Source organism: Minwuia sp., from assembly GCF_048007105.1.
In the GTDB taxonomy this organism is placed as follows: domain Bacteria; phylum Pseudomonadota; class Alphaproteobacteria; order Minwuiales; family Minwuiaceae; genus Minwuia.
This window is the reverse complement of sequence record NZ_CP180352.1, coordinates 3536687-3592977: the sequence shown is the minus strand read 5'-3', so window position 1 is coordinate 3592977 and position 56291 is coordinate 3536687. Positions and strand designations below refer to the sequence as shown.

The window sequence follows — 56291 nt, the reverse complement described above, 5'->3', positions numbered from 1 at the left end:
GACGAACAGGTCGATGTCCGCCAGTTCGCCGATGCGGACCGGCGCGCTGCGGCCGAACTTGGTGTGGTCGACCACCAGCATGGTGCGCCGCGCGTTGGCGATGATGGCCTGGGCTACCCGCACCTCGCGGTAGTCGAAGTCCAGGATCGCGCCGTCCTCATCCATGGCCGATGCGCCGATCACCGCGAAATCGACCCGGAACTGGTTGATCAGGTCGATCGTGGCTTCGCCGACGACGCCGCCATCCGACTGGCGCACCATCCCGCCGGCGATGATGACCTGGATCTCGGGCGCCTCGCGCAGAATGTTGGCAACGTTCAGGTTGTTGGTGATGGCCATGATCCCCCGGTGCCCGCGCAACGCCATCGCCACCTGCTCGGTGGTTGTGCCGATGTTCAGGATAATGGAGGAATTGTCCGGGATCAGCGCTGCGGCGCGTGCGCCGATGGCCGCCTTTTCCTCGGCCGCCAGCACCCGGCGGGAATCGTAGCCGTAATTCGCAACGTTCGAGGGGTAGACCGCGCCGCCATGAATGCGGTGCAGCAGGCCCCGCTCGGCCAGATCGTTGACGTCCTTGCGGATGGTCTGCGGCGTCACGCCGAACCCGGCCGCGAGCCCGTCGATGTCGACGCGCCCGCGCTCTCGCGCGACGTCCAGGATCTCGTATTGCCGCGGTGTCAGGGGTGAATGTTCACTTACGTTCATTTGTCTTTCGCATGTGCGAAACGCGGGTGCAATACAGGCTCTGTTCGCTGAAAATGCTGCATAAATGCGCGAATTTCAACGCTGAACTTTCGTTTTGGTTCATATTGACTTTCATTTTGTTTCGGTTACCGTCGAGAGCGATAAGTCCACTAGGGAGGGTCATCATAATGAGACGAAATCTGCTAGCCGCTGCGGCGGCAGGCGCACTTCTGGCGTTCTCCGGTCCGGCGACCGCCGGCATGGACGAGGCCAGGCAGTGGGTCGACAGCGAATTCCAGCCGTCGACGCTTTCAAAGGAAGCGCAGCTTTCGGAGCTCGAGTGGTTCATCAAGGCGGCCGAACCTTTCAAGGGCATGGAGATCAACGTGCTGTCGGAGACCATTCCGACACACGAGTATGAATCCAAGGTGTTGGCGAAGGCTTTCGAGGAAATCACCGGCATCAAGGTCAACCATCAGCTCCTTGGCGAAGGCGAGGTGGTGCAGGCGGTTCAGACGCAGATGCAGACGAACCGCAATCTCTATGACGCCTATATCAACGATTCCGATCTGATCGGTACGCATTCGCGCCTCCAGCTCGCCGTGAACCTGACCGACTGGATGGCCGGCGACGGCAAGGACGTGACGCTGCCGACGCTGGACGTCGACGACTTCATCGGCAAGTCCTTCACCACCGGCCCGGACGGCAAGCTCTATCAGCTGCCCGACCAGCAGTTCGCGAACCTCTACTGGTTCCGCAAGGACTGGTTCGACCGCCCGGACCTGCAGGCGAAGTTCAAGGAGATGTACGGCTATGACCTGGGCGTGCCGGTCAACTGGTCGGCCTATGAGGACATTGCCGAGTTCTTCTCCGTTCATGTGAAGGAAATTGACGGCGTCCGCGTCTATGGCCACATGGACTACGGCAAGCGCGCACCCGATCTGGGCTGGCGCATGACCGACGCCTGGCTGTCGATGGCCGGCGCAGGCTCGACCGGCCTGCCGAACGGCCGTCCGATCGACGAGTGGGGCATCCGCATGGAAGAGGGGTCCTGCAACCCGGCAGGCGCCTCGGTGAGCCGCGGTGGCGGCGCCAACGGCCCGGCTGCGGTCTACGCGATCCGCAAGTGGGACGAGTGGCTGAGGAAGTACGCGCCTCCGGGTGCGGCCGACTACGACTTCTACCAGTCGCTGCCGGCGCTGAGCCAGGGCAACGTGGCCCAGCAGATCTTCTGGTACACCGCATTCACCGCTTCGATGGTGGCGCCGAAGTCGGAAGGCAACAACACTGTCGATGACACCGGCACCCCGCTGTGGCGGATGGCGCCGTCGCCGCACGGCCCGTACTGGGAAGAAGGTCAGAAGCTCGGCTATCAGGACGCCGGCTCGTGGACCCTGTTCAAGTCGACCCCGGTCGACCGCCGCAAGGCCGCGTGGCTTTACGCCCAGTTCGTCGTCTCCAAGACGGTGTCGCTGAAGAAGAGCCATGTCGGCCTGACCATCATCCGCGACAGCGACATCAACCATCAGTCCTTCACCGACCGCGCGCCGAAGCTTGGCGGCCTGGTGGAGTTCTACCGCTCGCCCGACCGCGTTCTGTGGTCGCCGACCGGCGTCAACGTGCCCGACTATCCGAAGCTGGCCCAGATCTGGTGGCAGCAGATCGGTGACGTGAACTCCGGCGCCTTCACGCCGCAGGAGGCCATGGACCGTCTCGCCCAGGAGATGGACGTGACGATGGCCCGCATGGAGCGTGCGGACAAGGGTGCGAACGTCTATGGCGGCTGCGGTCCGCGCCTGAACGAGGAAAAGGATCCCTCGGAATGGCTCGGCAAGGGCGGCGCCAAGGCGAAGCTCGACAACGAGAAGCCCCAGGGCGAGACCATCGCCTATGAGGAGCTGATCAAGCGCTGGCAGGCCAACTGAGGTCTCCTCCCCGGGAAGCCCGGCGTATCCCTTGTGGTGCGCCGGGCAACCTGTGTCTGGGGTCGTTTCGGGTATAGACTTCACCAATAATGACGCTTGAACTGAAATCCGTTGCCAAGCGCGTGGGGGGCGAGACGCATATCCATCCCACCGACCTGACGCTGGAGCCTGGAAGCTTCAACGTCCTGCTGGGTACGACCCTCTCCGGCAAGACCACCCTGATGCAGCTGATGGCCGGACTGGAACGGCCGACCGAAGGCCGGATCCTCTTCAGCGGTGCGGATGTGACCGGGGTGTCGGTCCAGAAGCGCAACGTCTCGATGGTCTATCAGCAGTTCATCAACTACCCGAGTTTTTCCGTCTACGACAACATCGCCAGCCCGCTGAAGCTGGCGAGGATCGGCAAGGCCGAGATCGACCGCCGGGTGCGGGAGATGGCCGATCTGATGAAGCTGACGCCGATGCTGGACCGCCGTCCGTCGGAACTTTCGGGCGGTCAGCAGCAGCGGACGGCGATGGCGCGGGCGCTGGTCAAGGACGCCGATCTCGTCCTGCTGGACGAACCGCTCGCCAATCTGGACTTCAAGCTCCGCGAGGAACTGCGAGACGAGCTTCCGAGGCTGTTCGCGGACCGCAACTGCATCGCCGTCTACGCCACCACCGAACCGATGGAGGCGCTGCTGTTCGGCGGCAACACGGCGACCCTGCACGAAGGCCGCGTGACCCAGTTCGGGCCGACGTTGCAGGCCTATCTCAATCCGCCCGACCTGATCAGCGCCCAGGTCTTCTCCGATCCGCCGATGAACGTCGCCGCGGTGCAAAAGCAGGGCGGCGAGTTCTCGATGGGCGGGAGCGCCCGCTGGTCGGCGGATGGCCCCGTGGCCGGTCTCGCCGACGGCGACTACACGGTCGGCGTGCGCCCGCACCGTGTGACCGTGCATCCCGAAGGCGGTCAGCCCGTCGCGGTCCGCGGTCATGTGAAAATCGCCGAACTGAGCGGTTCGGAGAGCACGATCCATTTCGATCTGGCCGGTGCGGACTGGGTCTCGCTGAGCCACGGCATTCACGATCTGCCGCTCGGCGCCGAGGCCGAGTTCCATGTCGACATGTCCCGGGCGATGTACTTCGGCGCCGAGGGCCGGCTCGTCGCGGCAGCCGGCGAAAGGGCGGGCTGAACATGGCGAAGATCACCCTGTCAGGCCTCGGAAAGTCCTACGCTGCCGATCCGGCAAGCGACGCGGCCTGGGCGCTGAGCCGGCTCGACTTCGAGTTCGAGGATGGCGGCGCCTATGCGCTGCTGGGGCCGTCGGGCTGCGGCAAGACCACGCTTCTCAACATCATCTCCGGCCTGTTGGAGCCGACGGTCGGCGAGGTGCAGTTCGACGGTCAGAACATGAACGGGCTGGGGCCCGACCGGCGCAACATCGCCCAGGTTTTCCAGTTCCCGGTCATTTACGACACCATGACCGTCCGGCAGAACCTCGCCTTTCCGCTGAAGAACCGCGGCGTGCCGGCCGGCGAGATAGAGCGCAAGGTCGCCGAAATCGCCGAGATGACGGATCTGACCGAGATGCTGGACCGTCGCGCCTCCGGGCTGACGGCCGATGGCAAGCAGAAGATCTCGCTGGGACGGGGCCTCGTCCGCGACGACGTCAACGTCATCATGTTCGACGAACCGCTGACGGTGATCGACCCGCATCTGAAATGGCAGCTGCGGTCCAAGCTGAAGGAACTGCATCGGCGGATCAGCCGGACCATGATCTATGTCACTCACGACCAGACCGAGGCGCTGACCTTCGCTGACAAGGTCGTGCTGATGAAGGATGGCGAGGTGGTGCAGATCGGCACGCCGGTCGAGCTGTTCGAGAAGCCCGAACACACCTTCGTCGGCCATTTCATCGGCTCACCCGGCATGAATCTGCTGCCCTGCCGCATGGATGGCGTCAGCGCCGTCGTCGGCGGGGCCAGCCTGAAGGTGGCCAATGGCGATGCGGCGGCCTCCGGAGGCGGAAGTCTTGAACTGGGCGTCCGGCCCGAGTTCGTCCGCTTCGCCGACCGCGGCGTGCCGGTGCAGGTCGTCCGCGTGATGAATGCCGGCCGCTACCGGATCGTCGATACCCGGACCATGAACGGCGAGACCGTGAAGCTGCTGGTCGACAACGAGACTTCGGTGCCGGCGGACAATGCCCGGCTCGCGTTCGACCCGGGCTATGCGCGGGTCTACCGGGACGGCTGGCTCGCGGGCGGGAGGCGCACGGCATGAGAAAGACGGTCAACCAGAAGGCCTGGCTCTTCGTTCTCCCCGTCATCGTGCTGGTCGCCTTCAACGCGCTGATGCCGCTGATGACGGTGGTGAACTACTCGGTGCAGGAGACCTTCGGCAACAACGAGTTCTTCTGGGCCGGGCTGGTCTGGTTCGAACAGGTCATCGCCTCCGAGCGGTTTCACGACTCGCTGATCCGCCAGATGATCTTCACATTCTCGATCCTGGCGATCGAGGTGCCGCTTGGCGTCGTCATCGCGCTGTCCATGCCCCGCAAGGGGCCCTGGGTGTCGGTCTGCCTGGTGCTGATGGCGCTGCCGCTGCTGATTCCGTGGAACGTCGTCGGCGCCATGTGGAACATCTTCGCCCTGCCGGAGATCGGCCTGATGGGGTGGGGACTGAACGCGCTCGGCTTCGACTACAACTACACCCGCCAGCCGGGCGCCGCCTGGTTCACGCTGATCCTGATGGACGTCTGGCACTGGACGTCGCTGGTGGTGCTGCTGGCCTATGCCGGCCTCGTCTCGATCCCTGATGCCTACTACCAGGCGGCCCGCATCGACGGTGCGAGTTCGTGGGCGATCTTCCGCCATATCCAGCTGCCCAAGATGAAGCGGGTGCTGACAATCGCCGTGCTGCTCCGCTTCATGGACAGCTTCAACATCTACACCGAGCCCGTGGTGCTGACCGGCGGCGGGCCGGGCAACTCCACGACGCTGCTCTCCATCGATCTCGTGAAGATCGCGCTCGGCCAGTTCGACCTCGGCCCGGCGGCGGCCATGTCGCTGATCTACTTCGTCATCATCCTGCTGCTCAGCTGGGTGTTCTACTCGCTGATGATGCGGAACGAGGAGAACTGAGATGAAGAAGCGCTGGCTGGTGCCGATCCTCTACATCCTGTTCCTGATGCTGCCGATCTACTGGCTGCTGAACATGTCGTTCAAGACCACGAACGAGATCCTCGGCGGCCTGACGCTCTGGCCCCAGACCTTCACCCTCGAGAACTACGCCGCGATCTTCTCCGACCCGACCTGGTACATGGGCTATGTGAACTCGCTGCTCTACGTCTCGATCAACACCGTGCTCTCGGTCGCGGTGGCGCTACCGGCGGCCTATGCCTTTTCCCGCTACCGCTTCCTTGGCGACAAGCACGTCTTCTTCTGGCTGCTGACCAACCGCATGGCGCCTGCGGCGGTGTTCGCGCTGCCCTTCTTCCAGCTCTATTCTGCAGTCGGCCTGTTCGATACGCACATCGCCGTGGCGCTGGCCCACACGTTGTTCAACATCCCGCTGGCGGTCTGGATTCTGGAAGGCTTCATGTCAGGCGTGCCGAAGGAACTGGACGAAACCGCCTATATCGACGGCCACTCCTTCTGGAGCTTCTTCATCCGCATCTTCATGCCCACCATCGCCGCGGGTATCGGCGTGGCCATGTTCTTCTGCTTCATGTTCTCCTGGGTCGAACTGCTGCTGGCGAAGACGCTGACCTCGGTCGAGGCCAAGCCGATCGCGGCAGTGATGACCCGGACGGCGTCGACATCCGGCTACGAGCTCGGGCTGCTGGCGGCCGCCGGCGTCCTGACCATCGTGCCGGGCGCCTTCGTCATCTATTTCGTGCGCAACTACATCGCCAAGGGCTTCGCCCTGGGGAGGGTCTGAACCATGGGTCTGACATGGATGGCCTGGACCTGGCCAACGGCTGCCTTCTTCATCTTCGTCTTCGGCGCCATCGCGATGATGGGCGTCTGGGAATATTTCTCGCCCGGCGCCGCGCCGCGCAGGGGCGTCTTCGGGCTCGATACCACCCGGGGCGACCGGCTGTTCATCACGCTGCTGGGTAGCGCATTCATCTTCATCGCCTGGATCGCGGCAATGGGTACGCCGCTCTGGGGCGGGCTCGCCATCGCCGCCGCCTGGGGCGTGTTCGTGTTCTGGAAGGTCTGAGACGGTCACGCTGTGCAGATAGCGGAACGACCTTCAGCACCGTCCGGAGCGATGTCGTTCCAGAAACTTAACGAATTCTGCGATAGTCTGGCGACCGGTGGCGCGGCCCGACCGTTCGGGGCCCGGTCGACGCGTCCCATGCGAAGCTGGCTGACGGAGTGCGGTTCCTTGAACCCGGTAGACCTGAACGACCCCGAGTTCCTGCATGCGCTGGTCGAGGCGTCGGACGCGATCATGATCGCCGTCGATCCTGACGGGCGGATCATCTGGACAAACCGCGCCTTCCGGACGTTGATGGGGTACGAGCCCGAGGAAGCCATCGGCCAGCGGGATCTGGTCGTTCAGGCTGGAAGACGAGCGCCTGGTTGCTGAAGCGACCTACAGGCGCTCGGTCCGCGCTCAGGAAGGGCGACGTCTCGAAAGCCGCTGGGTGTGCAAGGATGGCTCCTCGCGACTTCTCTCCTGGTCGACCCGGCGGGTTCTGGATGGGGAAGGCAACGTGCGGTTCAGCGTTGGCACCGCTATCGACGTTACCGCAGAGCGGGAAGGTCAGCAGCGTTCGGAATGGTTCAGGCAGATGCTGGACCAGGCCGAGGAAGCCGTGATCATGGTCGAACCCGACGGCTTGATCAGCCATGCCAACAAGGCCGCCGCGGAACTGTACGGCTACAGCGTCGAGCAACTTGTCGGCATGTCCAACCGCAGCTTCATCCCGCCCGAGGAGTGGGACAAGATGGAGCAGTTCTCGGAATTGCTTCGCGAGACGATGCGGCCGCAGACGATCCAGACCCGCCGGCTGCGCGCCGACGGATCGAAGGTGCCGGTTCATCTGAAGGTGTCGCCATTGCGCAATCCCTCCGGCAGCATGATGGGGCTGGTCGGCGTGTCCTTCGACATCAGCGACCGAATCGAGCTTGAACGGCGTGAACGCGCAGCGGCTGAACGGGCCGACATGCTGGCCAGCATCGTCGAGAACCTTCCGGATCCGGTCTTTCACCTGCTGCCCGACGGCGTCGTCGCCTACACCAACAGCGCCGTCCGTGAGCTTTACGGCTTCGCACCGGACGAGATTATCGGCCAGCCGATGTCCATCGTGCGCCCCGCCGATCGCGTGAAGGCGATGGCAGAGTTTCTTGGCCGGGTCCGCAATACCGGCGAGGCTGGCGTGATCGAGACCAAGGCGCTCCACAAGAAGGGCCATCGGATCGACGTCGAAATCCGTGCTGTGCGCTTCACCGACAAGAGCGGTCAGGACCGCGGCATCGTCGGGCTGGCCCGCGATATCGCCGAACGCAAACGGCTGGAAGAGGAACTCCGCCGCCGCGCCGATACGGATCAGCTGACCGGGCTCTTCAACCGGCACGCCATGGACCGTTCCGCCCAGGCCGAGTTCCGCCGCTGGCGTCGTTATGGCAACGAGGTGTCGGTCGTGGTCTGCGATCTCGACCATTTCAAGTTGGTGAACGACGAACACGGCCATGCGGGCGGCGATATAGCACTGCAACGGTTCGCGGAAATCCTCGGGTCCAGTCTCCGCCGGCCAACCGATATCGCTGCCAGAATGGGCGGCGAGGAGTTCTGTCTGATCCTTCCGGAGACGGACATCAACGGGGCGGTCGAGGTCGCCGAGCGCATCCGCCGCCGGACGGCCGAGGTCATGATCGATACCGGGGAGCGGGCGTTCGGGATCACCGTCAGCCTTGGCGTCAGCAAGCTGCTTCCCGACGATGTGGCGTTCGAGGATGCCATGAACCGCGCCGACGATGCGCTCTACGATGCCAAGAGCCGGGGGCGCAACCGCGTCTGCGTGCATCCGCTTGGCCGCACCGGTCCTGTCGCGGTTCCCGGGCCATAGCGGACAATGATGGCGAACGGTTCCCGGGCGGTGTCGCCGGGTCACGGTGACAATCCGGGCCGTCTGCGCTAATCGCTTGGACAAGTCACAAGGGGCCTGAGCCTCGCCAGCGGAGTGAAAGCCGAGCCATGAAGGTGCTGACCATCGGCGGCGCAATGGTCGAACTCGATCGCCATCGTCGACAGCGACCAGATCGAACGGATCTCGATGCGCAATGCCGAGACCTCGTTCCTGCTGCTGGAGGAAGGGCGCAAGACCGAGGCGCTCGACGTTTCCACACATTGCGGCGGCGGCGCAGTCAACGCCGCCGTGGCGCTGGCGCGGCTGGGGCATGATGTGTCGGCGATGGTTCGTCTGGGCCAGGACCCGCGGGCCGACATCATCCTGACCCGGCTGGAGGCCGAACGCATCTCCACCCGCTGGGCGGTCCGTGATCCTGTACAGAAGACCGGCGCCTCCCTGATCATCGCCTCGCACGAGCGCAACGCCGGCATCTTCGCATTCCGTGGCGCCAATACCGGCTTCCGGTCAGACGCGCTGAACCCCTCCGCCTTCGAGACAGACCTCTGCCTCGTCTCCAGCCTGTCCAACGAGTCGGCGGAGTGCTTCCCCGATATCGTGCGGCTGGCCAACGCCGCCGGCGCCGTCGTCGCCGCCAATCCGGGCATCCGCCAGCTTTCCGCCCGCGGCGGCGCTTTCCAGCGCAGTCTCGGCGATATCGACCTGCTCTCGGTGAACCGTGCCGAGGGTGACGCCCTGACACCGGCGCTGGTGGACCGCTTCGGCGAAGGCGGCCGCGCCTTTCAGGAGGATTCGGGATCGCTGCACGCCCGCCTGGCGCGAGGCTTCGAGGGCGGCGGCTATTACATGTCGACCCGGCACTTCTTCCGCTCGCTGCTCGACTGCGGACCGCGCTGGATCGTGCTGACCGACGGGACCCACGGCGCGTTTCTGGCGACCGGCGACACGCTCTATCACTGCCCGGTCGCGCCGGTCGAGGTTGTGGGCACCGCGGGCGCCGGCGACGCCTTCTACGCCACGGTTGCGAGCGAACTAGCCAACGGCGTCGAGCCGGAAGCGGCGATGCGCTCGGCGGCGGTCAATGCGGCCGCGGTCGTCAGGCACGTCGATACACAGACCGGATTGCTGGATCATGCGGCACTGACCGCACGGCTGAAGGAGGTCGAGGCGGACCTGACGGTGCGCACATTCGAGCTCTAGACTGAAGGGGAGGGGGGCCATGAGCGGCTACGTTCTGGCGATCGATCAGGGAACGACATCCAGCCGCGCGATCCTGTTCGACGGCGATCTGGGCATCGCCGCGACGGCGCAGGAGGAGTTCCCGCAGCATTTTCCGCGTTCCGGATGGGTCGAACACGATCCCGAGGATCTGTGGCGGACCACGGTCGCCACATGCAGGGCGGCGATCGCGAAGGCAGGGATCGAGGTCTCGGATATCGCCGGCATCGGCATCACCAATCAGCGCGAGACGACGGTCGTCTGGGACCGCAAGACGGGCAAGGCGGTGCACAACGCCATCGTCTGGCAGGACCGGCGCACGGCGGAACTCTGCCAGCATCTGAAAGCGGCGGGTCATGAGGAGACTGTCCGCCGCAAGACGGGTCTGCTGCTGGATCCCTACTTTTCCGGGACTAAGGTAGGCTGGATCCTCGATAATGTGGAGGGCGCCCGCGAGCGGGCGGAACGCGGCGATCTGGCATTCGGCACGGTCGACAGCTTCCTGTTGTGGCGGCTGACCGGCGGCAGGGTGCACGCAACCGACGCTACCAATGCCAGCCGCACGTTGCTCTACGACATCACCGAGCAGCGTTGGCGGGGCAGCCTCGCCGATCTGCTTCGGGTGCCGAAGTCGATGCTGCCGGTGGTCATGGACAGCGCCGCCGAATTCGGCGTCACGGACCCCGACATCCTCGGCGCGGCAATCCCTGTTCTCGGTATCGCCGGCGATCAGCAGGCTGCGACCGTCGGTCAGGCCTGCTTCCGGCCGGGCATGATGAAATCGACCTACGGCACGGGATGCTTCGCGCTGCTGAACACCGGCGACAGGCCCGTGCTGTCGAAGAACCGGCTGCTCACCACCATCGCCTACCGCCTCGATGGCAAGCCCGCCTATGCGCTGGAAGGCTCGATCTTCATCGCCGGCGCCGCGGTACAGTGGTTGCGCGACGAACTCGGCATCATCGAGAACGCTGCCGAGTCAGGGCCTCTGGCCGACAGCGCCGATCCTGAGCAGGACGTCTACCTCGTTCCGGCCTTCACCGGCCTCGGGGCGCCCTGGTGGGATGCGGAGGCGCGGGGCGTCATCACCGGCCTGACGCGCGGTTCGGGCCGGGCCGAGTTTGCCAGGGCGGCGCTGGAAAGCGTCTGCTACCAGACCCGCGATCTGCTCGAGGCGATGCGGCGCGACTGGGGCGCAGCGCAGGAGACGGTGCTGCGCGTCGATGGCGGCATGGTTGCCAGCGACTGGACCATGCAGCGGCTGGCCGACCTGCTGAATGCGCCGGTGGACCGGCCGACCATTCTGGAGACGACGGCGCTGGGCGCGGCCTGGCTCGCAGGCATGAAGGCAGGACTCTATCCCGACGCCGACGGGTTCGGCGAACGCTGGGCGCTGGAACGGCGCTTCGAGCCTTCGATGGCGACCGCCGAACGCGACCGGAAGTACCGCGGCTGGGCCGACGCCGTCCGCCGGACCCTCAGCGATCAGAAATAGGGTTCGACCCGTCCCAGATTGGCGTAGATCGTCTTCGGCTGCGTGTAGTGGCGCAGCGTATCCAGCCCGTTCTCCCTGCCCAGACCTGACTGCTTGTACCCACCGAAGGGCACTTCGGGCGGGGTGATGTTGTAGTCGTTGATCCAGACGGTCCCTGCCTGCAGAGCATTGGCGATCCGGTGGGCTCTGGCGAAATCCGTGGTGAAGACGGCGCCGGCCAGACCGAAGGGCGTCGCGTTGGCGCGGTTCACCACTTCGTCTTCCTGTTCGAAAGGCAGCACGGCCATCACTGGTCCGAAGATCTCCTCGCGCACGAAGACCATGTCGTCGGTGCAGTCGGCGAAGACGGCCGGGGTGACGAAATTGCCCTTCGCCAGCGCCGGATCGGCGGGCCGTTCGCCGCCGATGACATGCAGCGCGTTCGATGCGCGGGCCTTGTCGATGTAGCCCAGCACTTTCTCCAGATGTCCGGCGCTGATCAGCGCGCCGATGCGGGTTTCGGGATCGAAGGGATCGCCGGTCCGGATCTTCGGGACGCGGATCTGCAGTTCCTTCACGAAGCGCTGGTAGACGGGACGCTCCACGAAGACGCGTGTGCCATTGGAGCAGACCTCGCCGGCGGAGTAGAAATTGGCCGACATGGCCGCGTTGATCGCGCTGTCGAAATCGGCGTCGGCGAAGACGATCAGCGGCGACTTGCCGCCCAGTTCGACGGTGACGTGTTTCAGGCTCTCCGCGGCGTCCGCCATGACGCGCTTTCCGGTGCCGACCTCGCCGGTCAGGCTGACCTTGGCAATGCCCGGATGCTTCACCAGTATCTGCCCGGTCCGTCCGTCGCCCTGCACCACGTTGAAGGCGCCCGGCGGCAGCCCGGCCTCGGTGTAGATCTCCGCCAGCTTCAGGGCCGTCAGCGGCGTCAGTTCGGCCGGCTTGAACACCATGGTGTTGCCGCAGGCCAGCGCGGGCGCGGATTTCCACATTGCGATCTGGATCGGATAGTTCCAGGCTCCGATGCCGGCGCAGACGCCCAGTGGTTCGCGCCGGACCATGGCGAAGGCGTCGGGCGGCATGTCGTGGTGCTCGCCATGAATGGCCGGGGCGAGGCCGGCATAATACTCGATGACCTCGGCGCCGGTGATGACGTCGACTTCGGTCGTCTCGGCGATCGGCTTGCCGGTGTCCAGCGTCTCCAGCCGGGCGAGGTCGTCATTCCGTTCCCTGAGTATCGCCGCCGCACGGAGCAGCACCTTCGCCCGCTCCCGTGCGGGCCCTTGTGACCAGACCGCAAACGCGTCTGCTGCAGCCGCCACGGCGGCATCCACATCCGCCGCGCTGGCCACCTGGATGTCGCAGATCGGTTGATTGGTGGCCGGGTCGACGGTCTGGAAGGTCTCGCCAGAGGTGGCGTCGCGGTAGCCGCCGCCGATGTAGAGCCGCTGAAGGGGCAGGCGCGTGCCGCTGGATATCGTGTCGGGCATGATCTCGCTCCTGGCGTTGGGGCGGGCTAGGATCGTCGCGGCCGAAACCGGAGGTACGCCGCCCGTGATCGATAGCAGAACTGACCCGAGAACGCCGCATGTGATCGGCCGCGAGCCCTTCACCGTCCGTCGCCTTGTGCGTTGGGGCGACTCCGATCCGGCCGGGATCATCTACACCGGCGCCTATCTCGACTACATGGTCGAGACTGCGGAAGATTTCTTCGTCGACCTGACCGGCGTGCACTGGCGGGAAATGCAGAACCGAGACGGGACCGGGACGCCGATGGTCCACGCATCGATGGATTTCCAGAAGCCGGTCGAGGCGGGCCGGCCGATCGACATCGCGCTGCATCTGGGCGAGGTGGGGCAGTCGTCCTTTCACCTGCATTTCGTCTCGCGCGACGAGGCCGGCGACGTCTGCTTTACCGGCAAGCTGATCGGCGTGTTCATCCGCCATGACGGGCCGGGAAAGATCCGCGCGAACGGCGTGCCGGCAGACTGGCGGCCGCTGATGGAGCGCTATTCGGAGGCCTGGCCGCCACCGCAACTGTGATGGCGAAAGGGTTCGCGCCCTTCTTTCCTTGCCGATTCGGATCTCACGGCTGATTGTGATCAAGGGCGCAAGAGAAGGGATCGGTGATGGCGGCGCGATCCGGCATGAGCGGCCTGATTTTTCTGCTGTTCACGCTCCCGTTCTTTCTGAACGATCTTCTGTTCATCGCCTTGGACGGCAGCTACCGCGTCTATGTTGCCGACTACATCAGCCGCCTGGTGCTTCTGGTGCTGCTGGATACCGGACGACAGGGCCGTTGGCCGCCCCTGCAGCCGCCCGACGGTCCAAAACCGCATTACATATTCGCCCTGCTCGCCGTCGTTCTGCTGCCGCTGATCCATCCGGCGGCCGAAGCGCTGGCGAAGGCCATCGACGGCGTGGCGGGCGTCGAGCCGCTGTTCAGCTTTCCCGAGATCCGCCAGCCCTTCTATCTCTGGGTCGATCTGACCTTCGGCCTGCTACTGGTGGCGATTTCCGAGGAACTGGTGTTCCGCCGTCTGGCGCGGCATTGGCTGGAAGCCATCGGCTGCACCACCGCCTGGACCGTCGGCGTCTCCGCCGTGATCTTCGGCTTCATGCACTGGGGCGGCGGCGCGGGCCAGGTCGTGACCGCGGCGCTGATCGGTGCGCTCTACATGTGGGTCTACATCCGGCTCAACCGTCTCTGGCCCCTGGTGGTGGCGCACTGGGCCCACAACTTCTTCATCTTCGGGCCGTTCGAACTGTTCTAGAGCGGAACAGCATTTGATTGAAACATCAAATGTTGTTCCAAGACTGGCAATGGCCTGCGCGAGTTGCGAAACCCAAGTCTGATCGGGGTTCGATCAGACTTGGGTTTCGATCTAGGCGCCGCGGAGCAGGACGTGCTTCTTCTTGCCCGAGGACAGCTTGGCTGCGCCGTCATTGGTCAGGTCGGCCGCCGTGAGCGTTGCCTTGGGATCGCTCAGCTTCTCGTCGTTCAGCCGGGCGCCGCCGTTCTGGATCAGCTTGCGGGCCTCGGAGTTCGATTTGGCCAGGCCGGCGCGGACGAAGGCGTCCAGAATGCCGATGCCGGCCGACAGTTCGCCCGCCGGGATATCGACGGTCGGCAGACCCTCGGCCGCATCGCCCTCCTCGAAGGCGCGCCGGGAGGTCTCGGCCGCTTCATGCGCCGCGCCGGCGCCATGGGCCAGTGTGGTGGCAGCGTCGGCCAGCGCCTTCTTGGCGTCGTTGATGTCCTGGCCTTCCAGCGCCTCGAGGCGCGCGATCTCGTCCAGCGGCAGTTCGGTGAACAGTTTCAGGAAGCGCCCGACATCGGCATCTGCGGTGTTGCGCCAGAACTGCCAGTAGTCGTAGGGGCTCAGCCGGTCCGCGTTCAGCCAGACGGCGCCGTCATGGGTCTTGCCCATTTTCTGGCCGCTGGCCGTCGTCAGCAGCGGCGATGTGAGGCCGAACAGTTCCAGGCCGTCGACGCGGCGGCCCAGTTCGACGCCATTGACGATGTTGCCCCACTGGTCCGACCCGCCCATCTGCAGCGTGCAGTCCATCCGCCGCGCCAGCTCCACGAAGTCGTAGGCCTGGAGGATCATGTAGTTGAACTCCAGGAAGGACAGGTTCTGTTCCCGGTCGAGGCGCAGCTTCACGGAATCGAAGTTGAGCATCCGGTTGACCGAGAAATGACGTCCGTATTCGCGCAGGAACGGGATGTAGGCGATCTCGTCCAGCCAGTCGGCATTGTTGACCATGACGGCGTCGGTCGGACCGTCGCCGAAGGTCAGGAACTTCTCGAAGACCCTGCGGATGCCCGCCATGTTGGCGGCGATGATCTCGTCGGTCAGCAACTGCCGGGCGCTGTCCTTGCCGGACGGATCGCCGATCTTGGTGGTGCCGCCGCCCATGAGCACGATGGGCTTGTGGCCGGTCTTCTGCAGCCAGCGCAGGATCATGATCGGCAGAAGGCTGCCGACATGAAGGCTGTCGGCCGTGCAGTCGAAGCCGATATAGGCTGTGACGGCGCCCTTGGTCAGCTTGTCGTCGAGAGCGGCGGTGTCCGTGCACTGGTGCACGAAACCGCGGCTGTAGAGCGTCGAAAGGAAATCGGAACGGGCATCGGTCATGGCGCGGGCTTCGAAAATCGGTGAGGATCAGGCCCGCGCATCTACCACATCGATCCGAAAGGGCAAGGTTTGACGGACGCAGCAAGGACGGTGATCGGCCTGATGAGCGGCACCTCGATGGACGCGATCGATGTCGCCGTGCTCCGGACCGACGGGGAAAGCCTGATCGAACCCGGCCCGTCGGGTGAGTTCGTCTACCAGCCCTCGGAACGTCAGGCGGTGCGGGCATCGCTGAGGCGGCCCGATCCGTCGGCAGAAGCGGTCGAAGCTGTAACGGCTGCCCATATCCGCGCCATCGCCTCGTTCCTTCAGATGCACCCGGATGCGGCCCGCAGCGTGGATCTCGTCGGGTTTCACGGCCAGACGACCTTTCATGATCCCGAGAAACGGCTGACGGTCCAGATCGGCGACGCGCAGCGCATCGCCGACCATTTCGGGCTGCCGGTTGTGGCCGATTTCAGAACTGCGGATGTCGCTGCGGGCGGGCAGGGCGCGCCCTTTGCGCCGCTATATCACCGGGCGCTTTCGGCCGGCATCGAACGGCCGTTCTGCGTGCTCAATCTGGGTGGTGTCGGCAACGTGACATGGATCGGTGAGGGCGACGCGATCCTGGCCTTCGATACCGGTCCGGCCAACGCACAACTGGACGACCTCATGCTGAGCCGAACAGGACGCAGCTTCGACAAGGATGGTCAGCTGGCCCGCATTGGGCAGCCTGACATGTCCGTCGTCGAATCCGCACTTCGCGCAAGTTATCTATCAAGAGTCCCACCCAAATCATTGGATCGAAATGATTTTGATGTGCGCCCGAGCGAGGCGGACTCGCTGGAGAATCAGCTTGCGACGCTGCTCGAGTTCGTCGTGGAGACCGTGGCGGCGTCGCGTGAGCATTTCCCGGAGCAACCGGTTGGCTGGGTTGTCACGGGTGGCGGCCGCAAGAACGCCTACTTGATGGAAAGGCTGGCGGCGCGCCTCGAGGCGCCCGTCGAGCCGGCGGAGGCCGCCGGCTGGAACGGCGATGCGCTCGAGGCCCAGTGTTTTGCCTGGCTGGCCGTGCGTTCGGAGAGAGGGCTGCCCCTCAGCCTGCCCGAGACGACCGGTGTTCCCGCGCCGATGCCGGGCGGGCGGACGGTTCAGCCCGCCATGCTCTCCGCACGGCGGCGGTCGACATACTGACCGGATATCTGGTCCACGTCGGTCAGGCCGGTCTCGTAGAAATGCGAGGCGCCGTCGATCTTCTCGTAGTCGATGACGATGCCCTTCTGGGACTTCAGCTTGTCGACCAGTTTCTGGACGTCTGCCTCCGGTACGACGTCATCGTCGGTGCCGTGGACGATCAGGCCCGATGATGGGCAGGGCGCCAGGAAGGAGAAGTCGAACATGCTCGCCGGCGGGGAAACCGATATGAAGCCCTCGACCTCGGGACGGCGCATCAGCAACTGCATGCCGATCCAGGCACCGAAGGAATAGCCGGCGATCCAGCAGGCCTGCGCGTCCGGCTTGATCTGCTGCATCCAGTCCAGCGCCGAGGCGGCGTCCGACAGTTCGCCAATGCCCTGATCGAACTCGCCCTGGCTGCGGCCCACGCCGCGGAAGTTGAACCGCAGCACGGCGAAGCCGCGCGCCTTGAACATCTGGAACAGGTTGTAGACCAGCTTGTGGTTCATGTTGCCGCCGAACTGCGGGTGCGGATGCAGGATCAGCGCGATCGGGGCGTTCTCGTCCTCGATGTGGTGGTAGCGGCCTTCGAGGCGTCCATCGGGTCCGTTGAAAATGACTTCGGGCATGGTCTCGCGAGTGGCTCCTGAGATTTCGGGGAGGGGCCGGTCCGCCGGTCCGGGCGCTTACATATAGTTATATTGCTTCTCGCGCCAGTATTTGTAGGGCGTGCATTTATTGACGCGTTTTCCATGTGAAATATATATGGTCGCGGTGGGAGCCATTGGCTCGAAAGGAGATGCGGCATGTTTGATGTCCTCCGTGATGACATCGCGGCCATCAAGGAACGCGACCCGGCGGCGAAGTCGACGCTGGAGATCGTGCTCTGCTATCCGAGCTTCCATGCGGTCCTGTTCTACCGCATCGCGAATGCCCTGTGGCGTCGCCGCTTCTTCCTGCTGGGACGCTATGTCTCCCAGATCGGCCGCTTCATGACCGGTATCGAGATTCATCCCGGCGCCACCATCGGACGGCGCTTCTTCATCGACCACGGCATGGGTGTGGTGATCGGCGAGACCGCCGAGATCGGCGACAATGTCACGCTCTATCACGACGTCACCCTGGGCGGTGTCGCGCCATCCGTGGACTCAGCCTCGCAGGTCGGCCAGAAGCGCCATCCGACGCTGGAAGACGACGTGATCGTCGGATCCGGCGCGCAGGTGCTCGGGCCGATCACGGTCCGCGCCGGCGCTCGGGTGGGCGCGAACGCGGTCGTCGTCAAGGAAGTGCCGCCCGGCGCCACCGTCGTCGGCATCCCGGCCGAGGTCGTTGGCAAGTCGAAGCCGCGTCTGGTCGAGAAGGACGAGGACGTCCGGCATGCCTCGTTTGCCGCTTACGGCATGCCGACCAACGGCGTTTCCAACCCCGTGCAACTCCGCATGTCTGAGATGATGGAGCAGATGGAGACGATGCAGGCGCGCATCGAGGAACTCGAGAAGAAGCTCGACGACCGCGACGAGCCCAAAGTCAGGGTCGTTTCCGGCGGCGAGGATTGATACACCGGGGGCCATGACGCCCGACCGGCATTATCTCGACTGCAATGCAACGGCACCGCTTCGTCCCGAAGCGAAGGACGCCATGCGCGAGGCGCTGGAGATCACCGGCAACGCCTCCAGCGTTCATGCGGAAGGCCGTCGGGCCCGCGCGCTGATCGACGCAGCCCGGCGCGACATCGCCAGACTTGCCGCCACGCCTCCGAACAGCGTCCATTTCACCGCCGGCGGCACGGAGGCCAACAACTGGGCGCTGTCACTCGCCGCCGGGCCCCTGCTGTTCGCCGCCACCTCGCACGATTCCGTTCTGCGGCCTGCCGCGAACGGCCAGGCTGTGCCGGTCGATTCCAGCGGCCTCATCGACCTCAAGGCGCTGGAGATGACGCTGTCGGGTACGTCTGGCGCCCTTGTCTCGGTCCCTTCGGTGAACAACGAGACCGGTGTCGTCCAGCCGTTGGAGGGACTTGCCGCTCTCTGCCGCGCGGCGGACGCGCTGCTGCACGCCGACGCGGTGCAGGCGCCGGGGAAGATCGATCTCGCGGCGGTCACCGAACTGGCCGACCTCGTCAGTCTCTCGGCGCACAAGCTGGGAGGGCCGGCGGGCTGCGGCGCGCTTCTGGTCCGGCCCGGTCTTGATCCCGAGCCGCTGCTGAAGGGGGGCGGGCAGGAGCAACGCCGGCGCGCCGGTACCGAGAACCTGACCGGCATTGCCGGCTTCGGCGCGGCGGCCGCGGCGGTTGCGGTCCACGGCGCCGCCGAGCAGGAGCGGCTGACCGGGTTGCGCGACCGGATGGAGACTGCATTGCTGGAGAGTTGTCCCGAAGCGGTCATCCACGGCAGGGATGCCCTGCGGGCGCCGAACACGACCTGTGTGCGCATGCCGGGCGTGACGGCGGAGACCCAGGTCATGGCCCTCGATCTCGGCGGCATCGCTGTCAGCGCCGGGTCGGCCTGCAGTTCGGGCAAGGTGACGCCGTCCCATGTGCTTCGCGCCATGGGCGAGACGGAAGCCGCCGCAGGCGAGGCGATACGGATCTCGACCGGATGGATGACGAACGACGCCGACATCGACGCCCTGGTGGCCGTCTGGCGGGACCTCTGGGCGCGGAAGCGGGCGGCATGACGCCGGGCGCGATCTATCTCGACAACCACGCCACCACGCCCGTCGATCCGGAGGTGTTGCAGGAGATGCTGCCCTGGTTCACCGAGCGGCAGGGCAACCCGCATTCGCGGCATCACGAGCACGGCTGGTCGGCGGAAGCCGCGGTCGATATCGCCCGGACGGAGATCGCCCATCTGGTCAACGCGACCGAGCCCGGCGTGATCTTCACCAGCGGCGCCACCGAGGCCAACAACTGGGCCATCAAGGGCGCAGCCGCCGTGCTGCCGCCCGAACAGAACCGCATCCTCGCAACCGAGATCGAGCATCCCTGTGTCATCGAGAGCGCGAAGGCCGCCGGATGTCCGGTGACCTGGCTTTCGGTCGATCAGGGTGGCGGCGTCGACCCCGAACGGGTCCAGGCGGAACTGGACAAGGGCGATGTCGGGCTTGTCTCGGTGATGTTGGCCAACAACGAGATCGGCACCATCGAACCCGTCGCCGCCATCGGCCGGATGGCGCAAGCCGCGGGCGCGTGGCTGCACTGCGATGCGGCCCAGGCCGCCGGCCGCATGCCCGTCGATCTCGACCGGCTTGGCGTCGACATGCTCAGCCTGTCGGCTCACAAATTCTATGGACCGAAGGGCATCGGGGCGTTGATCCTGTCCGCCCGCGCGCGCCGTGAACTGCCGCCACTGATGCATGGCGGCGGTCAGCAGGAGAACTTCCGGTCGGGCACCGTTCCGACGCCGCTCGCTGTCGGCATGGGCGCCGCGGCCGCCAAGGCGCGCCGGACCATGGCCGAGGAGCGGAAGTCGATCTCGGCGCTGCGCAACGGGTTGTGGCGGGCGCTGCGCGACCGCGTCGAGGGGCTGACGCTGAACGGTTCGGAGATCATGCGGCTGCCGGGCAATCTGAACTTCCGTATCGAGGGCGCTGACGCCGACGACGTGATCCGGAATGCGCCGGAAATTGCGGTCTCCACAGGCTCGGCCTGTTCGTCGGAATCCTCCGAGCTGTCTCATGTCCTTCGTGCCATCGGCTTGACGGAAAAGGAAATCCGCTCCTCCATACGCATCGGCATAGGACGCACGAACACGGAAGAGGACATGGTGATCGCGGTTGACGCGCTGGCCCGCGCGATCGGAAAGGCGCGGGCGTGATCAAGGTACATTTCATCAATTCCAAGGGTGAACGCACCACCGTGGAAGCGAAGCCCGGGCAGTCGGTTCTCGACGTGGCCCACGAGAACGACATCGATATCGAAGGGGCCTGCGAAGGCTCGATGGCCTGCTCGACCTGCCACGTGATCGTCGCCGACCCGTGGTACGACAGGCTGCCTGAAGCGAAGGAGGAGGAAGAGGACATGCTGGATCTCGCCTTCGACCTGCAGGAAACCTCGCGGCTGGGCTGCCAGATCGAACTCACCCAGGACCTTGACGGCATCGAACTGAAGTTGCCCCGGGCGACCCGGAACCTGCTGATCGGATGAGGCTCTTCGATCGGCTCCGCGACGCCTGCCGCGACGACTGGCAGGCCTATATCGACCACCCCTTCGTTGCCGGGATGGCGGACGGATCGCTGCCCGAGGCCGCTTTCCGTCACTATCTGGTCCAGGACTATCTCTTCCTGATCCACTTCGCCCGGGCCTGGGCGCTGGCGGTCTACAAGGCCGACAATCTGGCCGACATGCGCGCGGCTTCCGAGGTGGTACACGGCATTCTGGACGTCGAGATGAAGCTGCATGTCGACTACTGCGCCGGCTTCGGCATCTCTCCTGCGGAGATGGAGGCGGCGCCCGAGGCCGACGAGACCATGGCCTATACCCGCTACGTGCTGGAAGCCGGGCTGGCGGGCGACGTGCTGGACCTGCATGTGGCGTTGGCGCCCTGCGTCATCGGCTATGGCGAGATCGGCGCACGGCTCGCAGCCGATCCGGCCACGAAGCGCGAAGGCAATCCCTACCTCTCCTGGATCGAGATGTATGCGGGCGACGAGTATCGCGAGGTCATGGACGGTGCGCTCGCCCATCTGGATGTCCTGGCCGAGAGCCGCCTGACCGAGGCGCGCTTCGAACGCCTGTCGCGTACATTCGGGCAGGCGACCCGTCTGGAAGCTGCCTTCTGGCAGATGGGCCTCGACCGCGCCTAGACTGGAAGGGGGAGGAACCGCACATGCCATTCATCCAGATCCGCGACCTGGACAAGCTGTACTACGAGCAGGCGGGCGAGGGGCCCGACGTGCTGGTCATCTCGGGCACGGGCAGCGATCTGCGCCGGCATCCGAACCCGACCGACAGTCCGCTGACCAAACGCTATCGGGTAACGACCTATGACCAGCGGGGCCTGGGCCAGACGTCGAAGCCGCAGGACGGCTATACGATGGCGAACTATGCCGACGATGCGGCGGCGGTGATCGACGCGCTCGGCATCGGGCCCTGTCCGGCCGTCGGCATCTCCTTCGGCGGCATGGTGCTGCAGAACCTTCTGGCGCGGAATCCGGGCAAGATCAGCCGCGCAGCGCTCTGGTGCACCTCGCCCGGCGGCGCAGGCGGGGCGTCCTATCCGCTGCACGAATTGCCGGCCGACCTCGATCAGGAGACGCGCTTCCGCACCATGACGAAACTGTCGGACAACCGCGTGACCGATGCCTGGTTCGACGATCATCCGGACAAGGCGGATGTGCTGCGGAAACGCGCCGACAAGTCCGAGTTCTACGGTGAACCGAACTACGAATACGGCGCGCGGATGCAGGTCGAGGCGCGGCGTGGCCATGACTGCTGGGATGCGCTGGCGGACATCGGCATTCCGGTGCAATGCGCGGGCCGGCCGCTTCGACCAGATCGCGACCGAAGAGACGATGCGGAAGATGGCGGAGCGACTGCCGGACGGGCGTCTGGCGATGTATGACGGCGGCCACATGTTCTTCATCCAGAACCCGGAGGCCTATGACGACCTGATGGCCTTCTTCGAAGAGGGCTGATCTGCGCCGGGCGGGCATTGAGCGCCGGACACGGCTGGGCCAGTATTCGGGCCGACAAACGGGGAGGAAGTCATGACCGTTCAGGAACTGGACGCCATCGTCGAATTGCTGACCAGCCGGCCGCAGCCGGAGAACCCGCCGCCGTCGGAGATGCGGGAGCGCTTCGAGAAGCTGGCGCAGTTCCTGCCGCTGCCTGACGACGCCAGCGTCGAAGCCGTCGATGTGGACGGTATCGCCTCCGAGTGGGTCGCCGCACCGGGCGTCAGCGCCAGCCGGGTCGTTCTCTATCTGCATGGCGGCGGCTACGTCATCGGTTCACCCAACACCCACCGCCGTCTGGCCTACGACATGTCGAAAGCGGCCGATGCCCGCGTGCTGGTGATCGACTACCGTCTCGGTCCGGAAAGCCCGTTCCCGGCGGCGATCGAGGACGCGGTGAAGGCATATCGCTGGCTGCTGGCGAACGGTTCCAGCCCTGCCAACATTGCCATCTCCGGGGATTCGGCCGGTGGCGGTCTGACGATGGCCACGCTGATCAGTCTCCGCGATAAGGGCGTGGACCTGCCAGCCTGCGCGGTCCCGATCTCGCCCTGGGTCGATCTGGAAGGCGTCGGCGAGACGATGACGAGCAATCACGACATCGATCCGATGGTGAAGCAGCCCGGTCTCGGCCGGATGGCGGACTTCTACCTGAACGGCGCGAATGTCCGCGACCCGCTGGCCTCGCCGATCCATGCCGACCTGAAGGGCCTGCCGCCGCTTCTCATCCAGGTCGGCACGCGCGAGACGTTGCTGGACAACTCGCGGCGTCTGCACCGCAAGGCCATCGAGGACGGTGTGACCTCGACGCTGGAGGAGAATGGCGGGATGATCCATGTCTGGCACCTGTTCGCGCCGATGCTGTCGGAGGGCCGGGACGCTATCGACAGGGCCGGGCGTTTCATCCAGACCTACGCGGTCTGATCGCGAAAACGCTTGAAAGCCGTGACGGCGGCGCTAGCTAGAGCGGAGGCCAACTGGCACTTGGCAGGTTTTTGAGGGCCGAACCTGATCCTTCTTCGCAGGAGAGTGCCATGTCCGATCTTCCCGTCATCGATATCGCTCCGCTGTTCGCCGCCAACGGCGATCCGGCCGCCGTCGACAGCACGATAGCCGACGCGCTGCAGCAGACCGGCGGCTTCGTCGTCACCGGGTTCCCGGGCGGCAAGGTGCTGGATGGCCGCGCCCGGCGTCTGCTCCGGTTCTTCGACATGCCGGAGGCCCGGAAGCAGGGCGTCGCCACGCGCCGTGTTGGCTCGGACCGCGGGAACACCTATCGCGGCTACATCAATCTCATCGGCGATGCCGATTTCGCCACCAGCGAAATGTACGATATCGGCCCGTTCCGCCCGCGCCCGGCGCCCGGCGTCCGGGGCGTGGAGATCCTGACCGAGATGAACGCGTGGCCGGCGGAAGAGCCCTATGGCGGCTGGCAGCGCGAGATGCGCGTGCACTATGTGGAACTGCGCGAGGTCGCCGTGGCGGTGATGCTCTCGGCAGGCCGGGGGCTGGGCATGGATGTCTCGGGACTGGCCGCGGCGTTTCACGGCGACAACTCGACCATGCGACTGCTCAATTACCCGTCCGGCCGGGAGACGCCGGCAGCGGCCGGCGATGAGCCGGTGCTGGCCTCACAGCGGCATACCGACGGCGCGGGGGTCTCCCTGCTCTGGCAGCGGGAGCCGGGTCTGCAGGCCGAAGGGCCGGACGGCGTCTGGCGCGACGTGCCGCAATATCCGGGCAGTATCTCCGTCCATCTCGGCGATCTGCTGGAAATGATGACCGGCGGCCGCATTGCCGCCACGCCGCACCGGGTGATCGACCATGGCGGCGAGCGGCGTTCGGTCGGATTCTTCCTCGAGCCGTCGCTGGGCGCCTCCGTCAACGGCAGCGGCGAGCTGTGTGACACCTACGCCTGGCGGTTGCTGGAACGGCTCAGAAGCTATCCGAGCATGCAGGATCTCGTGCCGGCACCGGAGGCGCTCGCAGGGACCTAGTGGGCGTCGGCCCAGCTGTCGCCGACACCGGCCTCAACCGTCAGCGGCACCGACAGTGATGCAGCGCCCTCCATCGTCGACTTCACCGTTTCGATGACCCGTTCGACCTCGTCCTCGGGGGCTTCGAAGATCAGTTCGTCGTGCACCTGCAGCAGCATCTTCGTCTTCAGGCCGGCGTCCGACATGGCGCCGGGAATGCGGATCATGGCGCGCTTGATCACGTCGGCGGCCGATCCCTGGATGGGCGCGTTGATCGCCGCGCGTTCCGAGAAGTTCCGTTTGGCCGGGTTCTTGTCGCGGATGCCGGCGACATGGATGCGGCGGCCGTAGAGCGTCGTCACGAAGCCATGCTCGCGGGCGTGCGCCTTCGCCTCGTCCATGTAGTCCCTGACGCCCGGGTAGCGTTCGAAATAGGCGTCGATGAAGGACCGGGCCTCCCCCTGCGGGATGGCGAGCTGACGCGCCAGCCCGAAAGCCGAGATGCCGTATATGATGCCGAAATTGATCGCCTTGGCCTTGCGCCGTGTCTCCCCGTCCATCTGGTCCAGCGGCACGCCGAAGACTTCTGAGGCCGTCATGGCGTGGATGTCGGCGCCGTCGGCGAAGGCCTGCTTCAGTGCCGCTATGTCGGCGATATGGGCGAGAATGCGCAGCTCGATCTGGCTGTAGTCCGCCGAGATCAGCTTGCAGCCCTTCTCGGCGACGAAGGCGCGGCGGATTTTGCGGCCTTCCTCGGTGCGGATGGGGATGTTCTGCAGGTTCGGGTCTGACGAGGCCAGACGGCCCGTCGAGGCGCCAGCCATGTGATAGGCGGTGTGGACGCGGCCCGTCTTTGCGTCGATTTGTTCCTGCAACGCGTCGGTATAGGTCGACTTCAGCTTGGTCAGCTGCCGCCAGTCCAGCACCCGCCGGGGCAGCTCGTGTCCCTGCGCGGCGAGATCCTCGAGGATGTCCGCGCCGGTCGCATAGGCGCCGGTCTTGCCCTTCTTGCCGCCTTCCAGGCCCAGCTTGTCGAACAGGATTTCGCCCAGCTGTTTGGGGCTGCCGACCTTGAACTCCTCGCCGGCAAGCTTGTGGATCTCGGTCTCCAGCTTCTCGGCGCGGGTGGCGAAGTCGTTGGACATTTCACGCAGGATGTCGGCGTCGACCTTCACGCCCGCCTGTTCCATGGCCGAGATCACCGGGACCAGGGGGCGCTCGATGGTCTCGTAGACGGTCGCCATCTTCTCCATCGCCAGCCGGGGCTTCAGCAGTTGCCAGAGCCGGTAGGTGATGTCGGCGTCCTCGGCAGCGTAGTCGAGAGCCTTGTCCAGCGGCACGCGGTCGAAGGTGACCTGCGCTTTCCCCGTGCCGGCGACCTCCTTGTAGGGGATCGGCGAGTAGTCGAGGTGGCGCTGCGCCAGTTCGTCCATGCCGTGGCCGTGGCTGCCCGCATCCAGCACGAAGGACAGCAGCATCGTGTCGTCGACCGGATGCACAGGCGTACCGGCCCGTTCCAGGATGGTGCAGTCGTACTTGATGTTCTGCCCGATCTTCAGGATGCCCGGATCGGTGAACACGGGCTTCAGCGCCGCGATGGCGTCCTCGACCGGGATCTGTTCGGGCGCGTTGCTGCCGTCGGATCCAAAGTCCAGCTCACCGTCCGGGGCTTCGCCCTTGTGCCGCAGTGGGATGTAGCAGGCCTTGCCGGGTGCGGTGGAGAGCGAGATGCCTACCAGCTCGGCGGCCACCGCGTCCAGCGAGGTGGTTTCGGTGTCGACAGCGACATGGCCGACACGCCGTATCTCCTCGATCCAGCGTTCCAGCGCCTTCATGTCGGTCACCAACTCGTAGGTGACATCGTCCGGCGGTGCGTCGGCGACCGCGACAGATGCCGGCCCGCCCTCTGCGTCGCCGAAGCGCGTGCGGACGCGCTGTGTGAGCGTCTTGAACTCCATCTCTTCCAGAAAACCGATCAGCCGTTCGGGATCCGGTTCTGCGATCGTGAAGTCCAAGACGCCGTCGCTGACCTCGACGTCGCGCTTCAGCCGGACCAGTTCGCGGCTGATCCGGGCCTGTTCCGCATACTCGATCAGGTTCTGGCGGCGCTTGGGCTGCTTGATCTCCTCGGCACGCGCCAGCAGCGTGTCCAGATCGCCGTATTCATCGATCAGCTGGGCGGCCGTCTTCACGCCGATCCCCGGCACGCCGGGCACGTTATCGGTCGAGTCGCCGGCCAGCGACTGGATATCCACCACCTTGTCCGGCGAGACGAAGAACTTCTCGTGCACCTCGCCGATGCCGATCTTCCGGTTCTTCATCGGGTCCAGCATGGTGATGTTGTCGTCGACCAACTGCATCAGGTCCTTGTCGGACGAGACGATGACCACCTTGTGCCCGGATTCGCGCGCGTGTTCCGCATAGGTCGCGATCAGGTCGTCGGCTTCATAGCCCTCCATTTCGATGCAGGGCAGGTTGAACGCCCTCACGGCATCGCGGAACAGCGGGAACTGCGGGACCAGATCTTCAGGGGCCGGAGGCCGGTTGGCCTTGTAGTCCGGATAGATCTCGTTCCGGAAGCTCTTGCCCGAAGCGTCGAAGATGACCGCGAGATGGGTCGCCTTGCCCGAATGGGTCAGGTCGTCCACCAGCTTGTAGAGCATGTTGCAGAAGCCGGAGACGGCGCCCACGGGCGTCCCGTCCGAGCGGGTCAGCGGCGGGAGGGCGTGGTAGGCGCGGAAGATGTAGCCCGATCCGTCGACCAGATAGACCAGGTGCTCGTCTGAATTCGCCATGAATGCCGTCCGGGATGATGTGTGCCGCTGGCGCGAGTCGCGCGCGCCGCCAGCCTAAAGATGGACCGGTCAGGAAACCAGATGGGCGAACGCCGCCGGCGCCTCGATCGGCCCCATGTGCCCGACGCCGGCGATCCGTTCCTCGCGCCAGGCCGTGTTGGCCGAGAGCAGCCGACGGATGACGGCGTGTGCGGTCACCGGCCCGCGCTCCGTCGCGACCAGACGGACAGGGCAGGGGATCGACGAATAGTGCGCGGCCGGGGTCGTTGCGAAGCTGACCGAGGATGTGTCGGCATGGATCTGCGGCGCCATGCGGATGATGGCCGTGCGCATCTTCTCCGGCATCTTGTCCCAGGCCCGCCCGTTCCAGAGCGAGATGAAGTCGCGCACCGCATCCTCGTGACGTCCTTCCGCCATGGCCGGCGCGATTTTCGCCACCGCTTCTGCGTCGGGCGCCAGGGCCGCGGCGTCCTCGGCGTGTTCCCTCAGGACGCCGATGGCGACCGGTTCGACGGCAGTGATGCCGCGGACCGGAAGCGCGCCGCGGGCGGCGACCGTCAGGGCAATGAGGCCGCCCATTGAGTGTCCGAAGAGTTCCACCTCGCCGCCGAGCGCCGCCAGTACGGCCTCGAGGACGGTGCAGTGTCTGGCGATCGACTCGCCGCCACCGGCGATCGCTGTGCCGCCATAGCCGTCGAAGCCCGGAACCCAGACAGTACGGCCGGCTTCTGCCGCAGTCTGTGCGAGGGCGAGCAGCGTGGCGGGGCCGGTACCTGACGCATGCAGCATGACCAGCGGACGTCCGCTGCCATTGCCGAGCCGGAACCCGGCGACGGTTCCGAACTCGCCGTCCAGCCTCAGCGGTTCAGGTGTCATGCAGCCGGGTCGACCGGCACATTGTCGATCAGTCGGGCCTTGCCCAGAAAGACGGCTGCGAAGGCCCGTGCGGGGCGCGTCGGCCGGCGGACCAGTTCGAGTGTCTCGGCGTCGCGGACTTCCAGATAATCGACCTGGCCGAAGCCCTTGCGCTCCAGCGTCGAGCGGCCGCGGCTGATGGCGCGTTCCACGTCGCCGTCGGTGCCGGCAGACTCGGCGATGTCGGTCAGCACGCGGAAGAGCGTCGGCGCAACCTCGCGCTCCGCCTCGGTCAGGTACCAGTTGCGCGAGGACATCGCGAGGCCGTCGCGTTCGCGCACCGTGTCGATGCCGCGGATGGCGACGGGGATGTCGAGATCGCGGACCATCCGGCGCACGACCTGCAATTGCTGGAAGTCCTTGATGCCGAAATAGGCGCGATCGGGCAGGCTTTGCAGCAGCAGCTTCGTCACCACGACCGCGACGCCGGCGAAGTGGCCAGGTCGCGTTGCACCGCACAGGCAGTCGGTGATCCCGCCGACGTCGACCGACGTTGCGAAACCGCCCGGATACATCTCGTCGGCGTCCGGCGCCCACAGCACGTCGACATCGACCGACCTGAGCTTGTCCGCATCGGCAGCTTCGTCCCGCGGGTAGGCTTCCAGGTCCGACTGCTGGTTGAACTGCTTCGGATTGACGAAGATCGAGACGACGGTGCGGTCGTTCTGCGCCTTCGAGTTCCGGACCAGCGACAGATGCCCGTCATGCAGCGCACCCATGGTCGGCACGAGACCGACTGTCTCGCCCTGCCGGCGCCAGCCATTGGTGACCGCGCGCAGTTCGTCCAGCGTGCGGATGATCTTCAGTTCGGTCATGGTGTCTGTCCGGTGACGGTTGTCAGGCGCTGGCGGCGCCGTCCGATCCTGCGCCGCCCTCGTGGGCCTCCAGCCGGGTCGGCCCGCCGGTCTGCAGCAGCTTGGGCAGGGGCGCCGAGGGCAGGGCCCGTGGGTCCTCGACCTTCTTCACCTGACCTTCCAGATGCGCGCCGGCCTCCATCGACAGCGTGCGGTGCAGGACGTCGCCGATCACGCGGGCGGTCTTGGCCAGGTTGACCTCGCTGCCGCGGACGCGGCCCTGGACCTCGCCGCGGATGGTGACGGTGTCGGCGACGATCTCGCCCCTCACGGTGGCGCTCTCGCCGACCATCAGGCTGGCGCATTCGATGTCGCCGGAGATCTGCCCGTCGATCTGGATCTCGCCTTCGCTCTGCAGATCGCCGGTCACCGAGAGGCCTTCGCTGATCAGCGAAGGCGTCGTCGGCGCTTTCGGCCGGACCGGCTTAGCCTCTGGCGTCTTGGACTTTGAAAACATAGCGGCCTGCCTCGAAGAAGTTGGCGGGGTCGACGTTCTTGCCCTCGAACAGCACCTCGTAGTGGACATGACTGCCCGTACTGCGGCCCGAGGTCCCCATCTTGCCGACTTCTTCGTGGAAATTCACCCTCTGACCTTTCTTGACCAGAATCTTGCGCAGATGGCCGTAGCGGGTGACGAAGCCGAAACCGTGATCGATCTCCACCATGCGACCATAGGCGGCCATGGAACCGGCAAAGGTCACGACCCCGCTGGCGGTGGCGAAGACCGGCGTGTTGGACGGCGCGGCGATGTCGACGCCCTTGTGCATCGCCTTGCGGCCGTTGATCGGATCGCGCCGGCGTCCGAAGTGGCTGGAGATGTAGCCGACGGTGGTCGGCCGCGTCAGCGGCAGGTGCGCCATCAGCGTCTGCATGGACTCCCAGTGAAGCAGGTCGAGCTCCAGGCTGCCGACCATGCCTTCGAAGGTGTCCGTGTTCTCGTTCTGGATGTTGTCGTCGAGCGCGACCAGCGGTCCGCCCAGGCCCGAGGTGCGGCGGATGGTGGTGTTGAGCAACTCGTCGATCGGAATGCCGGTCTGGTGCAGCGTCGCTTCAAGGGCGGCGATATTGTTCTGCGCCTTCTCCCGGATCGAACGCAGCAGTTCAAGCTGGGTGGAACGGACCCGGCTCAGCCGCTGCTCCAGCGTGTCAATGGTCCGGGCGAGGTGCTGGCCGCGCTGCTCCGCGACCACCTGGTGCTCGTGGGTCTCAGTCAGCGCGTCGGAGGTGGCGGCCAGCCGGCGGCGCAGCGAACTGTTCGAGCGGTAGGCCTCGTTGAGATCGCTGTTCAGCGCCGCGATCTTCGAGGACAGCCGGCGGATCTCGGTGTTGGCGATGTCGCGGGACTCGGTCAACCGCTCCATTTCGTCATGCTGCTCGTGCAGCTTCTCGCGCACATGCTGGTTCAGGCTTGCCGTGTTCTCGAGGCTGGTTTCCAGGAAGGCCAGCTGGCGCTCCCGCTCGCGGCGTTCGGCCTCGGCGCGTTCCCGGCCTTCGGTCGCGCCGGCAAGAGCCGATCCGGTCTCGGTGAGGCGCTGGCTCAATGTGGCATTGGCGATGTCGCGCTGCGACAGCTGATCGCGCAGCCAGGCGACCTGTTGCTTCAGTTCGGCGCCTTCGTCGTCGGCGTTGCGGTACTCGGCCTCGACGGCCGCCAGACGCGTGCGGGCTGCGATCAGCCGGCTCTCCAGCGCGCCGCGCACGGAGGCCAGTTCCTCCAGTTCGCGGTACTGACGCGAGATTTCCGCTGCGGCGTTGGAATAGAAGGCGCGGGTGGCGGCCAGTTCGCCGTTCAGCCGGGTGCGCTCGCGGCCGAGCTCGGCGACCTGGGTCTCGAGCGACGCGATGGCGTCGCCGCGCTGCTGCATCGAGAGGGTCGCGTAGGTCGCCCAGCCGGCGGTTGCGACAACAAGTACGGCGGCCGAGATCTGCGCCGCACGGGGCAGCCTGAGATAGCGCACGCGCCCGTCGGCGCGGATGAAAAGCTGCCGCTCTCGAAACATATGCAATAGAATCCTACGCAAAGTCAGAGACTTCTGCCCGATTGTTCACCCAAAAACACAGGAAAACGGTCCTTCGATCTTGTCGCGGACCCGCCCCTCACACTGGCGCGGGATAAAACCTGAATCTGGTCACGAATTCAACGATGAATCCGGGCGGATTTGCTTTTTGCATTGATATCAGGCGGATGGAATTCAGTCCGCAAGGGGCTCATACAAGGCTGGTGGCATCTCTGCCATTTCTCGCGCCTCGTGATTGAACGGACGCTTCAGTTTTCCCCTGAAATGGGTGGAGACAAGCTCTCGCCAGTAATCGTCGCGTTCCCTGTTCCGCTGCGCCGCGAAATGGCTGAACCAGCGCGATCCGGTTTCGACATGACCGATCTCGTCGGTGTAGATGCGCTTCAGGACCGCGGCGCTCGCGCCGTCGCCATTTCGCTGGAACCGTTCGATCATTGCCGGGGTCACATCCAGTCCGCGCGCCTCCAGAACCATGTGGGCGACGGCCAGCCGTGCGCAGACGTCGTTCCGGGTCGTCTCGGCGGCCTCCCAGAGGCCGTCATGCGCCGGCAGGTCGCCGTAGGACGCGCCCATGTCCTTCAACCGCGCCTGCAACAGCATGAAGTGCTGCGCCTCGTCATCGGCGACCTTCAGCCAGTCATCGATGAAGCCCGCCCCGCCGTCGGTCCCGAACCGGCCGGCGATGTCGATGGCAAGATCGATGGCGTTGAGTTCGATATGCGCGACGGCGTGGAGCAGCGCGATCCGGTTCTGCAGCGCGCCGGCCTTGCGGCGTTTCGGCATCTCGCGCGGCGCCAGCAGTTCAGGCCGGGCCGGCCGGGCCGGTCGGGCATCTGCGGCGGCGCGGCCTCCGGCGCAAGCGATCCGGAGAGCCAGTCACGCCGCAGTGCGCAGGCCGCCGCGGCCTTGGCTTCCGGATCCGCGGTCAGCAGGACATCGCGCGCACGGGTCTGGACGCCATCCGCCGCCATCAGGCGCGGAGCGCCTCCAGCACCTCCTCCGCGTGGCCGGGGACCTTCACCTTGCGCCAGGCCTTCCGGATCTTGCCGTCGGCGCCGATCAGGAAGGTCGAACGCTCGATCCCCATAGACTTCTTGCCGTACATGTTCTTCTCGACCCAGACGCCATAGGCCTCGCAGACCGCGCCGTCCTCGTCCGAGCCGAGGATCACGTTCAGATCGTGCTTGGCCTTGAACTTGTCGTGCTTGGCGACGGTGTCCTTGGAGACGCCGACGATCACGGCATTGGCGTCCTTGAAGTCCTGCGCCAGACCGGTGAAGGCGATGGCTTCCTTGGTGCAGCCCGGCGTGTCGTCGCGCGGATAGAAGTAGAGCACCACATTCTGCCCCTTGAGACCGGCAAGCGAGACCTTGCCGCCGCCGTCGGTCGGCATGTCGAACGCGGGCGCCTTGTCGCCTTCTTCAGGTTTGCGGCTCATCGGATCACTTTCCTCCGTCTGCGTCGCCGGTCCTGCCGACCAGCTGTTCGAAACAGCCGAGCACGTCCGCCTCGGCATCGATGACAGCCTGCCTTACGTCCTCGAAGCTGTCATGGTTCAGCGTCTCTGCCGCCAGCCGCCGGAAATCGGCGGATGCGGCCTCCTCGTCGAAGCGGTGACTGTGGCACAGCCGGAGCAGCGACTGTGCGCCCTTCAGGTGCCGGTAGGCGTCCGTCAATCGTGTCGCATCGGCCTCGTCCAGGATCGACGCTTCCTTCAGCGCCTCCAGTGCGCGGCTGACATGACCCATGACGATCTCGGGCTGGTGGCAGGCGTTGCACAGGATCAGGAACTGGATCAGGAACTCGATATCGACCAGACCGCCGCGGACATGTTTCAGCTTCCAGATGTCGCCCGTCCGGTGCTGCTGGTCGATGCGCGCCCGCATGTCCAGGACTGCCTTGCGCAATTCCTCCTCGTCCCGGTTCATGCAGACGGCGTCAGCGATCGCCGCCTCGACGCGCCGGCAGAGACCCTCCGGGCCGGCGATCACCCGCGCGCGGGTCGCCGCCATGATTTCCCAGGTCCAGGCGTCCTTCTGCATGTAGTTGGCGTAGGCGGAGAGCGGCACGGCGACAGCGCCCTTGTTGCCCGAGGGGCGCAGCCGCATGTCGACCTCGTAGAGTTGCCCCTCCGCGGTCAGCGAGGTCAGCGCCGAAATGAACCGCTGGCTCAGACGGGTGAAATAGGGACCGGTCTGCAAGGGCGACGGTCCGTCCGAGCTTTTGGCCTCGACGGCATCGTCATAGACGAAGATCAGGTCCAGATCCGAACCGAAGGTCAGTTCGCGCGCGCCAAGCTTGCCCATGGCAATGACGGCCATGCCGCTTTCGGGGACGATCCCGTGCCGGCGTGCAACCTCGTTCTGGACCAGCGGCAGCAGCGCGCGGATCGATGTCTCAGCGGTGGTTGTGAGCGCCGCGCCGACGCGGTCGAAATCCAGCGCCCGAGTCAGCAGGCCGATGCCGACGTCGAAGCGGCGGTCATTCGCGAACCGACGGACGGCGTCGAGATAGCCTTCGTAGTCCTCTTCCTTCGACAGTTCCCGTTCGCACTGCTCCCTGATGTCGTCCGGGTCGTCCGCCGGCGTCTCCCCGGGCTCCAGCAGGGTGTCCAGCAGGCTGACATTGCGGCTCAGCGCATCGGCGAGGGCCGGGGCCGTTCCCATGATGCGGGCCAGCAGCTTCAACAGTTCCTGATTGGCGTTCAGCAGCGACATGAACTGGATGCCGGACGGCAGCCGGCCGAGGAAGCGGTCGAAGTTGATCAGGGCGGCATTCGGGTTTCCGGTCTCCGACAGCGCGGTCAGGATCGCGGGAACCAGATCGGTCAGCAACTGGCGCGCCCGGGTGGTGCGGAGGGCGCGGTGCCGGCCGGAGTGCCAGCTCTTCACCGTCGAGATGACGCTGGAAGGCGATTCGAAACCGAGCCCGGCCAGGGTCTCGACCGTGCCGGGATCGTCGTCTGTGCCGGTGAAGACGAGATTGCCCTGGTCCAGCGCCAGGCTGGGTTCCTCCGAGAACAGGTCGGCGTAGTGCGCGGCGACCTTCTGCATGTGGCCGGTCAGTGCCTCTGCGAAGGCATCGGTCGTCTCGAATCCGCTGAAATGAGCAAGCCGTTCTAGCGCTGCACCGTCGGTCGGCAGTTTCTGGGTCTGCACATCGTCGGTCATCTGCAGCCGATGCTCGATCTGGCGCAGGAAGACATAGGCCGTCTTCAGTTCCTCGCCGGTCTCGGGTTCGACCCGCTCGGTCTCGACCAGAGCGTCGATGGCGTCCAGCGTCCGCGGTTCGCGCAGCCGCGGATCGCGGCCGCCGGCGATCAATTGCTGCGTCTGGGCGAAGAACTCGATCTCGCGGATGCCGCCCCGTCCGACCTTGATGTCGTGCCCCGCGACCGCGATGCGACCGTGGCCCTTGCTGGCGTGGATCTGGCGCTTGATCGACTGGATGTCGGCAATCGCCGCGAAGTCGAGCGAACGTCGCCAGATGAAGGGCTGGATCTCGTCGAGAAACGCCTCGCCGAGGGCAATGTCGCCGGCTGCCGCCCGCGCCTTGATCATGGCCGCCCGTTCCCAGTTCTGGGCGAGTGTCTCGTAGTAGGTGAAAGCGCCCTCGGTGGAGACGGCGAGGGGCGAGACGCTGGGATCGGGACGCAGGCGCAGGTCTGTGCGGAAGACGTAGCCGTCGCCGGTCCGCTCCTGCATCAGCTGCATCATGGCGCGGGTCAGCCGCGAGACATGGTCGCCCAGGCTCCGGCGGCCCTCATAGGGGACCTTGTCCGCGTCGTAGATCACGATCAGGTCGATGTCGCTGGAGTAGTTGACCTCGAAGGCGCCCATCTTGCCCATGGCAAGCACGGCGATGCCGCTGCCGGCCATCGGCGCTTCCGGGTCTGCGACGGTCATCTCCCCCTTGGCCGCCGACTGCGCGACAAGGTGGCCGAAGGCCGTATCGAGGCAGCGCGCGGCGAAGTCGGACAGGCTGCGCGTCACCCAGTCCAGGTCGCACACGCCGCCCAGATCGGCCAGGCCGATCAGCAGCGCGGCGCGCCGTTTCGCGCGCCTCAGGTCGGCGGCGGGACTGCGGCCCGGCGCGTCCGGCGGCGGCGCCTTCGGGCACATCTCCATGATCTCGGCCAGAAGTTCGTCGGGGCCGCGGACCGTCAGCGCGCGCACCAGATCGTGTTCGCGCATCACCAGATTCGTCAGATAGGGACTTCCAGAGAACACCCCTTCCAGCAATGATCGGAGGAAGGCGTGACCGTCCGGCGAGTCGGCATCCGCGATGCCGTCCGCAGACGGCAGCGACCGCCATTTCTCCCAGGCGCGCTCGATGGCGGCCGGGTCGGCGTGAAGCGGGGCGGTTCGTACGAGTTCGGCGAAAGAGGGCACGGTCATCACGCGTTCTGAAGACCAGATCGAAACTGAAGCCGGGCAGGGATCGGGTCAAGCGGGTTCGGAGAGACGGGCGAAACAGCGTCCTCTGGCCCTGGTTCTGCCGCTCTACCTGATCGGTGGTCTGTTCGCGCTGATGTGCCTGGTGGCTGTCGGTGTGGGGTGGCGGCTTTCGGAAGGTCCCGTCAGGGTCGACTTTCTCACCCCTTATCTGCAGCAGGGCCTGTCCGATCTGCCGCCCGAGTGGTCCGTCGGAATCGGTGACAGTTTCATCGACTGGGACGGCGAGGCGCGGGCACTGCGCATCCGCGTCCACGACGTGCGCGTCGTCAATGCCGAGCGCCAGCGCGTGGTGTCCGTGCCCGAAGCGACGGTCGATCTTCGGGGCGATGCGCTGGTCGAGGGACGAATCGAACCTCGGGAAATCGCCGCCGACAATGTTTCGCTGTTGTTGACCCGCGACGAGGACGCGACATGGCGGTTGGGCATGGGGCCGACGCCGGATGCCGAAACGCGTCCTGCCGGCCCCCAGCGGTCCGTGGCCGAGCTGGCGATCGACCTGTTCGGCAAGGGCCGGGGCGCAGCGGATGGCGGAATGCTCGGCCGGCTGGAACGGCTGGTTCTGCGCAACACGCGGATTTCCGTCATCGACAACCTTCGGGACCGGGTGTTCCAGTTCGATGCGCGTCACGTGGCCCTTCGCGCGCGGCCGTCGGGCATCGTCGTGGCCGCAGACACGGCGATCTCGTCCCGGGAGTTCCGCCTCCCGATCACCGCCAATCTGCTCTACCGGCCCGAGGAACGGGCGGCCAGCGGGTCGGTGCGTTTCCACGACCTGCGGCCGGCCGAACTGATCGGCGCATTCCAGGCGCCGGGAATGCTCGCCGGCCTCGATTTTCCGGTCTCGGGAACAGTCGGGTTCAGCGTTTCCGAGAGCGATGGCCTGGAACCGATGCGGTTGGAACTGGCGGCAGCGGAGGGAACCTTCGATCTTCAGGGGCACATGCCGGCGCCATTGCCGGTCCGGTCATTCCTGCTCGACGGCACGCTGGACGCCGGCGGTCGCAAGCTGGTTGTCGACCGGCTGCGGTACGATTCAGGTGAGTTCGTGGCGAATGCCGAAGGCGTTCTGGCCCTGCACGAGGCCGGGCCATCGGTCCATCTCGCCATCCGGTCCGATGCTGCCCCCATCGGCCGTGTGCCTGCCTACTGGCCGCCTGAGCGTGGCCGGCTGGTGCGCAACTGGATTGTCGATCACATCCGGAGCGGCAATGCCACCAATGTGCGCGCCGTTCTCGCGATCGAGCCGGACATGTGGCGGAAGGCCTACCCGCCCGAGGAGGCCTTCCGGATCAGCTTCGATTTCACTGATGGCGATCTCGACGTGGCCGGACCCTTCGACCCCATGACAGCAGCGGCCGGATCGCTGACGGTGACGGGCCGAACGCTGGATATCGGTTTGACATCGGCGTCCATGGGGGCGCTCAGGCTGTCTGACGGCCGCATCTCGATTGCCGATTTCGCCGGGACGCCGCCATGGCTGAAGGCGAACTTCAGATCGCAGGGCACCATTGCCGAGACCGTCGACGCGGTGCTGAGGGGACCGATCGCCGGCGCCGTGCCAGCCGCCGAGACGGCGTTGGGGATCGGCGGGCGCGCCGACGTGGCGGTGAAACTGGAGATTCCGCTCGACGGGCCGGCCTTCGATCACACGGTCTTCGACGCCAGGGCGGTGCTGACGGATGTCGTCGCCGACGGGCTGGCGGCCGATCTCAGCCTCAGGGCCGAGTCCCTGAACCTCGAACTGAACCGCGAACAGGCTGTGCTGGCAGGGCCGGTGACGCTGGGCCGGTCCCGGCTGGCGATCAACTGGACAGAACAGTTCGAGCGTATCGGGCCCTTTCCTCGCCACGTCGCCTTCGAAGGGACCGCCGAGATCGCCGACATCGTTCAGGCCGGCCTACCCATTGGCGAGCGGGCCGGTGGCCGGGTCCAGATGAGCGGCGATCTGCGTTTTTCGGCCATGGACCACTACGAAGCGGTCATCGCGGCCGATCTTGCGGCTACGGAGCTTCGGATACCGGAACTTGGCTGGTCGAAGCCGCCGGGTGCGGCCGGAAGGCTCGGCTTCTCCATGACGAAGCGGCCGGAGGAGTCTGTCCGGCTCGAGGAAATCGCCTTCAGCGCACCGGGACTGGATCTTGCCGGAGATGTCAGCCTGACACCGGGCGGCGACCTCGTCGGCGCCCGGTTCGAACGCGCCGACTTCGGCGAAACGGTCATGTCGCTCGTCGTTCGTCCCGACTCTGAAGCCGGATGGGTGGTGCAGGCGGCCGGCGAGAGTTTTGATCTCCGGCCCTTCAGGGACAGACTGTTCGATGGCGCCTCTGAGCAGGTCCGCCCGGAGAATGCGCGGATCGAGTTCGACCTGCAGCGATTGATCCTCAGCGAAAACACCGACCTGCGCGCGACAGCCGGCCAACTGCTTCTTCGTCAAGGCAATGCCACGGGCGACATGACCGGGCTGCTGAACGGAAAAGCGCCCATGGCGGCGTCCATTGCGCCAACCGGGCGCGGAGCGGATTTCGTCGTCACTGCGGAAGACGGCGGCGCAGTGCTGCAGGCGCTCGGCCTCGGCGATTCGATCCGCAACGGCCGATTGCGCGTCGCCGGCACGCAGTTGAACGAAGGTCCGACGGTCGGCCTTGCGACAATCGACGACTTCACCCTGACCGAGACACCGACATTCGCGAGGCTGCTCAGCCTGGCGTCCTTTACGGGCATTGGCGAAGCGTTGTCGGGGCGCGGCCTTTCCTTCTCCCGTGCCGAACTGCCGTTCCGCTATCTCGACCAGCGCCTCGAAGTGCCGGCGGGACGGATGGCCGGACCGTCGGTCGGGCTGACTGCCGAGGGCTTCTACCGCTTCGACACGGATGAGATCCGGTTCGTCGGCAACCTCATTCCAGCCTATTCGATCTCCCAGGTGCTGGGACAGATTCCGTTGCTCGGCGCCATTCTGGGCGGCGATCAGGGCCTGTTCGGGGTGACCTACGCCATCGAGGGTACGGCCGCGCAGCCGGTGGTGAAGGTGAATCCCCTCTCGGCGCTCGCGCCTGGTATCCTGCGGCGCATGTTTCTGGAGCCGGTAGACGAGGACACCATCAAGGTCCCCGATGTGGGCAACACCGCGGATCAGCGATGACCGCAGCGGATTTCCCGGTTGCGGAGTTCGAACAGCGCACCGCCCGCGCGCAGGCGGCGATGCATGACGCCGGTTTCGATGCATTGTTTCTGACCACCGAGGCGGAGGTCCGTTATTTCACGGGCTTCCGGACCTTGTTCTGGCAGAGCCCGACTCGGCCCTGGTTTCTGGTCGTCCCGGCTGAAGGCAAGCCGGTCGCCGTGGTGCCGGAGATCGGCGGCGCCCTGATGCATTCCACCTGGCTGGACGACGTCCGGACCTGGTCCTCACCTGCAGCCGACGATGACGGGATCGGGCTTCTTGCGGATGTGCTGCGCGATTGCGGGTGCGTCGGCATGCCGAAGGGCCGGGAAAGCGCGTTGCGTATGCCGCTGATCGGCTACGGCCAGCTGCGGGAGCGCCTGCCCGGTGTGGCGTTCGGGGACGCGACGCCGCTGGTCCGGCATCTGCGTATGGTGAAGTCCGAAGCCGAGATCGGCCTGCTTCGCCACATCTGCGGCATTGCCTCCGACGCCTTCGATGCGGCCCCGCACTTGTTTCATCAGGGCCAAAGCCTCGACGAGGCGTTCCGCGCCTTCCGGATCGAGATGCTGCGGCAGGGGGCGGACGACATTCCGTACCTCGTGGGAGGCGCCGGCCCCGGTGGTTATGCCGATGTCATCTCGCCACCGGATGCGACGCCGCTGGCCGAGGGCGATGTGCTGATGCTGGACACCGGCGCGACGTACAAGGGTTACTACTGCGACTTCGACCGCAACTGGGCCTTCGGCAGCGCATCCGACACGGCCAGGCGGGCCTACGAGACCCTCTACCGCGCCACCGACGCCGCCCTCGAGATTGCCCGGCCCGGTGTCCGCGCGAACGAGCTCTGGGCGGCGATGCAGAAGGTGATTGACCAGCCAGGCAGCGATGTCGGCCAGCTACGGCCATGGTCTGGGCATCCAGCTGACCGAGCCGCCGTCGCTGATCCATTTCGACGACACCGTGCTGGAAGCCGATATGGTGATCACTCTTGAGCCGAGCATGTCCGTGGGCGAGGGGCGCATCATGGTGCACGAGGAAAATCTGGTGATGCGGGCCGACGGGCCGGAACTGCTGTCGAGGCGCGCCGCGCCGGAGCTGCCGGTCCTGTGAACGCGCCCCTGACATTCGAGATCGACGGCGGGGCAGGCGGGCGCGCTGCGGTCGGCCTGATCGTGCTGCAGGTCGACGAGACCATGGAGATCGAGTTCCGCAGCATCTTCGAGCGCGCCGGCGTTGCGCTCTACCACTCGCGGATCCCGAGTTCGCCGGAGCTGACCGCGGCGACCATCGCCGAGATGAAGGCCGAACTTCCTCGCGCGGCGAGCCTGCTACCTGTGGCGCGCCCGCTGGATGCGGTCGCCTATGGCTGCACCTCCGGCGCCACCGTGATTGGTCAGGCCGAGGTTGCGAAGGCCGTGCGGCAGCATCACCCCAACTCGCCGGTGACCGATCCGATCACCGCGGTCACGGCCGCGCTCCGCAAGCTCGGATGCCGCCGTATCGGCTTCCTGACGCCCTACGTGGCGCATGTCTCGACGGCAATGCGTGAGCTGTTGGAGGGGGAAGGCTTCGAGATCGCGTCCTATGCGTCCTTCGAGCAGTCGACCGAGGCGACGGTGGCGCGCATCACCGAGGCTTCCGTGCTCGACGCGATGACCGGGGTCGGCAGCACGGCAGAGGCGGACTGCGTCTTCGCCTCCTGCACGAACCTGCGCACCTTCGGCGTGATCGAAGAGGCCGAGGCCCGGCTCGGAAAGCCCGTCATCACAAGCAACCAGGCGCTGGCCTGGCATCTTCTCGAACTCGCCGGGTTGGACGCAACCGGAGCCGGACCCGGCCGTCTGTTCGCCTAGTCGAGTTCCAGCTCTTCCAGATAGAGCCGGGCGTTCTCGGCAATATCCGTGTCGGGATTTTCGTTGATGATGTCGATCAGATCCCGCCGCGCACCGTCCTTGTCGCCGCCGCGGGCCTGGGCGAGCGCCATCTCCATTCGGGCCTGAGGCTGTTCCGGGTCCAGCGCCAGGGCCAGGGCCAGGGCGTCGTCGGATTCGTCCTGACGGTCCATGCGCCGCAGCACCATCGCCTTCAGGGCATAGGCGTCGGCGAGAAGGTCATTGAGCTCGATCGCGAAGTCGATCTCGCGCAGCGCCGGCTTGTATTTCTTCTGCGATGCCAGCACATGCGCCAGATCGAGCCGCAGCCGTGCATCATTGCGTTCCCAGCGTATGGCCTGAGCATAGGCTTCCGCCGCCAGCCTGTCCTTGCGGGCCGCGACCCAGATCGCGGCGGACTGGCCCATGATGCCGGCTGCCGCCCTCGGGTTCTGTGCCTCTATGTCCCGGGCGAGTTCGTCGAGCTGGATGGCGGCCGCCGCCAGTTCGCCGTTGGCCGCATAGGCCAGGGCGGCGCAGTGCCGGGCCGGTTCGCCGCCGCCGAGATCGCGCCATTGCAGCGCCTGATCGAGGGCCAGCTCGGGTTGCGTCTCGACCATTCCGAGGCAGGCGCGATAGTCGGAAACCGCCAGAGCGGGGACGGGGAGGGCGATGGCGACGCCGACGATGATTGTGCGGAGCATCGGGAAGCGATAGCCAAGGCGGAACGGCGCATCAAGCGGAGAAGGCATGTCATGAAGCTCTTCTGTTTCGGACCGGGATTTTCGGCACGGGCACTCATCCGGCTGCTGCCGGACGCCGATGTCGTAGCCACAGGCCGCGATGCGGATGCCCGCGCGAGGCTGGAAGCCGATGGAATCAGGGCGGTCGAATTCGATGGAACCGCCCCCTTGCCCGATGGCGCGCTGGACGGCGTCACCCATGTTCTCGCCTCGATCCCGCCCGGCGACGAGGGCGATCCGGTGGCCCGATGCTGTGGCGAGCAACTGCGCGCCTGCAAGTCGCTGGAATGGGTCGGCTATCTCTCGACCACGGGTGTCTATGGCGACAGGCAGGGCGGCTGGGTCGATGAGACTGCCGATCTCAGGCCCGCCGGCCAGCGCGGCGAACGGCGCGTGCAGGCGGAACGCGACTGGCTTTTGCTCTTCGGCGGCGCGGACCGTCCCGCGGTCACAATATTCCGGCTCGCAGGAATCTACGGGCCTGGCAGAAGTCAGTTCAACGCCCTGCGCGAGGGAACCTCTCGGCGGCTGGTGAAGCCGGGGCAGGTGTTCTCGCGCATTCATGTCGACGATATCGGCGCGGTGCTGAAGGCCTCGATCGAGCAGCCCCGGCCGGGCGGCGTCTACAATGTCTGCGACGACGAACCTGCACCGCCGCAGGACGTCGTGACCCACGCGGCGGAGCTTCTGGGGATCGAACCGCCCCCGGAAGTCGCCTTCGAGGATGCGGATCTCAGCCCGATGGCGCGCAGCTTCTATGGCGAGAGCAAGCGCTGCCGCAACGATCTGATAAAGCGTGAACTGGGCGTGAGGCTGGCCTATCCCGACTACCGGGCTGGGTTGAAGGCGGTGCTGGCGGCGGAGTCAGGCTGACAGGCGCGCGGTCAGTTCGTCGACCGTGCGGCAGAGCAACTCCAGGTCGTCAGGCTCTGACAGGCGATGATCGCCGGATTTCGAGAAGAAGATGCGCACGTCGTCGCTGCGGAGATGCTCCGCGATCTCCAGCGAACGCCGCCACGGCACATCCGGATCTTGCATGCCGTGCAGCAGACGGACCGGGATATCCAGTTCGATCGCCTCGCCCGTGAGCACGAAGTTCGCTTTGCCGTCGTCCAGCAGATGCTTCGTGACGACATAGCCCGCCGGATCGTACTCGGAATGGATGCGTACCAATCCGTTCGTCGTGACCTCGTGCTGCTGCTCCGGCGTGAGACCATCCCACATGCCGGGCGTGAAGTCGGGCGCCGCGGCAATGCCAACCAGCGCCGACACGCGCTCGCGATGGCTCAGCGCCAGCTTGAGCGAGACCCAGCCGCCCATCGATGAACCGACCACGATCTGCGGACCGTCGGTCAGCGCGGTCAGCACGGCCGCTGCATCGTCGGCCCAGCGGCTGATGCAGCCCTTGGCCGCGAAATCGCCGCTGCTCTGGCCGTGCCCCAGATAGTCGAAGCGGAGGAAGGCCTGGCCGCGCGCCCGGCAGTGCTCTTCCAGCGCCGTGGCCTTGCTGCCGGTCATGTCCGACATGAAACCGCCGCAGAAGATGACGCCGGGCGAATTTCCTTCCGTCTTGTGATAGGCGATGCTCTCGCCGTCCGGGCGTTCGAGGATGCTCGGCTGGGTCTGGTTCATCGGTTGCTTCCCAAAGGATGGTCTCGGGTGGCCGCAAGGAAGCATGTCGAAGGTTGGGGAACAAGCGGACGCCGATGTCTGAGTTTCGTCACACTGTCCTGCAGGTGCTGCCGCAGATGGAGACCGGCGGCGTCGAGCGCGGTACCGTGGAGATCGCGGCGGCGCTGACGCGAGCAGGCCACCGCGCACTTGTGGCTGCCTCGGCCGGCAGCATGCTGCGCGATCTGGACAAGGCGGGCGCCGAGTACTTCCGCCTGCCGCTCAGGCGAAAGCGGCCGCTCACGGTGTGGCGCAACATCGGCCGGCTTCAGCATCTGATCGAACAGGAGCGGGTCGATCTGGTGCATGCGCGGTCGCGCGCGCCGGCCTGGAGCGCACTCTACGCGGCGCGGCGGACCGGCCGCCCGTTCGTGACCACGATCCATGGCGCTTATGGCGCGTCCAGCGGCGTCAAACGCGCCTACAACAGCGTGATGATGCGGGGCGATCTGGTCATCGCCATCTCCGAGTTCCTCCGCGATCACGCGCTGGCCACCTACCGCGGCATCGACGAAGCGAAGATCCGGGTCATCCCGCGCGGCGTCGACATGGCGCAGTATCAGCCCGGCGACGTCACCCATGCGCGCATGATCCAGCTCTCGCAGGCCTGGGCGCTGCCGGACGGCGCGCCGGTCGTGCTGCTGCCCGGCCGTCTGACGCGTCTGAAGGGCCAGCCCGTGGCTATCGAGGCCCTGGCGCGTTCGGCGCACGGCGATGCGGTTCTGGTCTTTGTCGGCGGCGATGCCGGCCGCGAGAGCTTCAAGGCCGAACTTCTCAAACTCGCCGAACAGGCCGGGGTCGGCGACCGGATCCGGTTCGCCGGTCTCTGCCGCGACATGCCGGCGGCCTACTCGCTTTCCAGCGTCGTGTTGTCGGCATCGGTCAAACCGGAGGGTTTCGGGCGCACAGCGGTCGAGGCGCAGGCCATGGGCCGCCCGGTCGTGGTCAGCGATCATGGCGGCGTTCGGGAAACGGTCGTGCAGGGCGAGACCGGCTGGCGGGTGCCGCCGGGCGATGCGCCGGCACTGGCTGCGGCCATCGATGAAGCGCTGGCGCTGGACGCCGGCGCCAGGCGAGGGCTTGCGGAGCGCGCGATGGCGCATGTCAGGGACCACTTCACGCTGGAGCTGATGCAGCAGCGGACCCTGGCGGTCTACGACGAATTGCTGGAGGGAGGACGATGACAGAGCGGAAAACGGCGCTGGTGACCGGATCGACCAGCGGCATTGGCCTGGGCGTTGCCAAGGCGCTTGCCGCCAGCGGCGCGAATGTGGTGATGAACGGCCGCCGGCCGGCCGACGAGGTCCAGGGCCTGCTGGCCGAGGTCGCCGGCGCCACCGGCGCAGCCGTGACCTATGCGAATGCCGACATGACATCGCCTGCGGAGATCGAGGCGATGATGGCGCAGGCGGTCGATACCTTCGGCGCCGTCGACATTCTGGTGAACAATGCCGGCATCCAGCACGTGGCCCCGGTCGATGAGTTTCCGCCGGAGAAATGGGATGCGGTCATCGCCACCAACCTGAACTCGGCCTTCCATTGCACCAGGCTTGCGCTGCCGGGGATGAAGAAGAAGGGCTGGGGGCGGGTGGTCAACATCGCCTCGGCGCACAGCCTCGTCGCCTCGCCCTTCAAGTCGGCCTATGTCAGCGCCAAGCACGGTCTGCTGGGTTTCACGAAGACCGTGGCGCTGGAAGTGGCGGCGCAGGGCATCACCTGCAACGCCATCTGCCCCGGCTATGTCCTGACACCGCTGGTGGAGAAGCAGATCCCCGCCACGGCGAAGGCCCGGGGCATCACCGAGGAGGAGGTGATCAACGACGTCATGCTGGCGCCGCAGTCGACGAAGAAGTTCGTGACGGTGGAGGAGATCGCGGATTTGACCGTGTTCCTGTGCTCTGCCGCCGGGGCGTCGATGACCGGGACGGCGCTGCCGGTCGACGGTGGCTGGACCGCGCACTAGGCCTAGCTGAACATCCGCTTCTGACGGCGGCGGCGGGCCAGCACCACGATGATCAGACCGAGCACGACGAGCGGCAGCCATGCAGGCGCTTCGAAGACGCTCTGCACCAGCGGATCCCAGAGGAACGGATGCACGTAGCGCTGCAGGCCGTTCTGTATGGCCAGGATGCTCTCGGCGCCGAAGAGTTCGAACCAGCGCTTGCCCAGAGAGATCGGCGTCCACGAGCCGGCTTCGAGCGATGCGTAGATTTCCGCGCCGAGCGCCACAAGCCCCGCCAGCAGGATCAGATATCCGATGATCCGCACAACGATCATGCGTGGCGACCTTTCCAAGGGGCGAGGATCGATTCGACTTATTCAGAGTTGCAAGCGGCTTGCAGCCCTGTCAACGGGCGGGCCGGTCAGGGCGGTCTTGCCAGCAGCGCGGGAACGGCTATGACTGGCCGCCGCGGCACCGAGGGAGTCAGGGGACGGACATGAATGTACTGGTCATCGGATCGGGCGGGCGAGAGCACGCATTGTGCTGGAAGCTCGCGGCCTCGCCCATACTGACCAGTCTCTACTGCGCGCCGGGCAATGGCGGGATTGCCGACGAAGCCGAGTGCATCGCTCTGGACGTCGGCGACCACGGCGCGGTGATCGCGTTCTGCAAGGAGCGGAAGATCGACCTGGTCGTGGTCGGGCCGGAGGAGCCCCTGGTCAAGGGCATGGTCGACAGCCTCGAAGCCGAAGGCATCAGGGCGTTCGGGCCGTCGGCGGCGGCATCGCAGCTGGAAGCTTCCAAGGGCTTCACCAAGGACCTCTGCCGCCGCCATGACATTCCGACCGGCGCCTATGAACGCTTCACCGAAGCCGAAGCCGCGAGGGCCTATGTCCGCGCGCAGGGCGCCCCCATCGTGGTGAAGGCCGACGGGCTGGCCGCGGGCAAGGGAGTCACCGTCGCGATGACCGAGTACGAGGCCATCGCCGCCATCGACGAGGCCTTCGGCGGCCGTTTCGGCGACGCCGGGGCCGAGATCGTCGTGGAGGAATTTCTGGAGGGCGAGGAGGCGAGCTTCTTTGTCCTGACCGACGGCAAGACCGTTCTGCCGCTGGCGACGGCGCAGGATCACAAGCCGGTCGGGGACGGCGACACCGGCCCGAACACCGGCGGCATGGGCGCCTATTCGCCGGCCCCGGTGATGACGGACGCGATGTGCCGGCGTGCGTTGAAGGAGATTGTCGAGCCGACGGTCAACGGTCTCGCATCGGAAGGGATGCCGTTCCGCGGCATCCTCTATGCGGGGCTGATGATCACGGCCGAAGGGCCGAAGCTGATCGAGTACAACATCCGCTTCGGCGATCCGGAATGCCAGGTGCTGATGGTGCGGATGAAGTCCGACCTGCTGCTGGCCATCCTGGCCTGCATGGATGGCGTGCTGGAGAAGTTCGATCTGCGCTGGTACGACGATCCGGCCATGGTGGTTGTCATGGCGGCGCAGGGCTATCCGGGCACCGTCGAAAAAGGCAGCGAGATCCGCGGCCTCGCCGACGCCTGGGCCGTGGACGGGGTCACCGTCTTCCATGCGGGCACGAAACGCGATGGCGACCGGGTGCTGGCGAATGGCGGCCGGGTGCTGGGCGTGACGGCGAGCGGCGCTTCGGTGACCGAGGCCCAGAAGCGCGCCTACAGCGCGGTCGACCGCATCGACTGGCCCGAAGGCTTCTGCCGGCGCGACATCGGCTGGCGCGCCGTCGAGCGGGAAGCTAAGACTTGAACATGCAATCGGCGTCCGGGGAGGGATGAAGCGATGAATGAAATGAGCGAGATGAGCGAGCTGTTCTCGGGCACCAAGGAGGTGGACGAGCGTTTCAGTTTCGACGAGGGCGCGCTGGAAGCCTACATGCGCGAGAATGTCGAGGGCTTCAAAGGCGATCTGCAGGTCCGCCAGTTCAAGGGCGGCCAGTCGAACCCGACCTATGCGCTGCGCTCCTCGACCGGCAAGGAATACGTGCTGCGCCGCAAGCCGCCCGGAAAGCTGCTGCCGTCGGCGCATGCCGTCGACCGCGAGTACAAAGTGCTGACCGCGCTGGGCAACCACTCGGACGTGCCGGTCGCGAAGACCTGGTGCCTCTGTGAGGACGAGAGCGTCATCGGCACCATCTTCTACGTCATGGATCTCGTCGATGGCCGGGTGATCTGGGACCAGACCCTGCCGGACATCGAGAAGTCCGAACGGCACAAGTATTTCGACGCCATGAACGATGTCGTCGCCCGGCTGCACAATGTCGACTACCAGGCCGCCGGCCTCGAGGATTTCGGCAAGCCCGGCAACTACGTCCTGCGGCAGGTCAGCCGCTGGTCCAAGCAGTACAAGCTCTCCGAGACCGACAAGATCGAGGAGATGGACCGGCTGATGGAATGGCTGCCGGAGAATGTGCCGGACGCCAACTCCACCACCGTCATTCACGGCGACTACCGGATGGACAACATGATCTTCCATCCGACGAAGCCGGAAGTTGTCGCGGTGCTGGACTGGGAACTCTCGACGCTGGGCGATCCGCTGGCCGACTTCGCCTATCACGTGATGAGCTGGCGCCTGCCCAACAGCCTGTTCCGCGGCATTGGCGGCGAGGATCTCGATGCGCTGGGGATCCAGCACGAGGACGAGTACGTGCAGGCTTACTGCAAGCGGACCGGCCGCGACGGCATCGAGAACTGGGACTACTACCTAGCCTACAACATGTTCCGCATCGCGGCGATCCTGCAGGGCATTGCCGGCCGCGTCCGCGACGGCACCGCGGCCTCCGAGCACGCCAAGGGCCAGGTCGACCGCATCCGCCCGCTGGCCCAGTACGCCTGGGCGCAGGCCGAGAAGGTCATGAAGGCGGGCTGACATCCGGCCTGCCGGCCTCTCGGCAGATGGCATCACATCAGTATTGAGCGGCGCGCTCGCGCCGGACGGATGAGTTGCCCGACGGCGCAAGCGGCAGCAGCAACATGCACAACATGGCCTTGTGCTCCTGAGTAATCCAGGCTATTGCGTTATGTTATAAAGTTACGGAAGAGGCCGTGCGTGACGTCAGGCGCGAATGGTTGCTCTCCGACGTAGCCTGTATGGAGCCAAGAACATGAAGAACCTGAACCTGGTGCTGGCGGTTGCGGCCGGTTTCACCATTGCTCTTGTGGCGGCGAACGGCGTTGCGGCCGACGATGCCTATCCGAAACTCTCCGGCGAGGTCGGGATCGAGGTCCAGAACGACTACACGTTCGATTCGGACGACCCGGCCGCCGAGCAGAACGAACTCGGCGCGACGATCGAGCCGGCCGTGACGCTGCAGTTCTCCGAGACGGTTTCGCTCAATACCGAACTGACCCTCGAAGCGCAGCGCGATCCGGGGCCGAAGGAAGACCGGGTGTTTCAGGACCACGGCCTGGCCGTTTCGGTTCTGACCCTCAACTATGATGGCGAGCGTTTCGGTGTGTATGGCGGCAAGTTCGGCCCGAACTTCGCCCTGGCATGGGATGCCGCGGCCGGCCTCTATGGCACCGACGTGGCCGAGGATCTCGAGCTTGCGGATTTCCTGGGCGCCGGCGGCTATGTGAACTTTGGCGATACGGCACTCGGTTCGCTGGTGGGTTCCGCGAGCGTGTTCTTCACCGACACGACGATCCTGAGCGAAAGCTTCATCACCAATCGTGGCCGGACGCGGCAGGCCGCGGGCGAACCCGGCAACACCGAATCGCCGGAGTCGTTCGCGCTGGCGCTTGATGGCGAGGCGGTGCCGGGGCTGGACGGCTTCGGATACCACGTCGGCTACGCCCTGCTTTCGGCGGACAACGCGTCGACAGAGCACCGCTTTGCGTTTGCCGGCTATTGGGAGCTGGAACTGGAGAATGGCGTCACTCTCGTCCCGTTGCTGGAGTATGCGAGGATCGAGAACGCCGATTCCAACGCGAACGAGTCGCGCAGCTACGTTACCGGGTCGCTCGGTGCCGAATGGGGCAACTGGAACGCGGCACTGGCCTATACGGGCAAGATCGTGACGATCTCCGGCAACGGCAATGGCGACAGCTATGACGATCAGATCGGCGTGTCCTTTGGTTACGCCTGGGACAACGGCATCGGCCTGGATGTCGGCTACAAGCACAACCGCACCGCCGGCATCGCCACGCAGACCGTCGGCGCGTTGTTGAGCTACGGCTTCGAGTTCTGAGCGACCGGACCATTTGCGGGCGGATACCGTTGCTCTAGGGTCTCCTGACAAGGGTCGGGGAGGCATGACATGACCGAGGGAATGGTATCCGCGCCGCAGCCGGAAGCGGTCGAGGCGGGGCTCGACATCCTCCGTGGCGGCGGCAATGTCGTCGATGCTGCCATCGGTGCGGGCCTGGTGCAGACGGTGGTCGATCCGCAAATGTGCGGTATCGCCGGCTTCGGCAGCTGCCACATCCGCCTGGCCGACGGAACCCACACGCTGATCGACTTCCATGGCCGGGCGCCGCTGGCGACGAAGCCGGACATGTGGGAACACCTGATCGAGGGCGAGTGCGAAGACGGCTTCGGCTTCGTGCTGAAGGGGCGGGTCAACGAGGTCGGCTACCAGTGCATGACCACGCCGATGACGATCAAGGCCTTCGACGAGGTGCTCGGCCGGCTTCGGCACGCATTCCCTGGCGAAGACCCTGGAGCCCGCCATCGCCTATTGCGAGGACGGCTTCGCGATCCGGCCCCATGTGTGGAACTTCTGGAACACGCCGGAGATCGCCGGGCGCATGGCCCGCTATCAGGGCATGACGCAGGACCCTTCGGTGGCGAAGATCTACACGAAGGACGGCAAGACGCTGCTCGGCATCGGCGACATCCTGCGCAACTCGGACATGGGCCGGACCTATCGCCGGATCGCCGAGCACGGTGTCGAGGACTTCTATTCGGGCGCGATCGCGCGTCAGATCGCCGACGACATGGCGGCGAACGGCGGGCTGATCACAATGGAAGACCTCGCGGCCTGCAGGACCGTCGAGACCGAGCCGCTCTGGATCGACTATCGCGGCTATCGCATCGCCACCAACCAGCCGCCGGGCGGCGGGCTGGTCATCGCGGTGATGCTGAAGATCCTGGAACAATTCGACCTGGCCGCGATGGGCCACAACTCGCCTGACTACATCGCCACCGTGTCCGAGGCGATGAAGATCGCCACGGTCGACAAGGACACCCGGATGGGCGATCCGGCCTTCTTCGACATCCCCTTCGACGAGTTGCTGTCGGAGGATTACGCGAAAGCCTGCGCCGAGCGGATCCGCCGGGGCGAGAAGATGGACGTGCCGCGGCTCAACAGCGGCGCCGATCCGAAAGAGACGACGCATATCTGCGTCGCGGACACGGACGGCAATTGCGTGACCATGACCCATTCGCTGGGCTCGTCGGGCGGCGTCATCACCGAGGGCCTGGGCTTCATGTACAACAACTGCATGATGGTCTTCGATCCGCGGCCCGGTCACGCCGGCTCGCTGGCGCCGGGCAAGGCGCGGTTTACGGCGCTGTCGCCGACCATCGTCTTCCGCGATGACAAGCCGTTCCTGCTGGTCGGCGCGCCAGGCGGCACGACGATCACCATGGGCAACCTGCAGGCGATCCTGAACGTCATCGATTTCGACATGGACGCGCAGCAGGCCGTGTTCGCGCCGCGTTTCACCACGACGTCGAACACCATCGAGCTGACCAACCGCATCCCGCGCTCGGCCGAGCGGGAGCTGCAGCGCCGCGGCTACCCGACGAAGCGGCACCCCTACAGCTACATGATGCCCATCGTGCACGCGATCCGGCTGGTCGACGGCCGGCTGGACGGTGGCGCCGATCCGTCGGGCGACGGGATGGCGATGGGCACCTGACGGCACCGGGCAGGGATCAGCCCCTGGCGTTCCGGGCCTCCCGCATGATGTATCGGTTGCCGGTTTCCCAGGTCACGACCAGCTTGTAGCGCCGGATCCGCCATCCTTCGTCGGTCTTCCTGAGATCGATCTCGTAGTGGCCGCCGATGACGTAGTCGGTATCCGCCTTCGCGCCGTTGTAGCGGTGCATGGCCTGCAGATAGGCGGTCATGTGGGCGGTGTCGCCGTCGATCCGGTGCCGGTGGTTGCCGAGCAGGTGCTGGGTCGCATCCAGATTGCCGACCGTCTTGCGGACGGTGTCTACCCATTCGGCGCGTGACACGATGACGTGCTTGCCGCCGAAGCCGGTGAAGTCGGCCTCCACATCGGTGTCGAAGACCTGGTGCAACTGATCGAAATCCTTGGTGTCGATCGCCCAGGCATAGAGATTGATCACATCGCTGATCGCGAGCCGCTCGGCCGCGTCGGCCAGACTGTCTTGCATGTCCTGTTCCTCCCCGTGGACGCGGCATCGTAGCACCGACAGGGCGATTGCACCGCATCTGCCGCTCCCCTACAACGCCGGGGTCACACCCTGCCACGCTTCAAGGAGCGGCGCCCATGCGGCTTTCCGAATTCTTCCTGCCCGTCCTGAAGGAGACCCCTTCCGAGGCCCAGATCGCCTCGCACCGCTACATGCTGCGCGCGGGCATGATCCGGCAGTCCAGCGCCGGCATCTATTCCTGGCTGCCGCTCGGGTTTCGGGTACTGAAGAAGATCGAGCAGATCGTGCGCGAGGAGCAGGACGCGGCGGGCTGCCAGGAAGTGCTGATGCCGACGATCCAGCCGGCGGATCTGTGGCGCGAAGTCCGGCCGATACGACGACTACGGCAAGGAGATGCTGCGCATCACCGACCGCCATGGCCGCGACATGCTCTACGGACCGACCAACGAGGAGCAGATCACGGAGATTTTCCGTGCATCGGCGCGTTCCTATCGCGACGTGCCGAGCATGCTCTATCACATCCAGTGGAAGTTCCGGGACGAGGTCCGGCCGCGCTTCGGCATCATGCGCGGGCGCGAGTTCCTGATGAAGGACGCCTACAGTTTCGATCTGGATTATGAAAGCTCGAAAAGGGCTTATAACAAGTTCTTCGTCTGCTATCTGAAGACGTTCGAGCGCCTTGGGCTGAAGGCCATTCCGCTGAGCGCCGACACCGGCCCCATTGGCGGCGATCTGTCCCACGAGTTCATCGTGCTGGCCGACACCGGAGAGTCGGAGGTGTTCTGCCACAAGGACCTACTGACCAAGGAAGTTCCTGGCGAGGTCGACTATGACGACGACCTTCAGCCCATCGTCGATGAGTGGACCTCGGTCTACGCCGCCGCCGACGACAAGCACGATCCGTCCAGCTGCCCGGTGCCCGAAGCCGATCTGGTCAGCCGCCGCGGCATCGAGGTCGGTCACATCTTCCATTTCGGCGACAAGTACTCGAAGCCGATGGGCGCCACCGTCGCCGGCCCGGACGGGCAGGAGGTCTATCTGCAGATGGGCTCCTACGGCATCGGCGTCTCGCGCCTCGTCGGCGGCATCATCGAGGCCAGCCACGACGATGACGGCATCATCTGGCCGGACTCGGTGGCCCCGTTCAACGCGGGCATCATCAATCTGAAGCCGGGCGATCCCGATTGCGACAATGCCTGCGCCGAGCTGGAGCGGCAGCTCTCTGCCGCCGGTCTGGAGGTCCTGATCGACGACACCGACGAGCGCGCGGGCGGCAAGTTCGCCACCATGGATCTGATCGGCCTGCCCTGGCAGGCGGTGGTCGGACCGCGCGGCGTGAAGAACGGTGTGGTCGAGGTGAAGCGGCGGCGCAGCGGCGAGAAGGCCGAGCTGACCTTTCAGGATGCCGTCACCAGGATCGTGGGGTTCGAGTAGCGTTCGATGTTTTCCGCCTTCGAATGGATGATCGCCATCCGCTATCTGCGGGCGCGCCGCGCCGAAGGGTTCATTTCCGTCATCGCCTGGTTCTCGCTGGTCGGCATCGCGCTCGGCGTGGCGACCCTGATCATCGTCATGGCGGTGATGAACGGGTTCCGCACCGAACTGCTCGACCGCATTCTTGGCCTCAACGGCCACATCTCGGTGCTGGGCTATGAGGAGCCGATCAACGACTACCCGGACCTGGTGAAGAAGGTTCAGGCCGTGCCGGGCGTGGTCAGCGCCTTCCCGCTGATCGAGGGACAGGTGATGGCCACCGCCGGCGAGGAGGCGCGCGGCGCCGTGGTCCGCGGCCTGTCCGTCGAAGACATCCAGAACCACCGGGCGCTGAGCGGCAAGATCGTGCGCGGCGACCTGGCGGCGCTGGCGGAGCCGGGGACCGTCCTGATCGGCGACCGCCTGGCCGAGCGCTTTGGCCTCGGCATCGGGGACAAGCTGACCCTGATCAGTCCCAAGGGCGCAACGACCGCGATGGGCTTCGTGCCACGGATCGCCACCTACCGGATCGGCGCCACCTTCGAGATCGGCATGTTCGAGTACGACTCCAGCTACGTCTACATGCCGCTGGATATGGCCAAGAAGTACTTCCGGACCGGCGAAGGCGTGAACGGGCTGGAGATCGTGATCGATGACGCCGACCGCGCGGACGCGCTGGCGCATCAGGTCTACGACGCCATCGACCGGCGTTACCGCGTCTTCGACTGGCAGCGAGCCAATGCCAGCTTCTTCACCGCGCTGCAGGTGGAGCGGAACGTGATGTTCCTGATCCTGACGCTGATCATCCTCGTCGCCGCCTTCAACATCATCTCCAGCCTGATCATGCTGGTGAAGGACAAGGGCCGCGACATCGCCATCCTGCGCACCATGGGCGCGACCCGCGGGGCCATCCAGCGGATCTTCTTCATCGCCGGAGCCAGCGTGGGTGTGGTGGGTACGCTGGCCGGCTTCGCGCTGGGCGTCGTCTTCTGCCTGAACATCGACAGCATCCGCCGCGGGCTCGAAAGCCTGACCGGCACCGAGCTCTGGTCGCCCGAAATCCGATTCCTGTCCCAGATCCCGGCGCGGATGGAGACCGGCGAGGTGATCATGGTGTTGATCATGGCGCTGCTGCTGTCACTGTTGGCGACGCTCTACCCGGCATGGCGCGCCGCCCGGCTCGATCCGGTCGAGGCGCTCCGCTATGAGTGAGCCCGCACTGGTTCTCGACGGCGTCCGCCGCACCTTCCGGCAGGGCGAGCGGGAACTGAACGTCCTCAAGGGCGCGTCGCTGGCCGTCCTGCCGGGCGAAATCGTGGCCCTGGTCGGCCCCTCGGGCGCCGGCAAGTCGACGCTGTTGCAGATCGCCGGCCTGCTGGAACAGCCGGATGCGGGCGAGGTCCGCATCGCGGGCCAGAACTGCGGAAAGATGGACGATACGGCCCGCACCGCCGTCCGGCGCGAAAAGCTGGGCTTCGTCTACCAGTACCACCACCTGCTGCCGGAATTCTCCGCCGAGGAGAATATCGTCCTGCCGCAGATGATCGCCGGCAAGTCGCGGAAAGATGCCCGCACCCGCGCCGGCGAGCTTCTGGCGACGCTGGGCCTCGCCGAGCGCGGCGATCACCGGCCGGCGCGGCTCTCCGGCGGCGAGCAGCAGCGCGTCGCCATCGCCCGCGGCGTCGCCAACCTGCCCGCAGTGCTGCTGGCCGACGAGCCCACGGGCAATCTGGATCCGGGCACCGCGGACCGGGTCTTCGGCTATCTCGTCGATCTCGTCCGGGCCGAGGGGATCGGCGTGCTGATAGCCACCCACAACCTCGAACTCGCAGGCCGCATGGACCGGATGGTCACGCTGCAGGACGGCATGCTGGTCTGACCGGTCGCCGGGGAGAAGCGCGATGTCAGAACTGATACGTTCGATGACGGTCCTGCAGGTTGCCGACCTGCAGCGGAGCCTGGATTTCTACACTGGCCGGCTCGGCTTCTCATCGCATGGCAGCTGGGGCGATCCGCCGTGTTTCGCCATCGTGCAGCGCGGCGCCGTGACCTTTGCGCTGGACGAGACCCGGGAGACCGGCGCGCCTGTACCGGGCAATCAGTACTGGGCGGCCTATCTTTACGTGACCGGTGTCCGGGACCTGCTCGAGAGTTTCCGCAAGGCCGGCGTGCCGATCGAGCGCGAGCTGGAAGAGACGCCCTACGGACTTCTCGATTTCGACATCCGCGATCCGGACGGGCACGTCATCGCCTTCGGCGAGGATCTGCAGCCCCGGCCCGGTGTCGGTCCGGGGCTTGCGCGTCTGGACTGAGGCCCCTCAGCCTTCGCGCTTGAGGTGCCGTGTCAGCCGCTGTTCCAGCCGGTCCCAGAGGTTCCGGAGAGTCTCAACGATCAGCAGGTAGAAGATCGCGGCCCAGATATAGGTCTGGAAGTCGTAGGTGCGGCTGAAGGCGCGGCGGGTCTCGCCCATCAGGTCGAGCACGGTAATGATGGCGACGATGGCCGAGCCCTTGATCATCAGGATGATCTCGTTGCCATAGGGGCGCAACGCCACGATCAGCGCCTGCGGCAGGATGATCTTGCGGAAGGTCTGGAACCGGCCGAGGCCGAGCGCGGACGCCGCTTCCCACTGGCCCCGCGGCACGCTCTGGATCGCGCCGCGCAGTATCTCCGCCTGGTAGGCGGCGGTGTTCAGCGTGAAGGTAAAGACGGCGCAGTTCCAGGGATCCCGGAAGAAGGTCCAGAGTCCCACCGACTTCAGTTCGTTCACGAACACGCCGGCGCCGTAGTACACGAGGAAGATCTGCGCCAGCAGCGGCGTTCCGCGGAAGAAGTAGACATAGGCGAAGGCGAGGGGCCGGGCCGCCGGGTTCGACGACATGCGGCCCATGGCGACGGGCAGCGAGACCATCGCTCCCAGCACGACCGAGATCGAGACCAACTGCACCGTGATCCAGAGGCCGCTCAGATAGTTGGGTCCGTATTTCTCGACGAACTCGATGTCCCAGCTCGACCAGAGAAACCAGGCGATCCCGATTCCGAGCAGCGCCATCAGCGCGATGATCGTCATCCCGGTCAGCCGCTCGCCGTTCATGCGACGGCGGACTTCCGGCGGGGGCGGCTGCGCCGGTACCGGCGTGAAGGTCTGGCCGCTCATCGCGGCGCCTCCCCTCGGGCGGCCCAGCGGTTGATGCCGCCGATGGCGACAGACGAGATCAGCGCCAGCGCCAGATAGAGCAGGCAGGCGGAACCGAAGAACAGGAAGGCGTCCTTGGTCACCCGGGCCGCGATGCCGGCCTGACGCAGGATATCCGAGAGGCCGATCACCGAGACCAGCGCGGTCTCCTTCAGCAGGATCATCCAGAGGTTCGACAGGCCGGGCAGCGCAATGCGGATGAGTTGCGGCAGGACGACGAGGCGCATGGTCGAGACGCGCCCGAGACCGACGGCATAGGCGCCCTCGTACTGGCCGCGGGGGATGGCGCGGAAGGCAGAAAGAAAGACTTCGGAGGCGAAGGCGGAGAAGACCATGCCGAGCGCCACCATGCCGGCGACGAAGCTGTTGATCTCGATGGCGGTCTCGGCGCCCAGCAGTTTCGCCGCTTCCTGGATGCCGATCTGCGCACCGTAGTAGACGAGGAAGAGCGTGAGCAGTTCCGGCAGGCCGCGGAAG

The 56291-nt window shown here is 65.9% G+C and carries 53 protein-coding genes and 3 pseudogenes (2 of these 56 running past the window's edge); 38 read left to right on the top strand and 18 right to left on the bottom strand.

The genetic code is table 11. From position 1 onward, the window contains the following. A protein-coding gene (locus tag ACMVY4_RS17420) for a DeoR/GlpR family DNA-binding transcription regulator (protein ID WP_416897250.1) crosses the window boundary here: on the bottom strand, positions 1-705 show its 5' portion. The gene continues 96 nt to the left of window position 1, outside the view; 705 of the gene's 801 nt are visible here — the first part of the coding sequence; it begins with the start codon at positions 703-705; its stop codon lies beyond the left edge, outside the window. A gap of 167 nt (positions 706-872) precedes the next feature. On the opposite strand from ACMVY4_RS17420, the gene ACMVY4_RS17415 reads away from it, so the two are divergent. The 11 genes and pseudogenes from ACMVY4_RS17415 (at position 873) to glpK (ending at position 11405) form a co-directional block, all read left to right on the top strand. Next, the gene (locus ACMVY4_RS17415) at positions 873-2609 is read left to right on the top strand and encodes an ABC transporter substrate-binding protein (protein WP_416897249.1); all 1737 of its coding nucleotides are present in this window, start codon (positions 873-875) and stop codon (positions 2607-2609) included. Between the two features lie 89 nt (positions 2610-2698). Next, positions 2699-3784 carry an ABC transporter ATP-binding protein gene (locus tag ACMVY4_RS17410; protein WP_416897248.1) on the top strand — a complete coding sequence of 362 codons (1086 nt, stop codon included), beginning with the start codon at positions 2699-2701 and terminating at the stop codon, positions 3782-3784. Positions 3785-3786: 2 nt separating this feature from the next. Further along, positions 3787-4872 (top strand): ABC transporter ATP-binding protein, encoded by a 1086-nt coding sequence (locus ACMVY4_RS17405; protein WP_416897247.1) that lies wholly within the window; start codon positions 3787-3789, stop codon positions 4870-4872. Next, entirely contained in the window at positions 4869-5732 is an 864-nt protein-coding gene (locus tag ACMVY4_RS17400) for a carbohydrate ABC transporter permease (RefSeq protein ID WP_416897246.1), read from the top strand. Before ACMVY4_RS17405 ends, ACMVY4_RS17400 begins: the two co-directional genes overlap by 4 nt. Before the next feature lies 1 nt (position 5733). After that, entirely contained in the window at positions 5734-6531 is a 798-nt protein-coding gene (locus ACMVY4_RS17395; protein ID WP_416897245.1) for a carbohydrate ABC transporter permease, read from the top strand. Between the two features lie 3 nt (positions 6532-6534). Then, complete coding sequence (locus ACMVY4_RS17390; RefSeq protein ID WP_416897244.1) at positions 6535-6816, top strand: DUF2160 domain-containing protein; 282 nt, start codon at positions 6535-6537, stop codon at positions 6814-6816. Between the two features lie 168 nt (positions 6817-6984). Then, positions 6985-7188, top strand: a complete 204-nt coding sequence (locus tag ACMVY4_RS17385; RefSeq protein ID WP_416897243.1) for a PAS domain-containing protein — start codon at positions 6985-6987, stop codon at positions 7186-7188. Further along, positions 7148-7312, top strand: a pseudogene (locus ACMVY4_RS17380) (hypothetical protein); the annotation flags it as partial. The gene ACMVY4_RS17385 and the pseudogene ACMVY4_RS17380, both read left to right, overlap by 41 nt. A 3-nt stretch (positions 7313-7315) precedes the next feature. Further along, positions 7316-8671 carry a PAS domain S-box protein gene (locus ACMVY4_RS17375; RefSeq protein WP_416897242.1) on the top strand — a complete coding sequence of 452 codons (1356 nt, stop codon included), beginning with the start codon at positions 7316-7318 and terminating at the stop codon, positions 8669-8671. A 207-nt stretch (positions 8672-8878) separates the two neighbouring features. Continuing rightward, a complete protein-coding gene (locus ACMVY4_RS17370; RefSeq protein ID WP_416897241.1) occupies positions 8879-9892 on the top strand; it encodes a carbohydrate kinase family protein in 1014 nt (337 codons plus the stop codon). Positions 9893-9911: 19 nt separating this feature from the next. After that, positions 9912-11405: a glycerol kinase GlpK gene (gene glpK, locus ACMVY4_RS17365; RefSeq protein ID WP_416897240.1), complete on the top strand. Its 1494-nt coding sequence runs from the start codon at positions 9912-9914 to the stop codon at positions 11403-11405. On the opposite strand, the gene betB is transcribed toward glpK, so the two are convergent. Continuing rightward, positions 11396-12883, bottom strand: coding sequence for a betaine-aldehyde dehydrogenase (gene betB / locus ACMVY4_RS17360; RefSeq protein WP_416897239.1), 1488 nt, complete (start codon positions 12881-12883; stop codon positions 11396-11398). The two genes, glpK and betB, sit on opposite strands and share 10 nt — an antisense overlap. Before the next feature lie 64 nt (positions 12884-12947). On the opposite strand from betB, the gene ACMVY4_RS17355 reads away from it, so the two are divergent. Both ACMVY4_RS17355 and ACMVY4_RS17350 read left to right on the top strand, forming a co-directional pair. Next, positions 12948-13436 (top strand): acyl-CoA thioesterase, encoded by a 489-nt coding sequence (locus tag ACMVY4_RS17355; protein WP_416897238.1) that lies wholly within the window; start codon positions 12948-12950, stop codon positions 13434-13436. A 104-nt stretch (positions 13437-13540) separates the two neighbouring features. Then, a complete protein-coding gene (locus tag ACMVY4_RS17350) occupies positions 13541-14167 on the top strand; it encodes a CPBP family intramembrane glutamic endopeptidase (RefSeq protein WP_416897237.1) in 627 nt (208 codons plus the stop codon). A gap of 111 nt (positions 14168-14278) precedes the next feature. On the opposite strand, the gene tyrS is transcribed toward ACMVY4_RS17350, so the two are convergent. Continuing rightward, a complete protein-coding gene (gene tyrS / locus ACMVY4_RS17345) occupies positions 14279-15532 on the bottom strand; it encodes a tyrosine--tRNA ligase (protein ID WP_416897236.1) in 1254 nt (417 codons plus the stop codon). A 90-nt stretch (positions 15533-15622) separates the two neighbouring features. Here tyrS and ACMVY4_RS17340 point away from each other — a divergent pair, with 90 nt between their 5' ends. Further along, on the top strand, positions 15623-16708 hold the full coding sequence (locus ACMVY4_RS17340; RefSeq protein WP_416897235.1) for an anhydro-N-acetylmuramic acid kinase: 1086 nt from the start codon (positions 15623-15625) through the stop codon (positions 16706-16708). On the opposite strand, the gene ACMVY4_RS17335 is transcribed toward ACMVY4_RS17340, so the two are convergent. Beyond that, a complete protein-coding gene (locus ACMVY4_RS17335) occupies positions 16666-17319 on the bottom strand; it encodes an alpha/beta hydrolase (protein WP_416897234.1) in 654 nt (217 codons plus the stop codon). The genes ACMVY4_RS17340 and ACMVY4_RS17335 overlap by 43 nt on opposite strands. 177 nt (positions 17320-17496) lie before the next feature. On the opposite strand from ACMVY4_RS17335, the gene epsC reads away from it, so the two are divergent. The 8 genes from epsC (at position 17497) to ACMVY4_RS17295 (ending at position 24360) form a co-directional block, all read left to right on the top strand. Further along, positions 17497-18246 carry a serine O-acetyltransferase EpsC gene (gene epsC, locus ACMVY4_RS17330; protein ID WP_416897233.1) on the top strand — a complete coding sequence of 250 codons (750 nt, stop codon included), beginning with the start codon at positions 17497-17499 and terminating at the stop codon, positions 18244-18246. Positions 18247-18259: 13 nt separating this feature from the next. Further along, entirely contained in the window at positions 18260-19366 is a 1107-nt protein-coding gene (locus ACMVY4_RS17325; RefSeq protein WP_416897232.1) for a cysteine desulfurase family protein, read from the top strand. Then, the gene (locus ACMVY4_RS17320; RefSeq protein ID WP_416897231.1) at positions 19288-20505 is read left to right on the top strand and encodes a cysteine desulfurase family protein; all 1218 of its coding nucleotides are present in this window, start codon (positions 19288-19290) and stop codon (positions 20503-20505) included. The genes ACMVY4_RS17325 and ACMVY4_RS17320 overlap by 79 nt, the downstream gene beginning before the upstream one ends. After that, a complete protein-coding gene (locus ACMVY4_RS17315; RefSeq protein WP_416897230.1) occupies positions 20502-20834 on the top strand; it encodes a ferredoxin family 2Fe-2S iron-sulfur cluster binding protein in 333 nt (110 codons plus the stop codon). The genes ACMVY4_RS17320 and ACMVY4_RS17315 overlap by 4 nt, the downstream gene beginning before the upstream one ends. After that, positions 20831-21493: a thiaminase II gene (gene tenA / locus ACMVY4_RS17310; RefSeq protein WP_416897229.1), complete on the top strand. Its 663-nt coding sequence runs from the start codon at positions 20831-20833 to the stop codon at positions 21491-21493. Before ACMVY4_RS17315 ends, tenA begins: the two co-directional genes overlap by 4 nt. 23 nt (positions 21494-21516) lie before the next feature. After that, positions 21517-22251, top strand: a complete 735-nt coding sequence (locus ACMVY4_RS17305) for an alpha/beta fold hydrolase (protein ID WP_416897228.1) — start codon at positions 21517-21519, stop codon at positions 22249-22251. A gap of 145 nt (positions 22252-22396) precedes the next feature. Next, positions 22397-23287 carry an alpha/beta hydrolase gene (locus tag ACMVY4_RS17300; protein WP_416897227.1) on the top strand — a complete coding sequence of 297 codons (891 nt, stop codon included), beginning with the start codon at positions 22397-22399 and terminating at the stop codon, positions 23285-23287. A 110-nt stretch (positions 23288-23397) separates the two neighbouring features. After that, entirely contained in the window at positions 23398-24360 is a 963-nt protein-coding gene (locus ACMVY4_RS17295; RefSeq protein ID WP_416897226.1) for a 2OG-Fe(II) oxygenase family protein, read from the top strand. Here ACMVY4_RS17295 and polA read toward each other — a convergent pair. The 8 genes from polA to ACMVY4_RS17255 all read right to left on the bottom strand — a co-directional run bounded on the left by polA (position 24357) and on the right by ACMVY4_RS17255 (position 35318). Beyond that, a complete protein-coding gene (gene polA / locus ACMVY4_RS17290; RefSeq protein WP_416897225.1) occupies positions 24357-27134 on the bottom strand; it encodes a DNA polymerase I in 2778 nt (925 codons plus the stop codon). The two genes, ACMVY4_RS17295 and polA, sit on opposite strands and share 4 nt — an antisense overlap. A 69-nt stretch (positions 27135-27203) precedes the next feature. Beyond that, positions 27204-28010, bottom strand: a complete 807-nt coding sequence (locus ACMVY4_RS17285; protein ID WP_416897224.1) for an alpha/beta fold hydrolase — start codon at positions 28008-28010, stop codon at positions 27204-27206. Continuing rightward, positions 28007-28864: a pantoate--beta-alanine ligase gene (panC, locus tag ACMVY4_RS17280; protein ID WP_416897223.1), complete on the bottom strand. Its 858-nt coding sequence runs from the start codon at positions 28862-28864 to the stop codon at positions 28007-28009. Before panC ends, ACMVY4_RS17285 begins: the two co-directional genes overlap by 4 nt. Before the next feature lie 22 nt (positions 28865-28886). Then, positions 28887-29360 (bottom strand): bactofilin family protein, encoded by a 474-nt coding sequence (locus ACMVY4_RS17275; protein ID WP_416897222.1) that lies wholly within the window; start codon positions 29358-29360, stop codon positions 28887-28889. After that, positions 29329-30903, bottom strand: a complete 1575-nt coding sequence (locus ACMVY4_RS17270; RefSeq protein ID WP_416897221.1) for a peptidoglycan DD-metalloendopeptidase family protein — start codon at positions 30901-30903, stop codon at positions 29329-29331. The genes ACMVY4_RS17275 and ACMVY4_RS17270 overlap by 32 nt, the downstream gene beginning before the upstream one ends. A gap of 192 nt (positions 30904-31095) precedes the next feature. Continuing rightward, a complete protein-coding gene (locus ACMVY4_RS17265; RefSeq protein WP_416897220.1) occupies positions 31096-31704 on the bottom strand; it encodes a ferritin-like domain-containing protein in 609 nt (202 codons plus the stop codon). A 187-nt stretch (positions 31705-31891) separates the two neighbouring features. Continuing rightward, on the bottom strand, positions 31892-32359 hold the full coding sequence (locus tag ACMVY4_RS17260) for a peroxiredoxin (RefSeq protein ID WP_416897219.1): 468 nt from the start codon (positions 32357-32359) through the stop codon (positions 31892-31894). Positions 32360-32363: 4 nt separating this feature from the next. Then, on the bottom strand, positions 32364-35318 hold the full coding sequence (locus tag ACMVY4_RS17255) for a bifunctional [glutamine synthetase] adenylyltransferase/[glutamine synthetase]-adenylyl-L-tyrosine phosphorylase (RefSeq protein ID WP_416897218.1): 2955 nt from the start codon (positions 35316-35318) through the stop codon (positions 32364-32366). A gap of 142 nt (positions 35319-35460) precedes the next feature. Between ACMVY4_RS17255 and ACMVY4_RS17250 the strand changes: the two genes are divergently transcribed. Genes ACMVY4_RS17250 through ACMVY4_RS17235 form a run of 4 tightly spaced genes read left to right on the top strand, consistent with a single transcriptional unit; the run spans position 35461 to position 40394 of the window. Continuing rightward, a complete protein-coding gene (locus ACMVY4_RS17250; protein WP_416897217.1) occupies positions 35461-38517 on the top strand; it encodes an AsmA-like C-terminal domain-containing protein in 3057 nt (1018 codons plus the stop codon). After that, positions 38514-39533, top strand: coding sequence for a M24 family metallopeptidase (locus tag ACMVY4_RS17245; RefSeq protein WP_416897216.1), 1020 nt, complete (start codon positions 38514-38516; stop codon positions 39531-39533). The genes ACMVY4_RS17250 and ACMVY4_RS17245 overlap by 4 nt, the downstream gene beginning before the upstream one ends. After that, the gene (locus tag ACMVY4_RS17240; RefSeq protein ID WP_416897215.1) at positions 39427-39651 is read left to right on the top strand and encodes a M24 family metallopeptidase; all 225 of its coding nucleotides are present in this window, start codon (positions 39427-39429) and stop codon (positions 39649-39651) included. The genes ACMVY4_RS17245 and ACMVY4_RS17240 overlap by 107 nt, the downstream gene beginning before the upstream one ends. Continuing rightward, on the top strand, positions 39648-40394 hold the full coding sequence (locus tag ACMVY4_RS17235; protein ID WP_416897214.1) for an aspartate/glutamate racemase family protein: 747 nt from the start codon (positions 39648-39650) through the stop codon (positions 40392-40394). Before ACMVY4_RS17240 ends, ACMVY4_RS17235 begins: the two co-directional genes overlap by 4 nt. On the opposite strand, the gene ACMVY4_RS17230 is transcribed toward ACMVY4_RS17235, so the two are convergent. Further along, positions 40391-41164, bottom strand: a complete 774-nt coding sequence (locus tag ACMVY4_RS17230) for a hypothetical protein (protein ID WP_416897213.1) — start codon at positions 41162-41164, stop codon at positions 40391-40393. The two genes, ACMVY4_RS17235 and ACMVY4_RS17230, sit on opposite strands and share 4 nt — an antisense overlap. Before the next feature lie 3 nt (positions 41165-41167). Here ACMVY4_RS17230 and ACMVY4_RS17225 point away from each other — a divergent pair, with 3 nt between their 5' ends. Beyond that, positions 41168-42028, top strand: a complete 861-nt coding sequence (locus tag ACMVY4_RS17225) for an SDR family oxidoreductase (RefSeq protein WP_416897212.1) — start codon at positions 41168-41170, stop codon at positions 42026-42028. Here ACMVY4_RS17225 and ACMVY4_RS17220 read toward each other — a convergent pair. Further along, positions 42020-42787 (bottom strand): alpha/beta hydrolase, encoded by a 768-nt coding sequence (locus tag ACMVY4_RS17220; RefSeq protein ID WP_416897211.1) that lies wholly within the window; start codon positions 42785-42787, stop codon positions 42020-42022. The two genes, ACMVY4_RS17225 and ACMVY4_RS17220, sit on opposite strands and share 9 nt — an antisense overlap. Positions 42788-42861: 74 nt before the next feature. Here ACMVY4_RS17220 and ACMVY4_RS17215 point away from each other — a divergent pair, with 74 nt between their 5' ends. Next, complete coding sequence (locus ACMVY4_RS17215) at positions 42862-44010, top strand: glycosyltransferase family 4 protein (protein WP_416897210.1); 1149 nt, start codon at positions 42862-42864, stop codon at positions 44008-44010. Beyond that, positions 44007-44789 (top strand): 3-hydroxybutyrate dehydrogenase, encoded by a 783-nt coding sequence (locus ACMVY4_RS17210; RefSeq protein WP_416897209.1) that lies wholly within the window; start codon positions 44007-44009, stop codon positions 44787-44789. The genes ACMVY4_RS17215 and ACMVY4_RS17210 overlap by 4 nt, the downstream gene beginning before the upstream one ends. 2 nt (positions 44790-44791) lie before the next feature. Here the strand turns inward: ACMVY4_RS17210 and ACMVY4_RS17205 are convergent, their stop codons facing one another. Further along, positions 44792-45103, bottom strand: coding sequence for a hypothetical protein (locus ACMVY4_RS17205; protein ID WP_416897208.1), 312 nt, complete (start codon positions 45101-45103; stop codon positions 44792-44794). Positions 45104-45264: 161 nt separating this feature from the next. Here ACMVY4_RS17205 and purD point away from each other — a divergent pair, with 161 nt between their 5' ends. The 5 genes and pseudogenes from purD (at position 45265) to ACMVY4_RS17180 (ending at position 50660) form a co-directional block, all read left to right on the top strand. Then, entirely contained in the window at positions 45265-46545 is a 1281-nt protein-coding gene (purD, locus tag ACMVY4_RS17200) for a phosphoribosylamine--glycine ligase (protein WP_416897207.1), read from the top strand. Between the two features lie 33 nt (positions 46546-46578). After that, positions 46579-47664, top strand: coding sequence for a phosphotransferase family protein (locus ACMVY4_RS17195; RefSeq protein ID WP_416897206.1), 1086 nt, complete (start codon positions 46579-46581; stop codon positions 47662-47664). Between the two features lie 235 nt (positions 47665-47899). Continuing rightward, positions 47900-48985 carry a hypothetical protein gene (locus ACMVY4_RS17190; RefSeq protein ID WP_416897205.1) on the top strand — a complete coding sequence of 362 codons (1086 nt, stop codon included), beginning with the start codon at positions 47900-47902 and terminating at the stop codon, positions 48983-48985. A gap of 69 nt (positions 48986-49054) precedes the next feature. Next, positions 49055-49363: pseudogene (locus tag ACMVY4_RS17185) on the top strand (gamma-glutamyltransferase); the annotation flags it as partial. Positions 49364-49442: 79 nt separating this feature from the next. Continuing rightward, positions 49443-50660 carry a gamma-glutamyltransferase family protein gene (locus ACMVY4_RS17180; RefSeq protein WP_416900340.1) on the top strand — a complete coding sequence of 406 codons (1218 nt, stop codon included), beginning with the start codon at positions 49443-49445 and terminating at the stop codon, positions 50658-50660. Positions 50661-50676: 16 nt separating this feature from the next. Here ACMVY4_RS17180 and ACMVY4_RS17175 read toward each other — a convergent pair whose 3' ends face one another. Then, the gene (locus ACMVY4_RS17175) at positions 50677-51144 is read right to left on the bottom strand and encodes a nuclear transport factor 2 family protein (protein WP_416897204.1); all 468 of its coding nucleotides are present in this window, start codon (positions 51142-51144) and stop codon (positions 50677-50679) included. A gap of 116 nt (positions 51145-51260) precedes the next feature. Here ACMVY4_RS17175 and proS point away from each other — a divergent pair. The 4 genes and pseudogenes from proS (at position 51261) to ACMVY4_RS17155 (ending at position 54929) form a co-directional block, all read left to right on the top strand. Then, positions 51261-52578, top strand: a pseudogene (gene proS / locus ACMVY4_RS17170) (proline--tRNA ligase). 6 nt (positions 52579-52584) lie between these two features. Beyond that, a complete protein-coding gene (locus tag ACMVY4_RS17165; protein WP_416897203.1) occupies positions 52585-53829 on the top strand; it encodes a lipoprotein-releasing ABC transporter permease subunit in 1245 nt (414 codons plus the stop codon). Next, complete coding sequence (locus ACMVY4_RS17160) at positions 53822-54496, top strand: ABC transporter ATP-binding protein (RefSeq protein WP_416897202.1); 675 nt, start codon at positions 53822-53824, stop codon at positions 54494-54496. Before ACMVY4_RS17165 ends, ACMVY4_RS17160 begins: the two co-directional genes overlap by 8 nt. Positions 54497-54518: 22 nt before the next feature. Further along, positions 54519-54929: a VOC family protein gene (locus ACMVY4_RS17155; RefSeq protein WP_416897201.1), complete on the top strand. Its 411-nt coding sequence runs from the start codon at positions 54519-54521 to the stop codon at positions 54927-54929. Between the two features lie 6 nt (positions 54930-54935). On the opposite strand, the gene ACMVY4_RS17150 is transcribed toward ACMVY4_RS17155, so the two are convergent. Beyond that, a complete protein-coding gene (locus ACMVY4_RS17150) occupies positions 54936-55775 on the bottom strand; it encodes an ABC transporter permease (protein ID WP_416897200.1) in 840 nt (279 codons plus the stop codon). Continuing rightward, positions 55772-56291, bottom strand: partial view of an ABC transporter permease gene (locus tag ACMVY4_RS17145; RefSeq protein ID WP_416897199.1) — the 3' portion only. 224 nt of this gene lie beyond the right edge of the window; only the last 520 of its 744 coding nucleotides appear in the window; its start codon lies off the right edge, out of view; it ends in the stop codon at positions 55772-55774. The genes ACMVY4_RS17150 and ACMVY4_RS17145 overlap by 4 nt, the downstream gene beginning before the upstream one ends.

Bases quoted from the DNA above. Each gene is read 5' to 3' on its own strand.
- ACMVY4_RS17370 (WP_416897241.1), top strand. From the start codon at position 8,879: ATGCGCAATGCCGAGACCTCGTTCCTGCTGCTGGAGGAAGGGCGCAAG.
- ACMVY4_RS17165 (WP_416897203.1), top strand. From the start codon at position 52,585: ATGTTTTCCGCCTTCGAATGGATGATCGCCATCCGCTATCTGCGGGCG.
- ACMVY4_RS17230 (WP_416897213.1), bottom strand. From the start codon at position 41,164: ATGCCTTCTCCGCTTGATGCGCCGTTCCGCCTTGGCTATCGCTTCCCG.
- ACMVY4_RS17400 (WP_416897246.1), top strand. From the start codon at position 4,869: ATGAGAAAGACGGTCAACCAGAAGGCCTGGCTCTTCGTTCTCCCCGTC.
- ACMVY4_RS17265 (WP_416897220.1), bottom strand. From the start codon at position 31,704: ATGCCGAAACGCCGCAAGGCCGGCGCGCTGCAGAACCGGATCGCGCTG.
- ACMVY4_RS17220 (WP_416897211.1), bottom strand. From the start codon at position 42,787: ATGAACCAGACCCAGCCGAGCATCCTCGAACGCCCGGACGGCGAGAGC.
- ACMVY4_RS17350 (WP_416897237.1), top strand. From the start codon at position 13,541: ATGAGCGGCCTGATTTTTCTGCTGTTCACGCTCCCGTTCTTTCTGAAC.
- ACMVY4_RS17210 (WP_416897209.1), top strand. From the start codon at position 44,007: ATGACAGAGCGGAAAACGGCGCTGGTGACCGGATCGACCAGCGGCATT.
- ACMVY4_RS17405 (WP_416897247.1), top strand. From the start codon at position 3,787: ATGGCGAAGATCACCCTGTCAGGCCTCGGAAAGTCCTACGCTGCCGAT.
- ACMVY4_RS17390 (WP_416897244.1), top strand. From the start codon at position 6,535: ATGGGTCTGACATGGATGGCCTGGACCTGGCCAACGGCTGCCTTCTTC.
- glpK (WP_416897240.1), top strand. From the start codon at position 9,912: ATGAGCGGCTACGTTCTGGCGATCGATCAGGGAACGACATCCAGCCGC.
- betB (WP_416897239.1), bottom strand. From the start codon at position 12,883: ATGCCCGACACGATATCCAGCGGCACGCGCCTGCCCCTTCAGCGGCTC.
- epsC (WP_416897233.1), top strand. From the start codon at position 17,497: ATGTTTGATGTCCTCCGTGATGACATCGCGGCCATCAAGGAACGCGAC.
- ACMVY4_RS17325 (WP_416897232.1), top strand. From the start codon at position 18,260: ATGACGCCCGACCGGCATTATCTCGACTGCAATGCAACGGCACCGCTT.
- ACMVY4_RS17190 (WP_416897205.1), top strand. From the start codon at position 47,900: ATGAAGAACCTGAACCTGGTGCTGGCGGTTGCGGCCGGTTTCACCATT.
- ACMVY4_RS17270 (WP_416897221.1), bottom strand. From the start codon at position 30,903: ATGTTTCGAGAGCGGCAGCTTTTCATCCGCGCCGACGGGCGCGTGCGC.
- ACMVY4_RS17155 (WP_416897201.1), top strand. From the start codon at position 54,519: ATGTCAGAACTGATACGTTCGATGACGGTCCTGCAGGTTGCCGACCTG.
- purD (WP_416897207.1), top strand. From the start codon at position 45,265: ATGAATGTACTGGTCATCGGATCGGGCGGGCGAGAGCACGCATTGTGC.
- ACMVY4_RS17175 (WP_416897204.1), bottom strand. From the start codon at position 51,144: ATGCAAGACAGTCTGGCCGACGCGGCCGAGCGGCTCGCGATCAGCGAT.
- ACMVY4_RS17245 (WP_416897216.1), top strand. From the start codon at position 38,514: ATGACCGCAGCGGATTTCCCGGTTGCGGAGTTCGAACAGCGCACCGCC.
- ACMVY4_RS17320 (WP_416897231.1), top strand. From the start codon at position 19,288: ATGGATGACGAACGACGCCGACATCGACGCCCTGGTGGCCGTCTGGCG.
- ACMVY4_RS17285 (WP_416897224.1), bottom strand. From the start codon at position 28,010: ATGACACCTGAACCGCTGAGGCTGGACGGCGAGTTCGGAACCGTCGCC.
- tyrS (WP_416897236.1), bottom strand. From the start codon at position 15,532: ATGACCGATGCCCGTTCCGATTTCCTTTCGACGCTCTACAGCCGCGGT.
- ACMVY4_RS17260 (WP_416897219.1), bottom strand. From the start codon at position 32,359: ATGAGCCGCAAACCTGAAGAAGGCGACAAGGCGCCCGCGTTCGACATG.
- polA (WP_416897225.1), bottom strand. From the start codon at position 27,134: ATGGCGAATTCAGACGAGCACCTGGTCTATCTGGTCGACGGATCGGGC.
- ACMVY4_RS17395 (WP_416897245.1), top strand. From the start codon at position 5,734: ATGAAGAAGCGCTGGCTGGTGCCGATCCTCTACATCCTGTTCCTGATG.
- ACMVY4_RS17415 (WP_416897249.1), top strand. From the start codon at position 873: ATGAGACGAAATCTGCTAGCCGCTGCGGCGGCAGGCGCACTTCTGGCG.
- ACMVY4_RS17335 (WP_416897234.1), bottom strand. From the start codon at position 17,319: ATGCCCGAAGTCATTTTCAACGGACCCGATGGACGCCTCGAAGGCCGC.
- ACMVY4_RS17410 (WP_416897248.1), top strand. From the start codon at position 2,699: ATGACGCTTGAACTGAAATCCGTTGCCAAGCGCGTGGGGGGCGAGACG.
- ACMVY4_RS17255 (WP_416897218.1), bottom strand. From the start codon at position 35,318: ATGACCGTGCCCTCTTTCGCCGAACTCGTACGAACCGCCCCGCTTCAC.
- ACMVY4_RS17305 (WP_416897228.1), top strand. From the start codon at position 21,517: ATGCCATTCATCCAGATCCGCGACCTGGACAAGCTGTACTACGAGCAG.
- ACMVY4_RS17275 (WP_416897222.1), bottom strand. From the start codon at position 29,360: ATGTTTTCAAAGTCCAAGACGCCAGAGGCTAAGCCGGTCCGGCCGAAA.
- ACMVY4_RS17205 (WP_416897208.1), bottom strand. From the start codon at position 45,103: ATGATCGTTGTGCGGATCATCGGATATCTGATCCTGCTGGCGGGGCTT.
- ACMVY4_RS17215 (WP_416897210.1), top strand. From the start codon at position 42,862: ATGTCTGAGTTTCGTCACACTGTCCTGCAGGTGCTGCCGCAGATGGAG.
- panC (WP_416897223.1), bottom strand. From the start codon at position 28,864: ATGACCGAACTGAAGATCATCCGCACGCTGGACGAACTGCGCGCGGTC.
- ACMVY4_RS17225 (WP_416897212.1), top strand. From the start codon at position 41,168: ATGAAGCTCTTCTGTTTCGGACCGGGATTTTCGGCACGGGCACTCATC.
- ACMVY4_RS17160 (WP_416897202.1), top strand. From the start codon at position 53,822: ATGAGTGAGCCCGCACTGGTTCTCGACGGCGTCCGCCGCACCTTCCGG.
- ACMVY4_RS17150 (WP_416897200.1), bottom strand. From the start codon at position 55,775: ATGAGCGGCCAGACCTTCACGCCGGTACCGGCGCAGCCGCCCCCGCCG.
- ACMVY4_RS17300 (WP_416897227.1), top strand. From the start codon at position 22,397: ATGACCGTTCAGGAACTGGACGCCATCGTCGAATTGCTGACCAGCCGG.
- ACMVY4_RS17240 (WP_416897215.1), top strand. From the start codon at position 39,427: ATGTCGGCCAGCTACGGCCATGGTCTGGGCATCCAGCTGACCGAGCCG.
- ACMVY4_RS17295 (WP_416897226.1), top strand. From the start codon at position 23,398: ATGTCCGATCTTCCCGTCATCGATATCGCTCCGCTGTTCGCCGCCAAC.
- ACMVY4_RS17195 (WP_416897206.1), top strand. From the start codon at position 46,579: ATGAATGAAATGAGCGAGATGAGCGAGCTGTTCTCGGGCACCAAGGAG.
- tenA (WP_416897229.1), top strand. From the start codon at position 20,831: ATGAGGCTCTTCGATCGGCTCCGCGACGCCTGCCGCGACGACTGGCAG.